Below are 57,671 nucleotides of genomic sequence, written 5' to 3' on the forward strand. Positions count from 1 at the left end.
CAAGGCCTCCTGTCGAAAAAAGCGCGTCGTTCAATGGAGGATCATTATCGCGACGCTACGGGTAACCGAAAATTGCGGATTTCGCCAAAAGCCATTACCTTTGGGCATGACTTACAACCTCCAGCAACTGCAGGCGTTCGCGACCATCGTGTCCGCGGGCAGTCTCGGGCGGGCGGCCGAAACGCTGCACGTGACCCAGCCCGCGCTCTCGCGCGCGATCCGCCGTCTCGAGGAGCAAGTGGGCGCGCCGCTGTTCGAGCGCCATTCGCGCGGCATGCACCTCACCGCCGTGGGCGAGGCGCTCCTGCCGCACGCCATCCTGCTGCAGCGCGAAGCCGAGCAGGCGCGCGAGGAAATCGACGCCATGCGCGGCCTCGCGCGCGGCACGATCCGCGTGGGGGCGGTGGGCAGCATCGCGAGCCTCGTGCTGCCGCTCGCCGTGAGCGGCGTGCTGCGGCGCTGGCCGGGGCTGCGCGTCGAGATTCTCGAAGGCGTGTGGGACCGGCTCGCCGATGCGCTCGTCAAACGCGAGATCGACCTCGCGCTCAGCATGGCCGTGCCCGATACCGACGAAATCGCAGCGATCGGCGATTGCCGCTGGGAGGATTCCAGCTACGTCGTGGCGGCGCACGATCATCCGTTGCGCGCGAAGTCCGACCTCACGCTCGCGGACACCCTGAACGAGCAATGGGCGATACCGCCGCGCGGCACGGCGCCGTTCGAGCACATGGAGCAGGTCTTCGCGGCGCACGGGCTGGGCCTGCCGAACGTGGTGGTGCAAACGCGCTCGATCACGGCGCTCAAGAGCCTCGTGGCGCGCTCGGGGTTCCTGAGCTGGATGGCATCGACGATGTACCTCACGGAAAGCAAGGCGGGGGTGTTCGATACGCTGGACATGCCGGGAGTCGAGGGCCGGCGTACGCTCACCGCGTTTCGCCGGCGCCATGGCATTCTGCCGAGCCCGGCGGTGAAGCTGCTGGAGCAGTTGCGCACGTTGACGGCGGTGCCGCACTAACGGCGTTCGTCATTCGTCGCGCAGGAGACGCCCCGCGTTCGCAATCACCACGAACGTGCCGACGTTGTGCAGCACTGCGCTCGCCACGGCGCTCAACACGCCTAGCGCCGCCAGCGTGATGACGGCCGCCGTCCACGCGAGCCCGATCGCCGCATTCGCCGTCGCGATCCGCCGGCAGCGCCGCCCGAGGCGCACGCTGTCCGGCACGCGGCGCAGGTCGTCGGCGAGCAGCACGATATCGGCGGCCGCCACGGCGATATCGATGCCGCGCTCGCCCATCGCCACGCTGGTCGCGCCGGCCTTGATCGCCAGCACGTCGTTCAGACCGTCGCCGACCACCATCGGGCGGCGCCCCGCGCCGATCTCGCCCAGCACGTAGTCGAGCTTGTCGTGCGGCAGCGCATGCGCCACCACGGTGTCGATGCCCACTTCGGCGGCCACGCGGCGCGCCACGCGCTCGCGGTCGCCCGTGAGCAGCGTCGCACGCTCGATGCCGAGCGCACGCATTGCGTCCAACGCTTCGCGCGCTTCCGGGCGCACCGTGTCGGCGAAACCGAACCATGCGAGCAGGCGGCCATTCAGCGCGATGCCTGCGCATGGGCCGTCCAGCTGCGCGGGCGCGGGCGGCAGCACGCTCACGTATCGTTCGAGCAGGTCATGGCGGCCCAGCACGGCCTCGCCTTCCGGCATCGTCGCGAGCACGCCGAGGCCGCGCATCTCGCGCGCGTGCGAGAGCGGCCCGGTATGCGGCGTTCCCGACGCGCCGTAGCGCAGCAGCGCGCGACACACGGGATGCGCGCTGACCCGGGCGAGCTGCGCGGCCAGCGCCAGCGTGCCGGCTTCGTCCGCGCCCGGCTGCAGCACCACCGTCGTCACACGCAACTCGCCGTGCGTGAGCGTACCGGTCTTGTCGATCACGAGCGTATCGATTTCGGCCAGCGCGTCGATAAAGGTCGCGTTCCTGAACAGGATTCCGCGCCGCGCGCCCGCCGCGATCCCGGCGATCGCGGTGGAAGGCGCCGCCAGCACGAGCGCGCACGGGCACGCGGCGACGATCACCGCCAGCATGGCCGAAGCGTTCGCGCTCACGAACCAGACGATCGCCGCGATCAGCAGCACGAGCGCGAGGTAGGCGTCCATATAGCGTTCGAGCGCCTGCGTGATGGGGGGCTTCGCGGCTTCGGCGCGCTGCATCAGCTCGACGACCTTGCCCAGCGTCGAGGCTTTGCCGACGTGCGTGATCTCCACGCGCAGCGGCCCGTCCAGATTCATCGCGCCGCCGAAGACGCGCGCGCCCTCGCCCGCGTCCTGCGGCAACGATTCGCCCGTGATCGCCCCGTTGTCGATGGCCGAGCGGCCGTGCAGCACGATGCCGTCCGCGGGCACGCGCGAGCCTGGCAGCACATCGACGACGTCGCCGGGACGCAGCGCGTCATAGGGCACGGTCTCGATCGCGCCCGCGGCGCTCACGCGCCGCACGTCGCCGGCAGTGAGGCGGCCCAGCGCGCGGATCGCTTCCTGCGAGCCGAGCACGCTGCGCTCTTCGAGCGCGTGGCCGAAGGTCATCACGATGGGCAGGAGCGCCGCCGTCGTCATGTCGCCTACGGCCCAGGCGCCGAGCATGGCGAGCGCGATGAGGCGGTCGGTCACGCCGTGCAGACTCGGCGTCCTGAGGCTGCGCCACGCGCCCGCGAACACGGGCGGCGCGACCACGAGCGAGGCCGCCGCCGCCAGCACTTGCGCAAGCGTGGCGCTGCCGCGCGCCAGATGCGGCCACACGAGCGAGAGCAGCAGCAACGCGCCCGCGAACAACGCAAGCAACGTGTGGCGCGTGATGGCGCGGCGCTCTGCGTCCGACATGACGAGCGTGGCGACGGATGGCCCTGCGTGAGCTTCGCGCGCGTGGCCGTGTGCGTGCGTGGATCTGGCTTCCTGCGCGGCGCCGGGTGCGCGATGACTCGTCGGCGTTTCGTATGGCGTCGTCATGGCGCGCGCCCCGGCAGCACGAGGCTCGATGCGTCGTTGGGGTCGAGCGTCGTCACGCGCGCGGCGTGCGCGAGCACCGCCTGCACACGGTCGCGATACGCGCGCGCGAGCAGCCCCGGATCGTGGTTCGCGCCGAGCGCCGCTTCGAGCTGCGCGATCGTCGAGGTTTCCGACTGCGCGGTCGCCACGCGTTCCGCCGCGCTGGCTTGCGCGTCCTGCACGATGCGGTCGGCGCTTTGCTGCGCGTGCTGCCGCGTCTTTTCCGCGAGCGTGCGCGCCTGCGCGACATCGCGCTCGGCGTTCTGCAGCGAGGTCAGCACGGCATTGAACGCATCGACAGCCGAAGCCGGAAACGACGCTTGCAGATCCATGCGCGAGACCTCGATGCCGAGCCCCGCATGCGCGGCAGTCAGCGTGTCGAGCTGACGCTGGACCGCGCGCGCGAGATCGCCGCGCAATTGCTCACGGCGCGCGGCCATCTGCTGATCGGCGGCCACCATCTCCGGGCGCGCAACGAGGATCGAATCGAGGTCGCGTTGCGCGGCGGTTTGCGCAACCGCAGCCGAAACGATGCGCTCGAGCGCGGCGTCGAGATGCTCCAGCTGCAACGCATACGCGTAAGGGTCGCTCACGCGGTAGAACAGCGTCGCGCTCACCTGCACGACGCCGTTGTCGCCCGTGAGCACGTAGCCGGACCCCGCGAGCGCGTCGCTGGCATCGCTCAGTTGCGCGGGCGCACCGGCATCGCGCGTAAGCGAGACGATGCGCTTCTCGAGCACACGCTCGCTGCCCGGCACGAGCAGCACCGTTTCGAACGGCCGCGGTAACGCGACGAGCAGCCCCGCGCCCTGGCTGCGCACGTAGGCGCCAAAGCGCATCACGACGGCGCTGCTGTCGGCGGGGATGCGGCGCACGTTCGACGTGGCCCACGCGAGCGCCGCGAGCACGGCCAGCGCCGCCACGAACCAGAACGACAGACGCACCGCCTGTGCGCCGGGCCCGAGCGCCGGGACGTTGTCGCTCGTGCTCATGGCGTGTGTCCACGTGCGTGCGTAGTGGTTGCGGGCGCAACGACCGTGCCCGACGGCGCCGCGGCCGTACCGAGCCCCGGCGGCCCCTGCACCAGCGCGCGGAACGGCGCGGCGTCGGTGCGCAGGATCAGGTTCGTGTTGCTATTGACGACCGTGCCGAGCGTGTCGAGCGAGCGCAGCATCGTATAGAGCTGCGGATCGGCGGCGTAGCTCTTGCCGTAGATCGCCGCTGCATCCTTGCGCGATTGCGCTTCGATATCGGCGGCTTTCACGTTGGCGTCGGCGATCAGCACGCGCGCGTCGCGATCGGCGTCCGAGCGGATCTGCGCCGCTTCGCGCAAACCTTCCGCCGTGCGCTGCGCGGCCACGGTCTCGCGCTCGGCGCGCATGCGATCGACGGTCGCGGCCAGCGTCACGGCGGGCAGCGTGAGACGCTCGAGACCCACCTGCACGACGTGCACGCCATAGGCCGCATACACCTGCGCATCGACCTGGCGGCGCAGCGCCTCTTCGAATGCGCCGATGCGGACCTGCGACGGATCGGTATTCACGAGCGAGGCAAGATCGAAACCGGCAGACGTGGTCTGCAAGGCCGAGCCGACCAGCGAGCGAATCTGGCGCGCGGCTTCGTCGGGTTCGTTGCGCACCGCGCGCACGAAGCGGCCGATGTCGTTCGCGTTGGCAGGCACGCGCCAGGCCACATAGGCCTGCACGATGATGCGCAAACCATCGCGCGTGCCGACGTCCTGCAGGCCGCTCGAAGTCGTGTGCAGGCGCAGGTCCACCGGCACCGCGGCCTCGATGGGCGCGGGCAGGCGCCACGCGAGGCCGGGCCGCAGCAGCACGCGCACGGGGTCGCCAAAGCGCGTGACCACGGTGGCCTCGCCCTCGCGCACCTGTACGACGCTCGCCACGATGAGCGCAACGATCACGCAGAACAGCGCGAACACCACGCGCAACGCAAAACGCCGCGGATTCACGGGCGCCGATCCAGCTGAGCCAATGGAGCCGCCTGCGCCGTGGTCATGATGATGATGGGAATGCGCATCGCCGTGCGTATGCAAAAGACTCACGTTCGAATCACCTTGCTCTGTCTATGGGGTAACGGGTCACCACGCCTTCTTCATGCCTGCCGCCGTGGCCGGGCTCGATGTGCGCAGGTCGATCGTCGCGCGGCTGCCGCTCGCGAGCCGGTCGTCGATCACGGTCACGCTCGCGTTTTTTAGCCCTTTCTGCAGGCTGTGCAAGTAATACTCGAAGCCGAATGCCGGACCGCCGACCTGCTGAGCGATCACATCGGCGTCGAAGCCGATCTGCTGGGCGCGCGCGGCGGCAAGCGTGTCCGCCGCGTTCGCGCTGCCCTGTGCGACGGTCTCGATCGCCTGCTGCTGCGCTTGCCCGAGCGCCGCCGCCGCAAAGCCGTGCGCCTGTACGACACTGGCCTGCGCGCGAATTTGCGCGGCCTGCACGCCGTGATACGCGGCGGCCGCGCCCGCGGGCGGATGCACGCTCTCGATCACGACGGCCACGACCTCGATGCCGCTCGCAAGCCGGTCCAGCTCGTGCTGCACGGCGCCGCGCAACGCGCCGGCCATGGCCGTCTGCGGCGTGTCGAGCAGCGACGGCAGCGTGCGCGACGCGAGGTAGCGCACGACCTCGCGGTTCGCGATCGAGCGCACCGTGGCGTCCATATCGACCGCGCGATAGAGCGACGCGCGCGCCGCCGCGTCCGTGAGGCCGACGCGATAGTCGAGCCGCACGTCCGCGCTCACGATCTGGAACGCCTGCTGCGCGCCGCTCGTGCCCGCGATCACCTGAGTCGTCTCCCAGGGATGCGTCACATCCCACAGGCGATTCAATTGCGCGGGTGTGTCGCCGTCGGCGGAAACGGCAGGCGCGGCGCGGCTGCTGTCGTTCGCGCTGCCCGAGACGATCAGTTGATGGACCGCGCCGTTGTCGATCACGCGCGCGCGGCCGAAGGGCCAGGGCAAGCCCACATGCAGGCCCGGCTGCCACACGGCGACAGGTGCGCCGAAGCGCTCGTACACAGCGCGCTGATCGGGGCCGAGGATCGTCACGCCGCCGAGTAGCCACCCCGCCGCCGCCATGGCCACCAGCGCGCCTGGCAGGAGGCGAACGAAGCTCTGGAGCGCCCAGTTCTGCCGCAGATCGATGCCATAGCGCATACGCAATTGGGCATTGAGTGCGGCGACCGGACGTGCCTGCACGCTCAGCACGCCCGCGATGCTGCTATGCAGGATGCGGTGCTCGTCGGGCTTGGCCGACGCTGCGAGCAGCGCACGCAGGCCGAGTTCGACGGCAATCACGCCGGAAAGCAGGGCGACGATGCGCACGAGCCACGTAAGCGACTCGCCCGCATAAGCCAGCGCTGCAACCGATGCGGCCATACTCAACGCAGCGACGAGCACCACGCGCAACAACCCTGCGAGCGCGGCGGATTCGCGCGATTGTGCGGCGCGCTGTGCATGAAAGCGCTCGGTCACGAGCGCAGCAAACGCGATGACGAGTGCAGCGGCTCCCGCGACGAGAAACAGCGCCGATTCACGTCGCGAAACCGTTGGCGCAAACGCGGGAGTCGTCCACGCAGAGATGGCGAACGCCAGCGAAACGAGTGCGGCGAGCGGCGCGATCCACCCTTGCCACGGGAGCGACCGCAGCAGGCCGCGCATGTCGGCGGCCTCCGAATTGCGCTGGAACGCGAGGCGCAAGAGGCGCAGCGAGGTCTTCGAGAGCGGTTCGCCGGCTGGCGCGCGCGCAGCCAACAGCCGCGCGCCGAAGACCACGATGAAGAGATTGAGGCACGCGCTCGACATCACGGCGCATAGGCGCGCATCGAACGGCACAGCGGAAGCGAAAGCCAGCGCGCCGAACACGCAAGCCAACCCCAACGCGGACCAGCCAAGCCTCGTCTGGCCCGCACGACCGCCGAGCCAGCCATTGCCTTCGCGGTGGTCGCGCGATACGCGATGCATCATCAGCAATCCTTACATGCTAATTACATGAAACAGGCCCGCGCGTGGCGACCACCGATCGCGCGATGCTCAAATTCGCGCGCCCAATGTAGCGCGCTCAAAACCGAAACTCAATATAACTGGGCTCGTGCATCCGTGCCCCACTATTTAGCCGATTCGGAGCACAATACCTTCAGTCAATTTAGTCTGCTTTCCGGACGCGAGCGGCCCCTCACGCTGTCACGCCACGATCACAATTCTCGAGCTGCGCATCGACCCAAAAGTCATCATATGGACGGCTTGCTGATCGGTCCGGCAACACGCAGGCAGGCGCTCTTCGCCAGCGTATGCGCGTTTGCGATCCTCCTCACGCTTGCGCTCGCGGCGCCGCGTGCGCGAGACGCGTTGCCCGGCATCGCCCCGTTCATGCCGATGTGCGCGCTCACCGTCTTCACCACGTCGAGCATCGCGGCGTTCCTGCTGGGCGCGCGTTTCGCGGCGACCCGCGTGGCCATGCTCGCCGCGCTGGGCGGCGCCTACGCGTTCACGGCCATTACCGTAGCGCTGCAGCTGTTGATGTTTCCTGGCGTGTTCGCGCGCACGGGGCTGCTCGGTGCGCTCCCGAATAGCGCCGAATGGATGTGGGTGATCTGGCACGCCGGCTTTCCCGCGCTCGTCATCGTGGCCGAACTGGTGAGAAAGCGCCTGCCCGCCCCGCCGTTCGCCCGCGAACGGCTCGACGCGCGCGGCTGGCTGCTGATCGCGGGCCCGGCGGCGGTCGCCGCCCTGCTCGGCGTGCTCGTCACGCACGTCGATCTCGCATCGCCGTTTCACGACGTTGCGGACGCTGTGCCGGCCGCTGGTTTCTCGCCAGCGTCGGCCATTGCGAACAATCTCGCGGGCCTCGTGATTTGCGCGCTCAACCTGATCGCCATCGCGCTCGTGCTGCTCAAGGGACGGCTGCGCCTCGTGCTCGATTTGTGGATCGTGGTGGCGCTGCTCGCCTCGCTCGCCGACGCCGCGCTCAATACGCTGAGCATCGAGCGCTTCACGGTGGGCTGGTATGTCGCGCGCGTGTTCAGCATGTTCGCGCCAGGCGTGCTCGTATGCGTGCTGGTGTGGGAAGTGACGGCGCTCTATCGCCAGCTCGCCGAAGAACACGCCACGCTGATCCGCGCCTCCGCACGCGATGCGCTCACGCGCATCTACAACCGCAGCTATTTCGACGAGCAGTTCCGCGAGGCCTTCGAGCGCGCCGCGCACAGCGGCCAGCCGCTCTCGCTCGTGATGCTCGATGTCGATCACTTCAAGCACTACAACGACGCCTTCGGTCATCTGCACGGCGACGCCTGCCTCGGCGCCGTCGCGGGTGCGCTCGCCGCCACGCTGGCGAGCACGCTGCACGCGCCGGGCGGTTTCGTCGCGCGCTATGGCGGCGAAGAATTCGCGCTCGTCCTGCCCGATACCGGCGCGGACGAAGCCGCGGCGCTCGCCGAACGCGCACGCGCCGCCGTCGAGCAGCTCGGCATTCCCTCCCCCGCCGCAGGCGGCCTCGTCACGGTGAGCGCGGGCTGCGCCACGCGCGACGCGATCGTTGCGTCGTCCCCCAATGCGCTGATCGAAGCCGCCGATGCCGCGTTGTATGCGGCCAAACACGCCGGCCGCAACCGCGTGAGCCACACAGGCGCGAGCATCGCGTAAAGCGCGCCGATTCGTTGCCGCTTGCGTTGGCATGAGCGGCATTGCGAAGCGCGGCATTGCCATAAGCGCAACGCATTTGGGTTTCAACCAGGTGCTTCCATGTCAATGCATCAATAAAGTGCGTGCTATGGCCTGTATCGGCATTTGCATACGTCACGCGCTACCCATGCGAATACATCGATGCATGCACATTTTGTTCCCCACACGCTTTCAAAATGTAATGAGGAATCGGGATGTCCATTGAAAAATCGGCGGAAATTGCCGCCCGCTTCGACCGGCTGCCGCCGTCGCGCACAGTCTGGTCGATGGTGATTCTGCTGTCGCTCGGCGGCGTATTCGAGTTTTACGACCTTTTCTTCACGGGCTATGTCGCGCCCGGCATGGTGCATTCGGGTCTTTTCACACCGGAATCGCTCGGCTTCTTTTCCGCACTCGGGCCGCTCAAGGTGGCCGGCTTCGGCACCTTCGTGTTCTCGACCTTCGCCGGGCTGTGGGTCGGCGCGCTCGCGTTCGGCCAGGTCGCCGACCGGTTCGGGCGGCGCATGATCTTCACGTGGTCGCTGATCTGGTACATCGTCTGCACGGCGATCATGGCGTTTCAGACGAGCGGCCAGGCGCTCAATATCTGGCGCTTCATTGCCGGCATCGGCATCGGCATCGAACTCGTGACCATCGACACGTATATTTCCGAATTGATCCCGAGCGGCGAGCGCGGCCGCGCCTATGCGGTCAACCAGTTCATCACGTTCAGCGTGGTGCCCGTGGTCGCGTTTCTCGCCTATATCCTCAAGGACTCGCATCCCATCGGCCTCGACTACTGGCGCGTGGTGATCCTGATCGGCTCGATTGGCGCAGTGGCGGTATGGTTCCTGCGCCGGCGCATTCCCGAAAGCCCGCGCTGGCTCGCGCGCAATGGCCGTGAGGACGAAGCGGAACGCATCGTTGCAGACATCGAGCGGCGCGTCAGCGCCGAAACGGGCACGGCTCTGCCGCCGCTCGGGGCGATCTCGCTCGAGAAGGCCGGGCGCGGCTCGCTTGGCGAAGTGCTGCGTGCGCCGTATTTGCGGCGCACAGTGATTCTGTCGATTTTCAACATGGCGCAGGTGATCGGCTTTTACGGCTTCGCCGCGTGGGTGCCGACACTGCTGATCGCCCGTGGCGTCCACATCACGCAGAGTCTTGCGTACGCCTTCGTGATCGCCATCGCCAATCCGTTCGGGCCGCTGATTGGCGTGTGGTTCGCCGACAAGCTGGAGCGCAAGACGCAGATCGTCGGCGGCCTCCTGATTATGGCCGTGGTGATTACGCTATTCGCGCAAGCCACGCAGCCGTGGGTCCTGATCGTGCTGGGCGTGCTCTTCACGCTCGCTTCGAACGTGATGTCCTACGCTTATCACGGTTACCAGGCCGAGCTTTACCCGACGCGTATCCGCGCTCGCGCCGTCGGCTTCGTGTACTCGTGGAGCCGCATCGCCGCCGCGTTCGCGGGGTTGGCCATCGGCATCCTGCTCCATCATTACGGTGTGCCTGGCGTCGCGGTGTTCATCGGCGCTTCGATGCTCGTGGGCATCGTGATGATTCTGCTTGGGCCGGTGACGCGCGGGCTCTCGCTCGAATCGATCAGCCACTGAATCAGGCGATCGTCAAAACAGCACGTGCGATTTGACGATCATCTGTATGGCGGCGGCCAGCACGCACACGAGCACGACCACGCGAAACGCGAGAGGATGCAGGCTATCGCGTAACGGTCGAATGAGCAGCATGCCCGCGATGGCGGGCACGCTGGCCGCCGCCGAAATCGCGAGATCGACGAGATTGGCGTGCGCGCCGTGGCTGAACGTCGTGATGAGCGTGATGACCGAAACGACGAGAATGATCGCGATCTGTTTCGTGAAGGCGCGGCCCGTGGCACCCGACGCGATCAGATACATGGCGAGCAAGGGCCCCGGCACGGCGGCAATGCTCTCCATGAGCGCCGCCCCGAAGCCGAGCGCGAAACCCACTGGCTTCGCGAGCGCAGGCGCGAGCTTGAATCGCGGCGAGACGAGCAACAGCAACGCCGCCACGATCAACGCCACGCCCGAGGCCGCCTGGGCGTGATGCGGCTCCAGCGCGATCAGCACGGAAACCCCAATCACATTGCCGATCACGGTGCCAATCAATGGCGCCGCGATATTGCGCACGGTAGGCAACATTTCGCCCCCCTCCAGCGCCTGCGGAATATTGCCGAGAATGATCGGCATGGACAGCAGCAGCACCGCTTCCTTGACCGGCAAAAATTGCGTGACGATGGGCATGGCCACGAGCGGCACGCCTATGCCCGTCACGCCCTTCACCATACCGCCCAGCACGAGCGCAACCGCAATGCCGAGCAATTGAAGTACGGCGAGCGACTGCAGATGGGGCGCGAGAAGACCCGAGGAAAAGGAAAGGCCGGACATCGGTGACGTTCAGGGCAATGGGCGCGCGTCGTTTCGCGCCGCTCATGTGAAAGTGGCCGCGGGCGTCGAAACGCCGGCGCGGCCACCGGTTCGCAAGCGAATTTCGCTTGTGCGCTTTTCTCAGCGACTTAATTAAGCAGCCGCTGCGGCTTGTGCCGACTTTGCGGCGGCCCTACGGCCCGCCGTTTTACGCGTCGCCCGTTTTGCGGGGGTGGCTTTCCTTGCAGGTGCGGCCTTGGCGCGCTTCGCCGCGGTCTTTTTCACCGCCGCGGCATTGGCGCGCGGTTTGCGTGCGACCTTGGTCGCGGCCTTCGCCGCGCTGCCGTCGATCAGGAATTTCGAACGGTCTTTCACGTCGCGGATCCATGCCGGCGCACGGCCGCGGCCCGTCCACGTGGCGCCCGTTTTCGGATCGGCATATTTGGCCGCAACGGTGCGCTTTGCGCCTGCGGCTTTGACGCCTTTACCAGGTTTGCGGCCACGCTTCTTGCCGACGAAGCGTTCGATGTCGGCCACGCTCAGGCCATGTTTGGCCATCAGATCGCGAATTTTCGTGAGACCGGCCGACGTTTGTTTTTCCACGATCGATTCGGCCTGCTTTTGCAGCTTTGCGATCTTCGATTGAATTGCATCCAGGGTGACCATTCATACCTCCTTATTCACGGTTTTTACGGACACCCTTCAACCATCACTGGCCGATCGAATTGCGATCTTGTCGGCCTGGGCGTCGCGAAAGACAAGGTGATTATGAAGTCAAATCCCGCACGCTGGCAAATTTAAACGAATGTATTGTAGTGAAAAACATGTTTCCTGATCAGACTATTGATCGTTCCGCAAACAAGGTTCCCATGAATTCTCATTGAGAAACATTCGCACCGCTATGCGACGAGAGGCGCGCGCTGCAATTCGACGACATTGACCTGCACGCCGAATATCTCGCGAATCATGGGCAAAAGGTGATCGTGGTGCGTGAGAAACAACACCTGGGTTTTCGCGGAGAGATTCCGTAATGCCGCGAAACCGGCCTTTGCGCGCTCGTCGTCGAAATTGATGAAGAGATCGTCGGCAACGAAAGGCAGCGCCGCCTTGCTCACCAGCTGCAATTCGAGGGCCGCGATGCGCAGCGCGAGAAAAAGCTGGTCGCGCGTGCCTTCACTCATTCCACTCACTTCCACGGTTTTGCCGCTACTGCGCCGTGCGTGCAATGTGGGCGGATTGCGTTCGTTATCCACCACGAGCCTCGCGAAATCACCGAGCGTGAGTCCGCTGAATATTTCACCCGCGCGACGCAGCATCGGCCCCTGCTTCTGGTCGCGATAACGATCCGTTGCCCATTTAAGCAAGCGGCTCGCGGTCGCGGCTTCGAGATATTGCTCGGCGGCTTCGCCCATGGCGCTCAGGGCTTCCTGGCGTTTCGCTTCGGCCAGCGCGGCATTGGCCTGGCCGTTGATCGCTTCGAACGCCTGCCTCGCGCTGACCTGCTGCTGCAGGCACTCGCTCAACGCAAGGTCGCCGGCTTCGCGTTTCTGGTTCACGGTTGCGAGCAGCGCGGGCACATCGGTGATGGGCTGCTCCGCGATTTCCGCCGCGATGGCCTCCTGCTCGAGTCCGTCGCCTTCGCGCACGAGCGTGTCCCGCGCCGCCGAGATCGCTTTCGACAGCGCGCGACGCACGTCGGAACGCTCGGCGAGCGGCAATGCCGCCTCGATTTCGTTCACGCCCGCGAGTTTCAGAATGGGCTCGATGCGCGCCTGTGCGCCCGCTACCGCCGCGGCGGCATCGGCTACGCGCGTGCGGGCGACCTGCACGTCGGCACCGGCCTGGGCGAGAGATTTCGCCGTTTCGCGCGCGGTTGAGAGCCGCGCCGCGAGCTGACGCGCCACGTCGATGCCGTCGCCCGACACGGGCCATTCGGGCGCGAGCGCCACGGCGAGGCGTCGCGCGTCGGTTTCCAGCATCGCTAATTGCGTGCGGATCGCGCGAATGCGGTTGCGGGGTGCTTCGGCATCCGAAAAAGCGGCCGCAATGGTATTGGCGAGTTCGACGGCGCCTTCCGCCGCCGCGAGCGTCGCCGCGCGTGCGCCGAGATTCGCTTGCGCGAGCGCCTCGCGCCATTGCGTCTGCCACTTTGCGTAGGCGTCCTGTTCAATCGTCAAACGGGATTGCGCGGATTCACTCGCGCGTTCGGCGTCACGAATCTGCGTTTCCAGACCTTCGCGCTGCACGGCGCTCTTTTGTGCCGATTGCACGACGGTTTCCGCCATGCCGATCAACGTCGTCAGCGCATCCTCTTCGTTTGCCTGTGCGACCGGGCGCAAGGTTTCTAGCAGCGCGGCATGCGCGGCGATGCGCGCCGCTCGACGCGCTTCAAGCTCGCTCGCGCGGCGATCGCTTTCGCTCTGTGCGTTGAGGGCCGCTTCGCGATTCGCGAGCCACGCGCCCATGTCCGCAAGCGTCATGCCAGCCAGTTGCGCGTCAATGGCAATTTGCGTCCAGGTATTGCGAAAGGCTTCGAGTTCGCGCTCGCGTTCGCTCAACGCCGCAAGCTTGCGCTGCGCATTCGCGCGCGCCGTCTCGACTTGCTGACGCAAGTTCTGCAATGTAGCCGCCGCCTGCGAGGTGCCGAGTTGCGCGTCGACGAGTTCGTCGGCGAGACGCATCGCGTCGTCCACGGCGGGTGCGCCATCCGCGAGACTGACACGCGCCTGCCTGACTTCGTCCCACGCGCTGTCGCGGCGCGTGCGCGCCGCCTGCACTTCGGCAGTCGTGACAACCTTGTTGCCCTGCGTGAAATGCGTCTCCTGCAATTCGAATCGCTCGATATCCTCTTGTGCGGCTGCGGCCGCATCTCGCGCGGCGGCCACCGCGCTCGTGCGCTCGCTTTCTTCCTTTTGCAGGGCAGCCAGGCGCGTGGCCGATGGCAGGTCGATCGCGCGCAGCGCCGGCACCGGCTTGCTCCACTGGCCCAGCAGTTGGCGTTTCTCTTCGACCGTGCGCTGCGCATCCGCCAGTTCGCGTTCGAGCGCGTTTTCCTTCGCCACACTGTTGCGGAATTCGCGCGCATCATCGAGCGCCGCGTGCAACGCATGCGGCACGTCGATGCCGGGCAGGCGCACAAGCTGCTCCCGCAACTGCGCGAGCTTGCGCGTCTGTTCGTCATATGCCTCGCGTGCCGTAGTGAGCGCCTGCTCGCGAAGACCGTGATCGCGCAGCAGGTTCGTCACCGTCTTCAGCGCGAGCGCGCCAGGCAGCGCCGCGCGCAATTCGGCTTCGTCACCCGGCCAGCCTAGCTGGGCCGCAGCCGCGAATGCGGCGTCGAGATGGTTGCGGATCTCGGTTTCACGCACCAGCAATTCGCGCGGATGATTGACGCATTCGCCGCACAGCGTGTCAAGCGCGTCGATTTCGGCGGCGAGTGCAAGTGCCGCACGATCGGGCTCGATCGCATCGCGTGACGCTTCTTTGCCTGCGAGATCGGCCTGGCGCGCTTCCTGCACTTTGCGCTCGGCGGCGATGTCGGCTTGCGCCTTCAACAGATCGGCATGCGCAGTGGGCGGTAGATCGACGACCTCGCCCAATGCGGCCAGCTCGTGCTGCTTGAGCGAAAGCTCCTCTATATAGGGAGCGAGGCGGCGCACGCGTTCGAGCTTCGAGCGCTGCGATTCGAGACTGCGCTGTTCGGCGCGCAAGCGCTCGATTGCCTGTTCGACCGCTTCGAGCGCGTCTTTCTTCTCGACCCAATCGCGCGTGCGCACCTGCGCGGCTTTCAGTTCGCTCGTTGCCTCGGCGAACGACGTTTCCGCCTGTGCATACGCACTGCCACTGCGTCGCGGAGCCCAAAGTTCGGCCGCGCGATTCTCGAGTTCCTCGCGCACGGGCCCGAGGCTGCCCACACCCGCCGCCGATTCGAACAACACCTGGCCGAGTTTGTCCGACGCGTCGAGAATGCTGCGTCCGCCTTCAACGAGCCGCGCATGATCGAGGCCGAACATCTGCTCGAAGAACTCCTTGCTCGTGCCGTCGAGAAATGCGGCGAGAAAGTCGTCGGGCAGTTTGTCGTCCTGGGGAGTGCGCAGCGAGTTGCGGCCGCGCGCGCGATGAAATCGTTGCTCGGCCGCGCCGTTTTCCAGCACGCCGCCAATGCGCAATTCCGGCGTGTTATGGAGAAAGTCGAGCGGCGTTTGCAGGCGCATGCCGAACAACAACTCCGACACGGCGGTCCGCACCGTGGACTTGCCCGCTTCGTTCGGCCCGACGATGACGTGGAAATCGTGCGCCGCGTGGGGAAACGGCAGGGTCGTATCGGTGAACTTGCCGTATTTGATCAAATCGAGTTGCTTGAGACGCACTGGTCATTCTCCCGTGGAAAGGCGCGCAAGCAGCGCGGGGCCGACCTGCTCCACCAGCGCCGCGAGTTTGCCCTCGCGGGCGAGTTCGAGCAGTGGCGCGTCTTCTTTTACTTCGCTGCGCACTTTGCCGACGAAGGCGCGCAAATCGCGTTCGAGCAGCGCGAGAAATTCGGCGTCTTGCGTGGCGGCTTCGAGTAGAAGTTTGAGGTCGGCAATCGCTTCGATCTGCTCGTTCTGTGCAGCGGCCGTATCGGCGGCGCTCGTTTCGAGCTTGACCTTTTCCAGCCACAACTTGTCATTGCCGATAATGCCGATCTGATTGAGCACTTCGGCGCGCAATTGCGTGGCGCGCCCGAAAAAGAGTCCATGGGCCGGCGACCTGCCCGTCACCGTCACGCGCACCGCGCGCGGCACATGCGCGTCGACGGACAGCAGCGCTTCGAGCGCAGCGCCAATCTTGCGCGACAGATCCGCGACGCTTTCGCAATCGCTCGCGTCGACACGCACCGACTCCCAGCGCAGCGCGTCGAGGTAGAGACGCTCGACCTCCGTGCGGCCGCCCTCGATACTCACGAGCACGGCGCCCCGGCGCCCCGTTTCGCGGATATGCCGGCCCTGCAGATTGCCGGGGAAAACGATGGTCGACTCTTCCGCCCACTGCTGAAATTCGTGCACGTGGCCGAGTGCCCAGTAGTCGTAGCCCTTCGCGTGCAATTCGGCACGCGTGCATGGCGCGTAAGTCGCGTGCGCGGCATAGCCCTCGAGCGCGGTGTGGAGCACACCGATGTTGTAGTAACCGGAAACCGGCGACGGGTAGCCCACGGCGAGATTCTCGACCACGGCCTTGTCCTTGAAGCTCTGCCCATGCAGCGCCACCTTGATGTCGTGCAGCGCGTGGGTTTCAGGCTTGCGATGACTGAACACCACCACGTTGTCCGGCAATGTGAGTTTCCTGGTCATTTCGCTTTCCGCGTCGTGGTTGCCCCACAACGCGAAGATGCGAATACCGGCCTTGCGCAGACGTCCCATCTGCTGGCCGAAGAAGATACCGGTGTTGTGGTCCTTCCAGTCGCCGTCGTAGAGATCGCCGGCGATGACGACGAACGCAACCTCTTCTTCGATGGCCCGATCGACGAGCAGGCGCAACGCCTCGCGCGTGGCGTTGCGCAATTGGGTGGCCGGTGCATCGGGATAGGCGCTCAGGCCATGAAGCGGGCTGTCGAGATGTAGGTCTGCCGCGTGGATGAACTTCACGACGTGTCCTCTATGGTGTTTGCGGGCGCGGAATGGAGAAAGGGCGATTGCTGCTTGATCGCGTGAGCGGCAAGTGATGCGCGCCGGCGATGTGAGCATGACTGGGCCCGGATCGAAGCCCTGGAATGTGGCTCGGCAATGGGGCCAATTTTAATCGACGCGGATGGAGAGGCTTCAGGTAACGTCGAGGGGTAAAGCGCTGCTGCGCACATTATTTCGGCCCGAAGCTCGAGAACTACAAAATACGTATTGAAATATACGATCGGCACAGATGAGGTGAGTTTTAGCTCGTTGGCCACCATCCTGACTGTGTTTCGGGGTCGGAGAGCCGTTATGCCCGTGAAACAAGTACTAGAATTTGGATTGTTTCAGGCATCAAACGACCGTGGGATAAGGGTTTCGCCGATTTCTCGGTTTTGAGTGAACTGTTTCACGGCGGATTGTTGGTTTTCTGAGGCTGGATTCGGCGCGTCGCGCCGCTTGGCTTTTCGCGATGCGGCTGTTGTTCGCGTCGTTTAGGCCTCTGCGCGGCTGGGCTCGCTTACCTGTGGTGTTCCACTTCTCTGCTGTATTTTCTCGATGTTGGAGCGCTGATCGCTCGTTGCTTTCTCCTTTTAGGTGGCCGCAGCACTGGGCGCACGCGTCCGCCATCGCTCGCTTCATTGTCGACGGCATTGACGGCATAAGATAGTTAGTTGCATTAGTATTGCTTACTGTTGGACGAATGTAGGCGATCTATTCGGTGACGAGAAGTCATGCTCTACCGTCGCTTGCCGGCTTAGCAACGAATAACCGAACAAGCTCAGCGCGGGAACGCGGACACCAGGCGCCGTGGCACGGTACCGTGACGATCGGTACTAGCGTACTCCCACACCGCGCACAGCGGGCTCGCCTCTGACCCACAGGCTATCCGTTCTGTCGCTCGCCGGGCCTGCCGGTCTTCTCGAACAGAGGCGTCACGTGAACATTACTGGGCGGCGCTGCGTCGGCCGTGCCGGAGGCAACCGGGTTGGCATCTCAAGGCAAAGCGTAAGCGACGGACGCGAGAGTACATGGCGCCGCACGTCGCCGCCAAAACGTCGGCTCAACTGGCTGACGTCGCTCGTGCACTGATAGAGCATGAGAGCAAGGCGTGAACTTTATTGTGACCCATGGGTGAAGGGCGGTCATCGCCGAGAAGGTGTCGGGGGAAATCGAGGTCGGCGATGTTGGTAAGCCATGGCTCCAAGCCATGTGGACGACTGCCTGTGCCGGTGCTTTGGCGGTCAACCCGGGAGTTGGCGCAACGTCGCAGTCGGTGCATACGGCAACCAGCAACTGCAAGTCATAGGAGCGGCCGGTGGATCGTGCGATGCAGCCCATCGGACCATGCAGGTGCCCGCCGATTGTCGGCAGCACTTGTTCCTTATGAGGCGATGCGGAACATGGCACTTCTCCAGTTCCTTAAAGCAGCTTGATCTCAGTCCGAGCGGCAGAGAGGCGGTTTCGTCTTCCACTGGCGAGCGGGTAACCCTTATTAAGAGCCTCAGTGGGTTGGGATATGCCGGCGGTGTGTCGAGTCGACACACGCGCGCGCACGATACGACACACGCGCTGGCAACGTCCGATTGCACCCGCGGCGGCCAGGCGCGTGGGACATCTGCGCGAGTGGATCGCCTTTTCACACGTAGGGGCCACCACGCGCTTTGGACGTATTCGCTTTCTCACGAACCGCGCGCGCCACCGACGTGGCATGTTCCAGATCACGGTCACCTGAGGCCACCACCGCGGGGAGGCAACGACTGTGTGTCGACTCGACACACCGCCTCCGCCAACAAATCAGCAACCGAGCGATGGACTATGCTCCCGCACCCCGCACGACGTGTGCAGCCGAGGGATGACCTCATCCCTCGTTCCCGTCCTGCCGCTGATGAGGTGTGTCCTGGATCGCAATCTCCTCAGGCGGCGACCCGCGATGAAGCAGCGACAGTGTGTCGACTCGACACACTGCTCAGGGTGGCAAGTCAGCATGCGAGCGAACAAGCGATGAATCGTCCTCGCACACACAGCACGATGAAGGCGCTGGGAGATGACGTCATCCCCATGCTCCTTGATATGCGCCCCATGACTCTCGCGCTTTGCAGCCACGGTCAGCCTGTGTCGACTCGACACAGCGCGTAACCCAAAGCATATGAGTTCGAGGACCGCCGATCGCGGCTCTAGAGCGTGCCTCACACCGCCGGCAACCGGTGCGTCGCCGACGGAGCACTCGAGGCGGCTACATGTTTCGTCTTTCGCCGAGCATGATCATCGGTCGTGTGTCGAGTCGACACACGACCGATCGTCGGACTAACGCTGACGTTATCGACGACCACTCAACTCGACACGACGCAAGCCAACCACCTTTTCACCGCTGTGTGTCGACTCGACACACGAGGCAAGTCGACGGTCCCAATGTCTGGATGTGCCGCTCCCAACGAACAACCCTCGACGCGCTGACTGCAACCGGAATCCACGCATCGTGCGCAGCATTGTCATAGCCCGCGCCCCCCGCCACGATTTGCCTTGCCCGTGTGTCGACTCGACACACGCTCGCGCCTCGATCTCGCCCAACGAGCGCCTGTGTGTCAACTCGACACACAATCTAACCCGCAAAAAAAAAAAAGCCCGCCGAAGCGGGCTCCCATCCACACCAACAACCTCGAGGCTCAAATCAGCCGGGTTTCACATTGAACAACTGACTAATCAGTTCCCGAATCTGCGTCTCCTGGGCATCCGACAACACGCCCGTCTTGAGCTTCACCGTAAAGCTGTTGGTGTCCTTGGTGATGCTGCCGGCGTGGCTCTTGCCCGAAAAGATCTTCTCGATGCTGCGCTCGGATACGCTTTCGGTCGATTCCCCCCGACTGGCCTGCGCTCCGATCGCCGCGGCCAGCTTCCCTTGATCCAGCGTCCGGGCGACCACGGCCGGCCACAATTCGCGCGCTGCCGAAAGACCTGCCGAGCCGAACTTCTTGATCGCCGAAACGACCTCATCAGCGGCCGACCCGCCGAGCAGTCGCGGATTCAAATCAAGATCGCGTCGGATGAAATCCGGCAGATTTTCAAAGGCCAAAAAGCGGTACAAGCCTTTGCGTGACATTCCCAACGCCTCTGCCATGCGCTTGCGAGTCGGAAACTCCCTTTCGGCGCGGCGCAGCGATTGCCCGATCTCGTAATCGGTGAGGTCTTCACGGCCGACGTTTTCCACCAGCGCCAGCACTGCCATGTCCTGATCGGAGCACTCGATCACGGAGGCACGAATGTCCTGCGCCTGAATCAGGGCGTGCGCACGAAGACGTCGCTCGCCGGCGATCAGCTGATAGCCGTTCTCTGCACGACGGACAACGACCGGCTCGACAAGCCCGACTTCGCGGATCGATTCAGCCAGCGAGGCAAGGCCTTCGTCGCTGAAAATCTTGCGCGGCTGCCACGGGTTCGGCTGAATCGCGTTCACGGGAAGCATGAGCTTGTCGCTCGTGCTCTCCAGTTCCTGGATGCGCTGCTGCGCCACCGCCAACGCGCCGAGCATGCCGGGCCCGGTCTTGAATGCGCTGCTGCGGCGCGGCTCGGCCGGAGCAACGGCTGCCGGCCGTTCGGCGGCTGGCCGCTCCGAAGACGAACCGAGTTCACGGGTCTTCGCCGCCATTTTGTCGCGGAATGAACTCACTTGCCGGCCCTCCATTGTTCTACGTAAAGATCGTCGATCCACTGTACGTAATCAGTCAGCGGCTGACGCACGCGCGCCACCGTCTTGTCAGCGAGGTCTCCCTTGCTGATGTCGAACACGGTAGCCATGGCGAGTGCACCGTTACTCATCGCGGAGCTGGCCGGCACTTCGAGTGCGTTCACCCAGTCCTTGTAAGTCCGCTGCACCCATGAGCGCACAACCGGTGCCGACGACGTCTTGCCGTAGTCGACCTTCGAAAGCAGGACGGAAACGAAGTCGTATGTCTTCTCGTCGCCGCGTTCCATGATCGTGTGCGCGAGGTCCGAAAACAGGCTCCAGAACGACACCGAGCTAATGAAGTCCAGGCTTTCGGGCACGAGCGGCATGACCATCGCGTCGGCGGCCATGAGCGCGTTGATCGTGAGGTATGACAGCGACGGCGCCGTATCCAGAATGATGTAGTCGTATTGCTTGCGCAGCACCTCCACGCCCTGGCGCAGCAGATCCCAGAACTTGAAGCCCGGGTTCTTGATCACGGTACCGGGAATATGGAACTCCGCGGAAAACAGCGTGGGGTGCGCGGGAATGACGTCGAGCCCGTCCCAGTAGGTTTCCTGCACGAAATTGAGCAGACCGCCTTCCATGTGCGGGTCGTAGATGAACGGCAGGACCGTGCTATCCTCAGTCACTTCCTTCTCGGCATACAGACCACAGAGTTCCGTCAGCGACGCTTGCGGATCGAGGTCGATCAACAGAACCTTGCGACCACGCAAGGTCAGGCCTTGGGCGAGACACATGGTCGTAGTCGTCTTCGTCGAGCCGCCCTTGAAGTTGGCAACGAGGATCACCTTGCCGTCGGCATCGCGCACGCCGGTATGCAGCGGTGTCTGATAAATATCGGAAACTTGCTGGACCCAGGTTCTCGCTTCGGGCAGGGTGAAGACCCGGCTGCGCCCGGACCCTTGCGCCACGCCTTGCGGGAGACCCTCGCGGGTGGCGAGCAGGTTGTTCAGTTTGATGCGATCAATGCCGCACATCTCTGCGACCTGAGCGGACGTAAATGTGGGCGCCATCTTTCGCGGCCGCGGCGCCAGCATCATCTCCCGAAGCTCTTCAGATAGACGACCGGCCTCTTCGGCAAATTCAGTGATCGCGGAAAGATCCACACGTCGATCGATCGACGGCAATTCGATAGTTTTCGCCATTAATACGCTTTTTATCAGAATTTGGATAAAGCGTAGAATACAGCAAAAGTGTATGAAAACACACTAATTGAGGGCGATATGAAAAAAAATGACCCTTCAAAACGGCCTATATTGCCCTCGTGCAACATTCCCAAGGGCAAAGTACCAGCGCACCCGGCAACGCCACCAAGGCCGCTGTAGGCCCTTCCCCTCCGGTATGCCTATTTTTTGTGCAAATCGCCGGAGCCAGAGCACTTCGCAGCGACATCACCGGTCGAGGTTTTTGTGCAAATCCAGCTGCGGATCTTTCCGTGCAGGATTTATCGCTTACATCCGCCTCGCGTAGGTCACGGTTTTTGTGCAGTTCCACCGCCTGAACTCCCAGCACAGTCAGATCTAGCGGCCGGGTAGCGATTTTTGTGCTTCCAGATTTCTGCTACCCAGTCTGGCCGTGCACAATTGCACAAAAACCGTTACCGTACGCGCTGAGAAAGCTTTACCGCGCGCGCCGTGCAACCGCATTGCACAAAAACCGTTACCCGATTCGCGCTCCACGTGAGGTGCGGCCGCCGTTTCGCTATCTCCGAGCGGTCCGATTCCACCAGGACGTGTTTCCCACGAGAAAACTGCACAAATTTCGTTACCTCAAGCAGACGGCGAACGACCGAACCATCGCACCGCCACCGCACAATAACCGTTACCTCCAGCCCCACCCTCCAAGATGTGCACAAAAACGTTGCTATCACGGAGTCGCCCGTCCGTGCACAAATTCCGTTGCCTTGCGTTCCTCGCGTCGGAAAGTCACCCCTGTGTAGCGTCCCACCGCCCCCCGTCGCCGCATTCGACCTGGTCCTGGATCCTCGATAGACCTTCTGCACATAAACCACTTCTTTAGACCATCGGAACTGCACAGAAATCGTTACCCTTCCACAGGCTCCGGCGAGCAAAAGGCAGATCGAGTCCAGATACCCCAACGCTGAGAGCCTTTACGCACGGGGCTTTGAAGCTAATCCACCTTGAATTCCCTGACCGCATCGCGAGACACAACACGTCGAATTTCGCGTTGAGCATCTTTTTTGCAACGGGTTTGTTTGTTTACTTAAAGATAAAAACCCACCAACCAACTAACGCACGCACGCGTTTTCTTTCATTTCAAACACTTGCCCTGCAAAAGCACCGTTCTATGTGCTCGCTGCACCGTTTTATGTGCGGCCAGGTGCCGTTTTATGTGCTGTCGCTGTAGAGATATTTGTGCGATCAGGTACGTTTTTTGTGCGCGAGCCGAATCGGGTGCCTGTTTGAGGTAACGTTTATTGTGTTGACTTGTGTTTGCGTAGTGATAGAGTGCCCGCCAATGTCGACGGGGAGAGCGTGCGTATGTCGGAGGAGAGCGGGCGAAGGACTACAACACTGCAGATGTCGCTGGGTCTCTTTGAGGAGATGTCCGGCCAGCCGATCAATGAGAGCACGCGGGAGATCGGTTTTCAGCGCAACAACGTGTTCGTCGCCATCAATGGGCTTGGACTGTCTTCGCGCCGTTTCATCGACGCCGCCTATTTCATTGCCGCCCAGGAACCCGCGCCGCGCGATATCTACGACGTCGACCTGAACTACTTCAAATGGCTCATGCGCTATGAGAGCCGCAACGTGCGTCATTTGCAGAGCGTCATCAAGGAAGCGCAACGCGTGCTGATCGAGGTGACCGACACGCCGCCCGACCGCGCGCCCAGCGAAGATGACCAGTGGATTTCCGAGCAGCTGATGGGCAGCGTCAAGATCGGCAAGGGGCGCATCCAGTTCCGCATTCCGCCGCTCATGCTGCGCCACATCACCGGGCCCGACAAGCATCACTGGCTGAACCTGTGCATCACGGCGTCGTTCTCGCAGACCTACGCGCGCGCGATCTACGACTACGTGCTGCCCTTCGTGGCGGCCGGGTTGACCGACTGGATCGAGCTCGACGTCATGCGGCGCTGGCCCGGCAAACTCGGTACGAGCGCGTCGGAGTTCAAGCATTTCCGGCCCAAGTACCTCGATCCGGCGGTGCGCCAGATCAATGAGCTATCCGACATCGACCTCAGCTACGAAACCCGGGCCGACTCGGAAACCTCGCGCAAAATCAACAAGATCCGCTTCCGGATGAAGCGCAAGGACACGGTCGCCGCGCTGCTATCGAGGCAGCCCGACGCGCACGACCTGCTGCTCACGCTAAAGGAGGAGTTCGGCCTCTCCAACAAGCAGTTCGACGTGATCGCGGAGCATCGCATGAGCTGGACCGACGAGCGCATCCAGCAGGCCATCGAATACACGCGTTTCCGGCTCAACCAGGGCAAGGTGACCAAGAGCCCTGCGGGCTATCTGATGAAGGCGCTGAGCCACAACTGGCAGGTCTCGGAGGCCGAGCGCAAGATGGTGGCGATCCAGAGCGAGCTGGCCGTGGCCGCGACCGCTCAGGAGACCGCGAAGACGGTGGCGACCACGGCGGTGAAGCAGAGCATCGCGGCGCGCGACGAAGAGGCGCGCTCGCAGCGCAACGAGGAGGTCAAGCAAGGCCGCGAGCACTTCGAATCGGCCGACGAGAAGACCCGCAAGGAGCTGGTGCGGCTCTACATCGCCTCGCAGGCCGGCAAGCTCATGCTGCGCCGCCTGAAGCTCGAGGCGGGGGCGCTCTCCGACGTGAATATCCTCAACCACTCCGATCTCTCGTGGTATTTCGGGCAATTCGTCTACGGGAAGATGAAGCAACTTGCCGCGCAGTGAGTGTCTTCAATACGCTCTACGGCTGATATGTCGGTGGGCGTATTGCGGCCTGGCCTCGCAGTCCGTCACTGCCTCCCGCGCTCACGTGGCGGAAAACTTCCAGTCGATCAACGGCTTAGGGCACTCGTCCCAGGCGTTCTCCACAAGCTTGTCAACGAAATCTGTGGGTAACTCACCCGCAACGCACACGGTCTTCCCTATACCGCTCGTGGCTCATTGATTTAGCAAAGGCGCTGCGGCGATCGGCACGCGGGTGCCGAAGCATCACATCAGTCATCCCCTGTGATTTTTTCAGACGCGTCCGAGTGCTGGTTTCGCCTGCCTGGGTGAAACTTAGCTCGTGATCTAGTCGGGATTACAGAACAGGAGGGTGTCCGTGGCGGAGTCGGGCAAACCGGTGAGACTGGTCACGGGCCGCCAGTCGGCGCATCTGGACATCATCCTCAAGGCTCGCAGGTACGAGCGCGATGAACGCAGCGAGCGGCGCGCGCCCGCGTTGTCGGTGGTCGAGTGGGACGTTCGCGAGGAGAGCTGCCAGCCGTACCGGATCAGGGCGCTGGTCTCGACTGCGGGGCCGGTGGCGCGCCGGGATATCCTGGGCCAGCTGGCCAGGTTCAGCTTCCAGGTCGACGAGGGGGCGGTGCTCCGCAAGTTCGCGGGATTTGTCTCGCGCTTCGAGTCGGTGTCGAGGTCGCGTGATGGCTGCACCTATCGTGTCGAAGTCCGCCAGCATCTTGCGGTGCTGGACGGCCCCAGCAACTGCGCGACATACCAGGGCAAGACGTCCGCCGACATTATCCAGGAAGTCATCGAGCGCAATGCCGTGCGGCCCTGGATTCGCGTGGTGCAGCGTCTGCGCCGGCAGCATCCGGTACACCCGTTCCGCTTCCAGTACAACATGGGCGACTGGGCGTATTGTCGGCTGGAGATGGAGCAGGCCGGGCTGTTCACGTTCACCGAGGAGGACCGGCACGGCGAGGTGGTGGTCATTGCCGATGACATCGACGGTTACACGCGCCCGGCCATCTCACTGAAGGACCGTCCTCCGTCGGGCCTGCATACGTTCGAGGAGTCGATCTACTCGCTGAAGGTGAGGACCCGCACCATTCCCGAGTCGTTCATCGTCGCGGACTACAGCGCCGACAACCACGCGATGATCTTCCGCGAGGAGGGGCGTGCGCGCGACGAGTTCGGCACGGAGCCGCCTGACGACACGACCATGGGCACGCCCATGGTGTGGGGCACGCATCACGGCGACGAGGCAGGGGCGAAGCGCGAGGCGACGCTGCGGCACGAGGCGGCGCGCGCGCAGCAGGTCACCTGCAGGGGGAAGTCCACGATGCCCTCGATCAGGCCGGGTTGCATCGTGCAGCCCGATACGCTGGCCGGGACCGCAGACGGCACGCTTGACGCGAAGGAGGGCCTGTTCGTCTCGAAGGTCGTGCATCGTGGGGCGCGCAACCAGAATTACCGCAACACCTTCCAGGCGATTCCTGCCAACCGGCCTTACCGCTTACCGATAGACGAGTCGAAGTGGCCCCGCGTGCATACGCTGGGGTTCACGGTGACCTCGCCGAACCACTACACCTACCCCTACCTGGACGCGCAAGGACGCATTGTCGTGCGCTTTCACTGCGACTTCGGCAACTGGCCGAAGGGCGGTGAGAGTATCCCGCTACGCATGGCCAGGCCCTTCGCCAGCCGCGACCACTCGGGCATGAACCTGCCGCCGGTGGATGGCGACTTCGGTATCGCGGGATTTTTCGAAGGGAATCCCAACAAGCCGGTTGCCGTGGCCTTCATTCCGAATGCCCAAAACCCGGACCTCATCAACAGCTCACGCCGTCGCATGTCGCGCAGCGAGATACGCACACGTTCGGGCAACAAGCTGTGGTTTGACGACTGGGAGCAGCAGCAGGGCATCGAACTGGGCACGGAGCACGCGGGCCGCTCGCAGCTCAACCTGGGCTTCATCCCCGACCGCGACCTGAACAGGCGGGGTGAGGGGGCGGAACTGCGTACCGGGGGTCACCTTGTCAGCCGCGGTGGCGCTGGCGTGATGGTCACCGCCTACAACCAGGCGGGCGGCAGCGGGAAGGTGCTCGCGATGGACGAGACGGTCGCGCAACTGAACGATCACCAGGCGATGAGCAAGTCACTTGCTGATTCCGCCGAAGCGTCGAAGGCCACGCCCGCCGACCTTACCGCGCAGAAGGGCATCAACGCGGGACTCAAGGGCCTGGAGAAGCCTGGCGTGCTGATGACAGGGCCTGGGCCGGTCGCAGTGGCGTCGGGCGATGGCGTGCAGCTTGCCGCCGATGGCTCGATCATCGGCACGGCGAAGAAGGGTATCCACTTCAGCACGCTCAGGCGGTTCACGGTGGCGGCAGGTGACTTGCTGTCGTTGTTCACGCAGAAGGGCCTGAGCCTCATCACGGCGGCGGGCGACTTCGTGGCGCAGGCCCAGCGTGGCAGGATGCAGCTCGCCTCGCAGGAAGGCATGACGATCGAGTCAGTCAGCGGCGCGGTTCACGTGAAGGCGGCGAAGGAGATCATCCTCAACGTGAACGGCACCTACGTGAAACTGAGCGGGGAAGGCGTCGAGATCGGCTCGCGCGGCGGGGTGCTGTTCCGGACAACCAGCGTGAAGGGCACCGGTCCCGCGCAGATGGACCTGGGCGGCACGGCGTTCGCGCCGAAGTTCGTGCCGTACACGACCGACTGCGAGGTGTGGCGGACCAATCCGAAGTTCGTGGTGCCACCGCCGGCACCTGCGCCACTCCCGGCGCAATGGCAGGCGCTGACGAATAGGGGAGCGGTGCCACCTGCGCCGTCGCAGGATGCGGGGTCTATGGCCTCGGCGGGTGGCGGAGGGTTGCAGGGCGCGCAGCCGCTAGCTCAGACGCAGCAGCTACCGAACTCGACGGGTTCCTCAGGTGGTCTGGCAGGTAACGGCGGATTGGTTGTTAACGACCCCGACAACGCCAACCAGTATTGTGTCGCTCCCGATCCGATCCAGTTGCAGAGTCCAGCGCCATGCGACTGGAGGCTGCCGGATTTCACGGAGTTCGCCCGCATGGAACGGGAGACGCCGGCCTACCAGAAATATGGTTGGACTAGAACCGAGCGTATTAAGGATGGCGATGATCCAGTAATGTGCTCTGGGACGGATACCACGACGTGTCAGTTCAGTTACGACTCCAGCAGTAAGACGTTGACCGCAAAAGTCGTTACGGTATTGGCGCCAAAGTTGCTGGTCAGAATGAATCCCTCAACCGGGGAACCGCTGCGTGATGAGAAGAACAACTACGCGGTCGTGCAGTATGAGACTTTTAAAAACGGAGCGAACTCTCGCAAGACTTTTGCTGCGCAGGGGCTAATGCTGGTAGAGCGTGATCCGGCAGAAGTCGATGCTTCGACGTACAAAAACATGATCGAGAAAACGCTGAATCAGGGGAACTACAAGCTGATTCTCGATGGATGTCAGAAGGGTGGCGCGTGTGGTTGCCGGATTGCGGTGAAGTTTTGCGTGGACGTGCATGTTACGAGGGAGGCCGATGCCTCGGCACTAAATCCGAACATCGTTATTAATATTTTCCCGACGACTAAGCGAGCGGATGCGAGGAATTGGCCGGAATCGGAATACGAGCTCGATAACAGCGGTGCCGGGAATGTGCCAAAGGTAACTCAAACGAAAGCACACGAGACAGGGCATCTGTTTAACTTCCCTGACGAATATTGGGAGCAAGGCGGGTTCGTGCATTCGATATATGTCAGGGACGGCAAGGACATAGATTTCGAGCGTGCCGATGCAAACAAAAACAAGAATAACTTCTGGATCATCGAGACCGCCACGAATCTTATGGGTGGTGGGTGCGCTCTCCCCACGGCAACGACTTCACCCTATTACCTTGAATACATTCGCAGATGGTTTTCGGCTCACACCAACAAGTCGTGGCGGGTCGGATATCCGGTTGCGCCTGCCACCGTAAAGGCGAAGGACAACGCGGCGAGCGGTGGACCGGCCAAACCTTCGGGCGGCCATCAAACGTTGCGGAAGCACGAGTAGCATGGATGCGATACGAAGGAATGCGATTCAAATATGTAGGATGTTGTATGCATCGTTGATTTTGTTTGCCATGGGAGGGAAGCCGGCGATGGCTATTGAGACAAATGGTAGCGCTCCAAAACCTGGTAGCTTTTCTCTGTCGTGGTCCGGCGGCCTTGAGTACGGGTCAAGGCAGATGAGTTTTGACGGCGAAGGGAGGTTTTATTTTGCCACGGGAGATACGGTTAACGAGGACTCGCAGACGGGTATTGGTACCTTTATGCTCAACGTACAAAGCGTGGATTTGCAGGAGTTGAAGGCTGTAGCGCAGGCATTGTGCGACAAAGATATTCAGACTGGCGGCCCAGAAACCTATGATCCACCCGCCACGTTCAGGGTTACCTGTCTTGAAGACGGGAAAGTCGTGAATCGGAGTGGCTCTATACGGACGATTCCCGAGCGATTTAATCGCGAAATTTTTGATACGCCATTCAGACTTTCGGAGCGGGCGTGGGTGGAGGGACGGAAGCTTATCAAACTTGATTTCTCTACCTGCAAGGTTGAGCACGGTAAAGATGGATATATTGTGTCCGTTTGCTTCGTAAATTCTGGAAATGGATGGATCAAGTTTAAGACACCGGATCAATGGGGCGGGACGTCTATAGACGGTCGTTTAGGTTCCGGTGCGATTGCGAAATTTAATAAGAATGGTATGCGTGACGAGGCAAAGCAATCGTGGGGCTTTGCTTTGGGCGGTCAAAAGCTGATTAACCGGGACGAGTTTCAGGATGGAGTCGTTTTACTGAGTCCCGGGGATAGCAAAGTGCTTACGTTTCAGACGAAGCCCGATTACAGAGCTTCGAAGGGGGAGTTCGAGTTCTCAGGAATTGCATTCATGAGAATCGCATTCGAAGGCGATGGTTGGGGGCTGTCATCGCAAGTAGATTTTAGGGCGGTCAAAACCCGCATCACGTTCGACCGCGACTACCCCGCAACGCCCCAGGAGCGCGAACAGTGGGAAGCGAAGCACCGCGAGGACATGTCGTGGCAACCGGTCAAGCCCGGCGAAACCTTTGCCGAGGACGGCCTGTACCGCGCCGTGCAAAAGAGCGGTGGTATGCCGATTCACAGTCTCCAGCTCAGGCCCTTCAAGAGTGGGGACGTAGCGCCCACGGAAAGCGTGAAGATGTTCACGGAGTCCGCCTCCGGCGCCGAGCTGAACAAGCCGGTGCAGTGGCTATGGGCGGGCAGCGCGCCGACACCCGTCAAGCCATGGTCGCCCGACCTCATCGCAGGCACCGAGCACTCGTGTGACCCTGGCGCTGCCTGCCCACGCAGCGGCCGATGGCTTGCGCGTACGGCGACGCGCGACTGGCAGTACAGCTACGACCTCGCGCGCATTGTGACCCGCACCCGGGGAGAGCGCATGCCGGTTGACGAGGGGACGACATGGGAATGGCTGGGGCTCTGACGGTTGCGCGTCCCGCGTGACGTGCCCCGCAGCATCCACGACGAAACGGTTGAGCCCTGCCGCCACGCGTCGCCCGAAAACCCTTATGCGACAGGAGGTTGGTCCGGTTGGGCCCAGGTTGTCCCCAGCCTTGCCAACAAAATCTGTGGGTAACTCGAACGCCAGTCGCAAACCCGCGCAGACATAAAAAAAGGGAAGGCGCAGTGCCTTCCCTTTCTTCCTTAAGCGACGACGCCTTACTTCTTCTCGTCGTTCAGCTGCGGCAGTGTATAAGCCGCGCCCGGCGCGAGCAGACCCACCTTCGAGTACACGCGCAGCTTCTCGCGCGTGTCGGTGATGTCGAGGTTACGCATCGTCAGCTGGCCGATACGGTCGCGTGGCGAGAACGTCGAGGCGACCTTCTCCATCGACAGACGCTCCGGCTGATACGTGAGGTTGTCCGACTTCGTGCTGAGGATCGAGTAGTCGTTGCCGCGACGCAGTTCGATCGTCACTTCGCCGGTGATGGCGCGCGCCACCCAGTGCTGGGCCGTTTCACGCAGCATGATGGCCTGCGGGTCGAACCAGCGGCCCTGGTACAGCAGGCGGCCCAGACGGCGGCCGTTCTCGCGGTACTGCTCGATGGTGTCTTCGTTGTGGATGCCCGTCACGAGGCGCTCATAGGCGATGTAGAGCAGCGCCAGACCCGGGGCTTCGTAGATGCCGCGGCTCTTCGCCTCGATGATGCGGTTTTCGATCTGGTCGCTCATGCCCAGACCGTGACGGCCGCCGATGCGGTTCGCTTCGAGCAGCAGTTCCACGGCGTTCGGGAACGTCTGGCCGTTCAGCGCGATCGGCTGGCCTTCCTCGAAGCGGATCGTCACTTCTTCGCGGTCGATCTTGACGTCGTCGCGCCAGAACGCCACGCCCATGATCGGGTTCACGATCTTGATGCCGCTTTCCAGGCTTTCGAGGTCCTTCGCTTCGTGCGTTGCGCCGAGCAGATTCGAGTCGGTCGAATAGGCCTTCTCGGCCGACATCTTGTATTCGAAGCCCGACTGGCGCATGAATTCCGACATTTCCGAGCGGCCGCCCAGTTCGTCGATGAACTGCTGGTCGAGCCACGGCTTGTAGATCTTCAGGTCCGGATTGACGAGCAGGCCATAGCGGTAGAAGCGCTCGATGTCGTTGCCCTTGTAGGTCGAACCGTCGCCCCAGATGTTGACGCCGTCTTCCTTCATCGCCGCCACGAGCATCGTGCCCGTCACGGCGCGGCCAATCGGGGTCGTATTGAAGTACGTCACGCCGGCCGTCGAGATGTGGAACGCGCCGCATTGCAGGGCGGCGATGCCTTCCGCCACGAGTTGCGCGCGGCAGTCGATCAGGCGTGCACCGGCGGCGCCGTATTCGGTCGCGCGGCGCGGGATCGAATCGTAGTCGTCTTCGTCGGGCTGGCCCAGGTTCGCCGTGTAGGCGTAAGGCACGGCGCCCTTGAGCTTCATCCAGTGCAGCGCGGCGCTGGTGTCGAGGCCGCCGGAGAAGGCGATACCGACCTTTTGGCCGGTCGGAAGGCTTTCAAGAATTGTGCTCATGATGAGAAAGAACCCGGTAGAACGAGAATGCGGAAGGAATTCGGTCGAATCGTCAAGTATGTTGTATCCCCGGCCTTTCGGCAAGCCTGGCAGGGAGGGCCACAGGCCCCGTTCGACGCGGCCTCCGCGTTAATAAAAAGGGGCGCAGCGAGGGCGCTTGCTCAGCGCAGGCTGTCCCAGGCGGCTTCGATGGCACGCAGCGCACCCATCACGATCGACCGGTTCAGCGCCGCGGCCAGCACGCCATCGCGCTCGGCATACGCCTCGCACAGCCGCTGATGGTCGGTGCAGGAGCGCTGCAGGCGGCCCGGCAGCGAGGTGCTCAGGTGGCGCAGGCGGTTCGTGCGCATACGCATGGAGTCCAGCACCTCCTTGAAGATGCCGTTGCGGCTCACACGCAGTTCCTCGTCGCGAAACGCGACGTTGGCCCAGAAATAGCCGTCCACGTCACCCTTTGCCGCGACTTCGGCGAGCTTGCCATGCGCGCGCCACAGCGCGGCGATGTCCTCGTCCGTGGCGTGCTCGACGATCGCGAGCGACACCTGGCCGTAAAGCAGGGCGCGCAGCGCGTAGATCTCGCGCACTTCCTTCAACTGCATGGCGGCCACGCGCGGGCGGCGGCGCGGCGACCAGTCGACGAGTCCTTCGCGCGTGAGCGCGAAAAGCGCCTCGCGTACGGGCGTGCGGCTCACGCCGAAGCGTTTGGCGAGATCGACCGAATTCAGGTCGTCGCCGGGACGCAGCCGGCCTTCGATGATGCCGCGCGCCACCCAGTCGACGATCTCGGCCACGCTCGACTGCTCGCCCGTGTCCGGGGCGGCCATTACGCCGACATCTTCATCCATGCGCTTTCCCCCGAGGCGCCGCGACCGGGCGCAGCGCCGCCAATTGTAACAAATCCGATGCCTGCTTCGCCTTCGAAGTCGCAGGTCGCTTACTTAAATGTATACACTCAGGCGAGAATGTCTCTGAGAAAAGCGGAAATTCGCCATATATTGAATATAACTGTCGACACTAAAGCGTAATCCAAGTCGACTACCCGTCAGGCAAGGAGACGCCATGTACATGGGAACTGAGATTGCCGGCTCAACGCACGTCGAGGCGAGTGTCTCGGCGCGGCTCGACCGGCTGCCGCCCACGCGGTACTTCCGCGGGCTCGTCGCGCGCATCGCGGTGGGCGGATGGTTCGAGTTCTACGAAATGTTCATGCCGGCCTATATCTCGCTGGGCCTCATCCACAGCGGCCTGTACCGCGCCACCACGGCCGGGCTCTTCGATGTGAACGGCTTCGCCAGCTTTCTGGGCTCGTTCTTCGCGGGCATGTTCGTCGGCACGGCGGCGCTGGGCGGCATCACCGACCGCATCGGCCGGCGCATCGTGTTCACGTTCGCCATGCTGACGTACTCTGTGGCGAGCATCATCGCCGCCTTCCAGCATTCGCCGCTCGGCATGGACGCCTTGCGCTTCGTGGCGGGCGTGGGCATCGGCATGCAACTCATCAGTCGTCGCCTCGGACCTGCGCACGAGCACGGTGAACGCCGCGCTCGCCAACGCCATGTGCGCACACTCCGACGAGACCGACGACTTCGAACTTTTTCGTGATGGAAACAGCGATCAAGACGTATTCGGTGGGCTATCCGATTCAATCGCCGCTCGATGCCTTGCTCACGCTGCGGGCAATATCAGCTCACGCCGGACAAGGTGCGCACGGTGGTGGTGAGGGTGCCGCCGGACGCCATCGGCATTGTCGGCGAGAGCGCGATGCCCGACGTCAATTGCGCCCATATGGTGGCGCTGGCGCTCGTGAAGGGCGCGGTGTCGTTCGCGAACATGGCCGATCTGCGGCCGCAGTTCACGGCGTGATGCGTTCGCTACGGCATGCGCGTTCGGGACGTATCCACGACCTGCTCGTCCTTCAGGCCCAACAGGGCGACGGACTCCGTGCCGGGCCGCCGCGTGGCTTTCCAGATCATGAGCAGATGGTAGTAGAGTCGCGGGCTGAAGCCGAACCGGTACGCGTAGAGATTGCCGAGCGCGAGCTGGAGCCCGGCGCGCGCCTCGCGATTGCGCGCGAGCAGCGAGACCACGATCGGTACGAGCCGGCGCATGGCAAGCTTGCGAGCCGGTTCGAGTTCGCGCGGCAACGTGAGGCTGTTGAGAAAACGCCACGCCGAGATCGATGACGCATTGATGCTCGTGCGCGTCGCCTGGGATACCGAAACGTCCGTGATGCGATAGCACGAGACGTATTCGTTCACATAGCACACGCGCTTTGCGGCGAGGCACAGGCGCGTGCCGAAAACGTAATCGCAGCAGGTGCCGTAGTGGTCGTCGTAGCCGATGCGCTTGACGAGCGCCGCATTGGCGAGCCAGCCGTTGTTGGGGAACATCTGCACGATGCCCACGCGGCCCGGCGGGTGTTGCAGTCCCGCGGCGCTGGCCGTACGGTGATATGCGATGTTCATGCGTTCGCTGGCCGCGTGCATGATACGCCCGTCATGATCGGTTTCGTATTGATCGCCGAACGCGACTTCCAGATCCGGATAACGCTCCCACTGCGCGAGCAGCTTCTCGATGCAGTGCACGAGCAGATAGTCGTCGTCGTGGATCAGGAGGATCTTGTCTCCACTCGCGCGCTCGAAGAGGCTGGCCACGTTGGGCGCCTGGCCGAGCGCGGGCACGTTGCGCCGGTAGGCGATGCGCGGGTCGTTGCCGTAACGCGAGGCGACCAGCTGCTGCGTGCGATCGTCGCTCGAGTCGTCGCCGATCACGATCTCGATGTTCCCATGCGTTTGCATGAGACATGAGTCGATGCAGCGAACCAGCAGTTCAGGCCGGTTGTACGTCGGCAGGCAAATGGAGACCTTCGTTGTTGTCGTCATGGGCAGACCCCAGTGCTTGAGGGATGCGGAGACGTTCGCAAAGGCGGGTTCGTAATGCGAACTTCATCCGTTGGACATGACGGTAAAGGAACAAAACGCGAAAGAAATTGAAAATAATTCGCAAGGAATGCGCCTTGCGCACGAAGCCCCAAGCGGCGGGCATCCGCACAAAGTGCCGAGGATTGGTCTTACGAATCGGAAAGAAAATCCGGGCCGCAAAATAATCGGGAAGTCGTCGAGCAGGGTCTGAGTGCCGGAACAGTCATGGCATTCGCGTTAACATTGGCGCTCCGCCTGAAACGACCGACGGCATCCATGGCCACCATCTCCTACGCCCACAAACCGCTCACGCCGTTTCGCCGTGCGCTCGCACGCTTTTCCCTCTCCGAACTCGCGAAATACACGAAGCTCACGCTCGGCATGTGGATCGGCTTCGGCGTTCCGTACGCGTGCGGGTACCCCGAGGCGGCGGTTGCGCTCTCCGGCTCGGCCATGCTCACGCTCGCGCTCGGCAGTTCCATCTCGGCGGCGCGCGGTTACTTCCACAAGCGCGTGATGTCGAACCTCGTGGCGATGCCGATCGGCACGCTGCTGATCTGGCTGACCGCGCCGCATCTGTGGCTGGGCGTGATCCTGCTGCCGCTCGTGATCTTCACGATCGTACGGATCCGGCCTTCGGTGTTCCAGATGACGAGCATCACCGTGCCGATGACGCTCGTGCTCTACACGGGCGAGCACATCCCGCTGCTGGAGCAGCGGCTGATCGGCGTGGTGCTCGGCATGCTGCTCGGTTTCATCATCCAGCAGATTGCCTTTCCGCCCGATCACGGCTTCTGGGCGAATACGCTCGTGAACGACGGCAACGCGCAGGCCGAAGCCTTGCTCACCGAGGTCGCCACGAAAACGCTGGACCGCGCGAAACTGAAATCGGCGACGGCCGCGCTGCGGGTGTCGAGCAGCAATCTGAAGCAGGCGCACGATCTCCTCAAGTCGGACCTCGAGCAGTCGTGGGTGTCGGCGCATCTGAAGCGCAATCGCGATCGCCTGCCGCTGTTCGCGTGCTACCACGAGCTGTTCGATTCGATCGTCGGCTTCCTCGAAACGCTCGACACGTTCAACGCGCAATACGAGGCGCTCGATGCGCAATGGAAAGAGGCATACCGGCGCGGCCTCGCGCGCCTCGTGGACGTGCACCGGCAACTGGCGTCACAGGCCGACCTGCGGGTGGAACGCCCAGCTCTGCTCGTGGCCCCGCTGACTCGCAAGGAGTTGCATGCGCTCGTCGAAGCGCTGCCCGCCACGGGCGTGTTCACGAGCGTCTATCTCGGGCATTTGACCGGTTACGGCATCCTGCTGAGCCGTTTGAGCGACATGCATACCGAGCACTTGCGCAAAGCGTGAGCGCCGCGCTCATTCCTCGCGGACCTTCCCCGCCATCCGCGCGGCGGCGGCCTGCAGATTCCTCAGGCTCGTGCAACTGATGCATTGAATGCCTACCGCCCGCCGCGCCGGCGAGCGTCTACCCGTAATTGTCCTGGGGTGGGCGTGCCGCGGCGCAGCGCGTGGCGCGCCCCGCTCGCAGCGTCCCGGCTGCCGTGCCCGCCGGCCTTGCGCGCCCGATTGTTCGCGATCCGCGAATGACGTATTCGGGCGTTATCCGGTACTGATTACGCCGCGCCTGCGACTATCTTTGCGTCGTCGATGTCGACGGCGTCCCGCGCAGTGGCGCACGTCGCGTCGCACACCCGTTTTCGACCATGAACGAGTGGCGCGGCATCCGGCCGGCCCAAGGAGACAGAGATGAAACCGAACACATGGGACTCGGCCTACGAATGGAAGGCCGTGACGCTGCTGGCGCTGGGCTTCGGCCTCGTGGGCCTCGACCGCTGGCTGATCGCGCCGCTGTTCCCGTCCATCATGAAAGACCTCAACCTCGATGCGCAGGATGTCGGCAATTGCATCGGCATACTCGGCCTTTCGTGGGGCGTGTTCGCGGCGGTCATGGGCGGCATGTCCGACAAGGTGGGCCGGCGCAAGGTGCTGATTCCGGCGATCATCGCGTTCTCACTGCTCTCGGGCTTTTCGGGCCTCGCAGGCGGCTTTGCGAGCCTGCTGGCCATGCGCGCGCTGATGGGCGTGGCCGAAGGCTCGTTCTGCCCGACCAGCTTCGCTGCCACGGCCGACGCCTCGCACCCGAAGCGCCGCGGCTTCAATCTCGGGCTTCAGCAAAGCGGCTTCGCGCTGTTCGGGCTCGCGCTTTCGCCGATCATCGCCACGCAGTTGCTGGGCGTGATGAGCTGGCGCGGGGTGTTCGCACTCGTCTCGGTGCCGGGCCTGATTCTCGGCTTGCTGATGTACCGCGTGATCCGGGAGCCGCAAGGTGCGCCTGCGCGCAACGCAGGCGTGTCCGAGGCAAACGCCGAACGCGGCCACTGGCGCGACGTGCTCCGCAGCCGCAACATTCCCGTGGCGATGGTCGCGCTGTTCTGCGCCATGACGGGCGTGTTCGTGCTCGGTGCCATGCTGCCGCTCTACCTCACGCAGTACCTGTCGCTCGATACGCAGCGCATGGGCGTCGTGGCCTCGGCAATCGGTTTTGGCGGTTTCGTCGGACAGTTCGGCTTGCCCGGGCTTTCGGATCTGCTGGGCCGGCGCCTGGCGAGCGTCATCGGCTTCGTGGGCACCGCTGTCATGCTGATCGTGTTCCGCGGTCTCGGCGCGCAGCCGTTCGCGCTCTTCGCGGTCCTGTTCGCGGCGTCGTTCTTCACGCTGGGCCTCGTTTCGCTGCTCTCGGGACCGGTTGCCACCGAAGCCGCGCCGGCCGGCATGGTCTCGACTTCGATCGGGCTCGTGGTGGGCGCGGGCGAAATCTTCGGCGGCGGCGTGGCGCCCGCGCTCGCCGGCTTCGTGGCTGCACATTTCGGTATCCAGAACATTTTGTGGCTGCCGATCGGCGTTGTCTTCCTCGGCGTGCTGGTGAGCCTCTTCCTCAAGGAAACCGCGCCCGCGAAGCTGCGGCGCAGCGAGGCCGCCGCCCCCATTGCGCCCGCCGCGCCCTTGCCTGCAGCGGGGCAGGCCGAGTAACGTGCGCGCGCCGTCCGTGGCGTCCTCTGCGGCTGCGCCGCCCGTGCAGGAGCGGCGCGAGCGACGGGAGGCGGGCCCTATACTTGAAGGGCCCGAACCCGAGAAAAAGAGAGGAGCATGGACCGATTCCTGAGCATCGAAGCCTTTGTGCGCGTGGCGGAAACGAGCAGTTTCGCGGAGGCCGCCCGGCAACTCGGCGTGACCAGTTCGGTCGTGACGAACCGCATCCAGCAACTGGAGAAGTTCGTCAACGCCCCGCTCTTTCATCGCAGCACGCGGCACGTGCGCCTCTCCGAAGTCGGCGAAGCGTTTTATCGTGAGTGCGCGGAGGTGGTGGGGCGCGTGAACGAGCTGACCGACCAGATGCGCGAGCTGCGCGCCACGCCCACGGGCAGGCTGCGCATCCAGATCCTGCCGGGCTTCGCGCTGGGCCATTTCGGCGCGCCGCTCGCCGAGTTCAATCGCCGCTATCCCGGCATCCAGCTCGATGTGATCGTCAACGACCGCGTGGTCGATCCGATCGAAGAAGGCTTCGACGTCGCGTTCCAGATCTTCCCGCCGATATCCGATTCGCTGATCGAGCGGCGACTCTTTTCGGTGCGGCGGCTCTTTTGCGCCACGCCCGCTTATGTAGAGGAGCATGGCGCGCCGCAGCATCCGCGCGAATTGCTGCAGCACACCACGGCGCTCTATTCGGGCTACCCCTCGCGCAACCGCTGGACGATGACCCGCGGCGACGAAGTCGTGGAGATGGAGTTGCCCGGCATGATCCGCTCGAACTCGGTGCATTTGCTGCGCGATTACGCGCTCACGGGCGGCGGCGTGGTGTGCCTGCCTACGCTCGTGGCTAGCGAGGCGCTGCTCAACGGCTCGCTCGTGCCGATTCTCACCGAGTACCACCTTTCGGCGTTGAGCTTTGCCGCCGTGTATCCCTCCACGCAGCGCCAGGCCCTGAAAGTGAAGGCGCTGGTGGAGTTTCTGGCCGAGTATCTGGGCCCCGAGCCCGCGTGGGACGTGCCGCTGATCGAGCGCGGCTGGGTGCGCTAGCGCTTGCGACGATTGACTGCCGCGATTATTTGCGAAACGCGAATGCCGTAGTCGCCTGGCCGCCGGTTGTTACCGCCGCGCAGCGCTCCTAAAGTTGATTCCAACGACACCTTCCAAAACAGGAGACAGCCATGCCCGATTCGTCATTCCACACCGTCTTCGGCTCGCTCGAGCAGTACCGCAAGGGCGAGATCGAAATCACGAGCGGCGACGCCCGCCACTATGTTTTCTCCAACGTCTTCGAAGTCGCCGCAAGTTCGGCGCCCTACGAGAAAGTCGTAGTCGGCAAGAACCTCGACTACGTGATCGAGGTGCTGCGCACGGAAGGACAGTCGCGCTGGTTCGCCTGCGCCCACGATGAGTTCGTGATCCTGATGGACGGCGAAGTGCGCATCGACTTCATCAAGCTCGATACGCCGCCCAAGAGCGGTACGGGCACGGTCGACGCGGGCGAGCAGCCTGCGGGCCGCAAGATGGGCCACGTGGTGCTGTGCCGCGGGCATCAGGCGCTGCTGCCTGCGGGCTGCGCGTATCGCTTCAGCGCGCAGAAGCCTGGCGTGGCGCTCGTGCAGACCATGGCCGGTGAACTGTCCGTGCAGAAGTGGGCAGATATCTGCCTGCACTGACACAACACGCGCTAACCGATCACTCGACCACCGGAGACACCAAATGGCCACCCTCGAAACCCAAGACCAATCCGCAGGCTTTGCCGCCGACACCGTACGCGCGAGCGAGCCCGACGCGGTGACCGGCTATCGCCGCTACACGCTCGGCGCCTTCGAATTCACCCGTGACGAATACTTCGTGAAAGTGCTGTGGCCCGCGAAGGGGCAGACGCGCACGCACGCCATCCCCGCCGACGCCTTCCTGCGCGCCATGATGCGCGACGTGGCCTGGGGCTTCTTCTACGGCTGGGTGAATTTCGATCACGTGTTCGGCACGCGCAACCACTACGGCAAGGTGGACGTGTATGCGGGCTCGTTCAACGGCATCATGAAGGACGCTGGCGTGGACTATATCGAGACCTTCGAAACGCCCACCATCATGGCGACCTTCAAGGCGATCCTGCACGACTGGACCAACGAAGGCTTCGACCCGTTCGCCGCGCCCGAGGAAACTGGCACCGCATTCGGCCGCAAGCATGGCGAGAACGACGCCGCGATCGAGCGGACGCGCATCGCCACGCGCCGCATGCCGGGCCTCGAAGGCGACTCGCCGCTGCGCGACGACCTCCCGGTGAACCGCGCCTTCGCCGACGTGCCTCAGGACAACCCCGAAGTGCACGCCGAGCCTGGCTTCGAAGGCGAGCTGCACGCGTTCAACCTCTTCAAGTACCTCTCGCGCTCGGACGTGACATGGAACCCCTCGGTCACTTCGGTGTGCGGCCAGAGCCTGTTCTGCCCGACCACGGAGGAGTACATCCTGCCGGTCTTCCACGGCAACGACCGCGTGGAGTGGTTCCTGCAGCTCTCCGACGAGATCATCTGGGACATCGGCGACAAGAACACCGGCGCGCCGCGCGCACGCATCACCATGCGCGCGGGCGACATTTGCGCCATGCCCGCCGATATCCGCCATCAGGGCTATTCGACCAAGCGTTCGATGCTGCTCGTGTGGGAGAACGCGACCGCCGGCTTGCCCACGCGCTACGAGAGTGGCGAACTCAAGCCGTATCCGGTCGAGTTCTGAGCGAGTTCCCAGCAGCTACGCAGCACGCCTAAGCATCAACCGAGGATTTACTCATGCAAACGCAATTGTTTATCGACGGCCGCTTCGTTGACGCCGTCGAGGGCGGCACCATCGACGTGCTCAATCCGCACGACGGCTCGCTGATCACGAAGATCGCCGCCGCCACCGCCGCCGACATCGATCTGGCCGTGGCCGCCGCTACGCGCGCCTTCCCGCAATGGTCGGCGATGCCGGCTGCCGAACGCGGCCGCCTGCTGCTGCGTCTGGCCGACGCCATCGAAGCGAACGGCGAAGAACTCGCGCAACTGGAATCGCTCGACACGGGGCACCCGATCCGCGATTCGCGCGCGCTGGACGTGCCGCGCACGGCGGCGTGCTTCCGCTACTTCGGCGGCATGGCCGACAAGCTGCAAGGCTCGGTCATTCCGGTCGAAACGGGCTTTCTCAACTACGTGCAGCGCGCGCCCATTGGCGTGGTGGGCCAGATCGTGCCGTGGAATTTCCCGCTCATGTTCACGAGCTGGAAGATGGGCCCAGCGCTCGCGGCCGGCAACACGGTGGTGCTGAAGCCCTCGGAAATCACGCCGCTTTCCACGCTGCGCATCGTCGAGTTGATGGCGGAAGTGGGCTTTCCCGCGGGCGTCGTCAACATCGTGCCGGGCTATGGGCATACGGCCGGGCAGCGGCTCGCGGAGCACGAGGGCGTGGGCAAAATCGCCTTCACCGGGTCGACGGCTACGGGGCGGCGCATCGTGGAGGCCTCGCAGGGCAATCTGAAGCGCGTGCAGCTCGAACTGGGCGGCAAGGGTGCCAATATCGTGTTCGACGACGCCAATCTCGACGCCGCCATCAACGGCGCGGCCTGGGCGATCTTCCACAACCAGGGGCAGGCCTGCATTGCGGGCTCGCGTCTGGTGCTGCACGAGCGCATCGCCGACGAATTTCTCGAACGCTTCGTGGCGCTCGGCGCTTCGATTCGTGTCGGCAATCCTTTGGACGCCGAAACAGAAATGGGCCCGCTCACTTCGCTGCAGCATCTGGAGCGCGTGAAGGCCTTCGTGGACGTGGCGCGCGAGCAGGGCGGGCGCGTCCTAACGGGCGGCAGCGCGCCGCAGGACCCCGCGCTCGCCAACGGCTACTACGTGCGCCCCACGGTGATCGAGGCGAAGACGCCGGATGATCGTATCGCGCAGGAAGAGGTGTTCGGCCCGTTCGTGACCGTGCTGCGCTTCAAGTCCGACGAAGAAGCGCTCGCCATTGCGAACGGCACCGACTACGGTCTCGGCAGCGGCCTGTGGACGCGCGACCTCTCGCGCGCGCACAGCATCGCGGGCAAGATTCACGCGGGCATGTGCTGGGTGAACTGCTACAAGCGCGTGAATCCGGGCAGCCCGTTCGGCGGCGTCGGTCAATCGGGCTACGGGCGCGAAATGGGCTTCGAGGCGATGCACGACTACACGGAGGCCCGCTCGGTGTGGGTCAACGTGGATGCCCAGGTGCCGCCCCACTTCAAGCGTTGAGGTACGTATGGATCGCTTCGTTTATCAGGGCTTGCCGTCGCGCGTCGTGTTCGGCTGGGGCAACCTCGCGCGGTTGCCCGAAGAAGTGGACCGGCTGGGCGCACGCCGCGCGTTGATCCTCTCGACGCCCGAGCAGCGGCCTCTCGCTGAAGAAGTCGCGCGCCTGCTCGGCGAGCGCGCCGCGGGCGTCCATGCCGAAGCGGTCATGCACGTGCCCGTGGAGGTCGCGCGGGCCGCGCGCGAAAAGGCGGCGGCACTGGACGCGCAGTGCTGCGTGGCCGTGGGCGGCGGCTCGACCATCGGCCTTGGCAAGGCCATCGCGCTCGAATCGGCGCTGCCGATCGTCGCCGTGCCCACGACCTACGCGGGCTCGGAGATGACGCCCATCTACGGGCTCACCGAAGGGCGCCTGAAAAAGACCGGGCGCGACCTGCGCGTGCTGCCGCGCACTGTGATCTACGACCCGTCGCTCACCGTCTCGCTGCCCGCCGGCATCTCGGCGGCTTCGGGCGTGAACGCCATGGCGCACGCGGTGGAGGCGCTCTATGCCGAGGATGCGAACCCGGTGATCAGCCTGATGGCCGAGGAATCGATTCGCGCGCTGGGCGAAGCGCTGCCGGGCGTCGTGCGTCGCCCGGACGACGCGGCAATGCGCAGTCGCGCGCTCTATGGCGCGTGGCTCGCGGGCACTTCCCTGAGCGCCGTGAGCATGGCGCTGCATCACAAGCTCTGCCACACGCTCGGCGGCACCTTCAACCTGCCGCACGCGCAAACGCATGCTGTCATGCTGCCGCATACGGCGCATTACAACCACGCGACCGCAACACACGCGCTCGAGCGCGTGGCGCGTGCGCTCGGCGGTGCGCATGCGGATGAGGCCGGGCCGCGGCTGTACGCGTTGAACGCGTCGCTAGGCATTCCCATGTCGCTCGCGGAGATCGGCATGCCCGAAGCGGGCCTCGACGAAGCGGCCGATCTCGCGTGCACGAATGCCTATCCCAATCCGCGGCCGCTGGAGCGCGCGGCGATCCGCGAACTGCTGCAACGCGCGTGGGAAGGCGTGGCGCCGCGCTAGCCGGGCTGCGCCACGCCACGTGCGTGGCGCACAAAACAACGGAAAGGAGACAAGCATGTCGATGCATGGCACCGAAGCAGAGCGCGCCTTGGCGGAACAGGTCGTGGGCCGGTTCGCGAACACACCCGACGCGCGCCTGCGCACGCTGATGCAAAGCCTCGTGCGGCATCTGCACGCCTACGTGCGCGAAGTCGAGCCGACGGAAGCGGAGTGGTTCGCCGCGATCCGCTTCCTGACCGAGACGGGCCAGATGTGCGACGACGTCGTGCGCCAGGAATTCATCCTGCTTTCCGACACGCTGGGCGTGTCGATGCTCGTCGATGCGATCAATCACCGCTACGCGACAGGCGCGACCGATACGACCGTGTTCGGCCCGTTCTACATCGAAGGCATGCCCGAACGTACCTATGGCGAGAACATGGCGTTCACGCCGGGTACGCCGGCCCTCGTGCATGGCCGCGTGCTGACGACCGACGGCCAGCCCGTGGCGAACGCGCTGCTCGAGGTGTGGCAGACGGCGGACAACGGCATGTATTCGGGGCAGGACACCGAACAGCCGCACGGCAACCTGCGCGGCCGCTATCGCACCGACGCCGAAGGCCGCTACGCAATCCGCACCATCGTGCCCGTGTGCTATCCCATTCCGACCGACGGCCCAGTGGGCCGCATGCTCAACGCCACGGGGCGGCATCCGTGGCGGCCCGCCCACCTGCACTTCATGATCACGGCGCCGGGCCACAGCGCGCTCGTCACGCACCTGTTCAACCAGAACGATCCGTATCTGGATTCGGACGCGGTGTTCGGCGTGAAGCCCTCGCTGCTCGTCGACTATCGCGAGCACGCGGCGGGCGGGGCGGCCGCGCAGCAGTTCGGCTTCGAGGGCGGCTTTCGCGAGGCGCGCTACGACTTCGTGCTGGAGCGCGCATGAGACCGCACACACGCTACTACGCCGTATTCGCCACCGACAAGCCCGGCATGCGCGAAGTCCGCGAGCGCGAGCGCGCCGTGCATCGCACCTATCTGCGCTCGGCCTCGCAGCGCGGGGTGTTCGTGCGGCTGGGCGGCTCGACGCTCGCGCCGCATTGCGACGCGCTCAACGGCACGCTGCTCGTGATCGAGGCGGAAGGCTACGACGACGTGATGCGCTTCGTGCGCGACGATCCCTATACGCTGGCGGGCTTGTTCGAGCACGTCGAGATCCGTCCGTGGGACTGGAACCTTGGCAATCCTGAGCAAAGGGTGTGAATCATGCCGACCGTGAGCCTGTGTTGCCTCGACGATGTGCCCGACGGCGGCGCGCGCGTGATCGACGCCGCGCTGGCGGGGCGGCCGGTCGTCGTCGTGCGGCGGGGCGGCGAAGTATGGGCGTACGCGAACCGCTGCCCGCACTTCTCGGTGCCGCTCGACTACGAGGCCGGCCATGTGCCGACGTATCGCGCACAGGTGATCATGTGCGCGCATCACAGCGCGTTGTTTCGCTTCGAAGACGGGCAGTGCATCGTAGGCCCGTGCGCCGGCGCCAAGCTCGATGCGATTCCGGTGTGGCTCGACGCGCAGTCCAACGTCGTGGCGCATTGCGGCGGCGCCTGACCGCTTTCCACGCACGGGCCATCGATGCTCGCGCTGAGTCAGGCGTCGGATTGCGCATGACGCAGGAACAGCGCGAGCAGTTCAGGCCGTAGCCCGTCGCGTTGGGCGGCGAGCGCGTGAAGCGGGAGGAGCGGGGCGAGCGGTGACATGATTCGACTCCCTATGTGAGACGTTCCGTTCGTGGCGCAGTCAGCCCCGCTTGATGAGCCCGAGCTGCGTGAGCGCCGTTACGCCGTCGTCGAGCCCGCTCTCCTCGACGATCTTGCCGTCTTTCAGGCGCAATACCGTCGTGCCGGTGAAGTGCATCTTGCGGCCGCTCGATGCTGGCAACGACCCCGCGAGAAAGTCCCCGAACGCCGGGCCCGAATGCGTGCCGCCGCCTTCCCACTGGCCCACCACGTACTCGCCTTCGGCGATCAAGTCGGCCGCGCCCCAGAAGTTCAGATTCGGGAACGCCGCGCGAAAGCCGGTCATGAACGCCTTGATGTCCTCGCGGCCGCGGCGCGGCTCGTGCAGCGAATACTTGAGCAGCATGTCCGGCGCGGCTAGCTCATCGACGACGCTGAGGTCGCAGGTTTCGCCCCAGAAACGCGTGAACCAGCGGCCAACAATCGCCTTGTTGTCCTCTTCCATCGACATGTTCGACTCCTTGCTGATCTCGATTCACGGCGAAGCAGGATTGCTCCGCCTGAAATGAACGATATCGACCGGAAAACCGCGCAGATACCCGTTTCTTGCCGTGACATTCGCGTGGTATTCACGCCGTGGCGCGCGCCGAATTAGAGCGCAACATCCGGATCGGAACGCGCGGCGCGCCCACGTATCGTTGGTCTGTGGGCGAGATCGGCGAGAATGCCGCTTGCGAGAGGAGGGAAAGACGCGATGAAAACCGGAGCCATGCGGGCACAGAAGCCGGAATCCGCAACCTATGACTGGATCGAGATCGAGCAATCGCTCGACGCACGCGGCTACGCCGTGCTGCCCCGCGTGCTCAGGCCCGAGCAATGCGCGCAACTCGCCGCCCTGTACGCGAGGAACGATGGCTTTCGCTCGCGCATCGTCATGGCGCGCCATAATTTCGGGCGCGGGGAATACAAGTACTTCGCGTATCCGCTGCCGTCGCTGCTTCAGCGCTTGCGGCATGCGCTCTATCCGTACCTCGCGCCGATCGCGAACCGTTGGAACGGGCAACTGGGGATCGACACGCAATACCCGGCCGACCTCGACGCCTTTCTCGATCAATGCCACCGCGCAGGGCAAACACGTCCGACACCGCTGATCCTCGAATACGGCCCGGGCGACTACAACTGCCTGCACCAGGACCTCTACGGCGAGCATGTGTTTCCGCTGCAGGTGGCGATGCTGCTGTCACGGCCCGGCGTCGACTTCGAGGGCGGCGAGTTCGTGATGACGCAGAGCGCGTCGAACGGCCAGTGTGCCGAAGTGATTCCGCTGGAGCAAGGCGACGCCGTGCTGTTCACCGTCAACCAGCGGCCGGCTGCGAACCGGCGCGGCGGCACGCGCAGGGTCGCCATGCGGCACGGCGTGAGCGTGGTGCGCAGTGGCAAGCGCCATACCGTCGGCCTGATTTTTCACGATTCACGTTAGTGCGCGTACGACGCGAAGGAACGCATCATGCAACTGTTTCTCAGCCATATCGAGTCGCCGCTCGGCGACCTCATGCTGGTGAGCGATGCGCAGCAGCGGCTGCACGCGCTCGAATTCGCCGATCACCACTCGCGCCTGCATCGTAGTTTGCGCGAACGCCACGGCAGTGCCGAATGGATCGACGCCGCCGCGCCGGCTTCGATCGCCGACGCCATGACGCGTTATTTCTCGGGCGAATTGACCGCGCTCGATTCTCTGCCGGTCGTCATGGCCGGTTCGGACCCGGAAGAAAAGGTCTGGGCCGCGTTGCGCCAGATTCCGGCTGGCAGCACCACCAGCTACGGCAAGCTCGCGAAAGCGTTGGGATTCGAAGACCCGCGCGCGGCGATCGACATCGGCGCGGCGAACGGCGCCAATCCCATCGCGATCGTCGTGCCGTGCCACCGCGTGATCGCCAGCAACGGCGAGTTGAAGGGCTACGCGTGGGGCTTGCATCGCAAGCGCTGGCTGCTCGAACACGAGAAGGCGATTCCCGCTATACGCGACGTTCCGCAGACGGCAACGCTCCCGGGTTTTTGAAACGAATATGTCCTTGCCTATGACTTCATCTGCCGACACATTCGACAAGCTCGATTGGAGCGCAATCGCCGCGCAACTGGGCAGCGAAGGCTATGCGGTACTGCCTCGGCTAGCCGGTGCGGACGAAGCCCGCAGGCTCGCGCGCGAAGCCGGGACATCGACTGCATTGCGCCGTGTGTCGCTCGACTCGCTCGATCTCGGCCGTGGCGATCTGCTGCATTTCGGAACGCCTCTCCCGCAGCCGTGGGCGCAATGGCGTGTGGACCTCTATCGCCAGTTGGCGCCCATTGCCAATCGATGGAACGAGATGCTTGGCATGCCTTATCGATTCCCCGCGACGCTGGATGAATTTCTGGAGCGCAACCGGCGAGCGGGGCAAACCCGGACGCAATCGCATCTGAACCAGTTGGGCACCGACGACTATCTGGCGCTGCATCAACGCAGTGACGGCAAGCATGTATTTCCGCTGCAAGTGGTCGCCTTGCTCTCGGCGCCGGGGAAAGACTTCACGGGCGGCGAACTGGTGCTGACCGAGCAGCGTCCGCGCATGCAGTCGCGCCCGACGGTCGTTCCGCTCGGGTTGGGCGACGCGGCGATCATTGCCACGGCCCAGCGGCCGTTCAAGGGCAGCAGCGGTTACTACCGCGTGAACCTCCGGCATGCCATCAGCCGGGTGCGCAGCGGCGAGCGCATTGGCGTCGAGTTGTCGTTCCATGACGCGCCGCAAGCGGCGAACGATCAACGCGCATTCGATCTCGACATCTGAATCCAGCCGCGCAGGCATTCCAGTCCGTCCCGCCGGATGCAACTAACTGTCCAGCCCGCCTACCCCGGCCCACGCCGCGCCACAGCGCGGCGGCACCAACTCGTCTTCATGGATGCGCATTGCCCAGGGACTTCCCTTATAAAGACTTTATCGACTATTTATCGATAAATTCTCGTGATAGATTTCCGGGCTGTATTGGGCGCAACGGGGAAGCGCGCCCGCGCGCGCCGCGTCCACGAGATCGGCGGAAAGACATAAGGCGGAGGAGAGGTGCTGGTTTTGATAGGGGTGCCGATTGTGTTGATCGGTTTCGCATTGCGCCTGAACGCGTTGCTCGCGGGCTCGGCGCGCTGTTCGCGGCGGCGGGCGTCGGCCACGTGGTGTCCGAGCTCGTCACGAACTGGATTCCCCAGAATTCGGCGTTCGCGGTCTTGGCCGCCTACACTTTCGGCATGGCCGTCTTTACGATGATCATGGGCAACGCGTTCGCCGCCTTTCCGGTGATGACCGCCGGCATCGGCCTGCCGCTGATCGTGCATCACTTCCGCGGCAACCCGGCGATTCTTGGCGCGATCGGCATGCTCTCCGGCTTCTGCGGCACGCTCATGACGCCCATGGCCGCGAACTTCAACATCGTCCCCGCGGCGCTGCTCGAATTGAGCGACAAGAACGGCGTGATCAAGGCGCAATGGCCGACCGCCGTGCTGCTGCTCGTCGTCAACACGCTGCTGATGTACGCCTTCGTTTTCCGGTTCTGATGAGCTCACGATGACCACACACCTCACCGCCGCCCATGCCTCGAAGTTCGCCTCGCTCGCGCTTGCCCACCTCACGCGCGAGTACCCGAACAAGCTGACTCACTCGCTCGAAGGCCCGCAGGACGTGCAGGGCCCGCGCGCGCTGCACCCGGCCTTTTACGGCAGCTACGACTGGCATTCGTGCGTGCACGGCTACTGGCTCGTGCTGCATCTGCTGGAGCGCTTTCCCGACCTGCCCGAAGGGCCGCAGATCGTCGCCGTGGTCGATGAACACTTCACACCGGAGAAGATGGCCGGCGAAATGGCCTACCTCACGCTCGCGCACAACCGCGGTTTCGAGCGCCCTTATGGCTGGGCATGGCTGCTCGCGCTCGCGGCGCAGGTCGAGGCGCTGCTCGAGTCGATGAAGCTGCCGCAGGCCGCGCGCTGGCAGGCGGCGCTGGCGCCGCTGACCGAGTGGTTCGTCGAGCGCTTCGAGGATTTCCTGCCGAAGGCGACCTATCCGTTGCGAGTGGGCACTCACTTCAACACGGCGTTCGCGCTCACACTCGCGTACGACTTCGCGAAAGCCACGTCGCGTCCGGCGCTGGCGACGCTGATCGAAGACACCGCCACGCGCTGGCACGCGAACGACGTGGGCTGCCAGGCATGGGAGCCGGGCGGCGACGAATTCCTGTCTCCCGCGCTAAGCGTGGCCTTGCTGATGAGCCGCGTCCTGCGCGCACAGGATTTCGAGCCGTGGTTCACGCGCTTCTTGCCCAACCTCGCGGTGCAAGAGCCGGTGACGCTCTTCACGCCGGCCACCGTGACCGACCGCAGCGACGGCAAGATCGCCCACCTCGACGGGCTCAACCTGAGCCGCGCGTGGTGTCAGCGCTCACTTGCACGCGCACTGCCCGCCGGCGACGCCCGCGTGGCCGTCCTCAACGATGCCGCGCAGTTGCATCTGGCCAGTGCGCTCGACCATGTGGCCGGGGACTATATGGGCGAGCACTGGCTCGCTACCTTCGCGACGCTCGCGCTCGAAGCATGACAAAAGCGTGCAGCAGATGGTGCGCGCCGTGTGTGCGCTTCCCACACCGTTATCCAGACTGAAGATTTACGCGCGGGTGGTCGATATCACGGGCTGAAGCCCCGAGACGCCGCCGGAATCCGTTGCGCACAGGCCGGTTCGGGACGTCGAACCCATTCAGGTCTGGAAGGTATGCAAGTAGAGAACTTCATGACGAGCCGTGTCGTCACCGTCGGTTTCGACGACACGCTCGCGACGGTGCGCGAGATTTTCGCGGAAGCGAGCTTTCACCATCTGCTCGTGGTCGAAGACGGCAAGCTGCAAGGCGTCGTTTCCGATCGCGACCTGCTGCGCGCGATCAGCCCGTTCATCGACAGCGTGGTCGAATCCGCGCGCGACCTCGGCACGCTCAACAAGCGCGTGCACCAGATCATGAGCCGCAAGCCGCTCACGCTGCGACCCGAGTCGAGCCTCTCCGACGCCGTGGCCCTCTTTCTCTCCAACAAGATTTCGTGCATCCCCATCGTGGATGCCGAATTTCGCCCCGTGGGCATCGTGAGCTGGCGCGACGTGCTGCGCTATCTCGTGCCGATGGACGAGGGCGAAGCGGGCGCACACGAAGCCAGCGCGTGATGCGGATTGACTCACATGCATCCCACATATTAGTCTGTATTACGAAGCGTTGCTAACGGTCGTGCTTCTTTGCTGTAAACCATAAAGTTCGCACGCTCTCCTGCCGTTGTTATGTACTGGGCGCTTAATCAGCCTGAACGCAAGGGCTGCACTGGGTAGGCGCACCGGAACATTCGATGAAAAACGACTGGGACACGCGCGGCCTCCAGAGCCGCGCGCCCCACGGAGAGAGACCAGGAATGCTTCACAAGCTGTCGATACGCGCGAGCCTGACCCTGATGATCGCCTTCTTTGGCGTCGTCCTGATCGTCGGTGCCGCCACAGGACTCCTGTCGATGCGAGCGGGCAACGAGTCGCTGCGCACCATGTACACCGTCAATACGCCGGCCGTCGCCGACCTCGAAGGCAGCGCCGGCCAACTGCTGCGTCTGCGCCTCGCGCTCGCCACCAACGCATCGCTTTCCGACCTCGGCGACCACGATGCCGCGGACGCAGTGCTCAAGCGCTTCGATCAGTATCTGAAGAACTCGAACGAGCGTCTGGACCACTATCTGTCGATCGCGAGCGGAGAAGGCGAGGCGCAGGATCTCATCGCCGACATGCAGGCCAAGCGCAACAGCTTCCTGCACGATGGCCTCGAGCCGGCGCTGGCGGCACTCAAGGCCGGTGACAAGACCGCGTTCCAGGAACTGCAGGGCCACAAGCTGCCGTCGCTCTACAGCAACTACGAAAAGGCGATGCTCGTGCTCGAGAAGCGCCAGATCGACCTCGGCGCGCAGCGCTACCAGGAGGCGCAGGACCGCTTCAATGCGGTGAGCGTCGCGGTGGGCGTGGGCATGGTGCTCTCGCTGCTGTCCGCGTGGATCGGCCGCGCGGCGCTCATGCGCGCGATCGTGCATCCCGTGGACGCGGCCATCGCGCAGTTCCAGCGCATCGCCGCCGGCGACCTGAGCGGCACGGTGCAGACGACGAGCAACAACGAAATGGGCCGCCTGCAGGCCGCGCTGCGGCAGATGCAGGATGCACTCATCAAGACGGTCAGCAGCGTGCGTGAAGGCGCGCTGTCGATCGACAAGGGCGTGAGCGAGATCGCCGCGGGCAATACGGATCTTTCGCAGCGCACCGAGGAGCAGGCCGCCTCGCTCGAGGAAACGGCGGCGAGCATCGAAGAGCTGACCTCCACGGTCAAGCAGACCGCCGAAAACGCACGCCAGGCGAGCACGCTCGCCGAGGGCGCTTCCGGTCTCGCCGCGCAGGGCGGCGCGCTCTCGCGCGAAGTGGTCGGCACGATGCAGGACATCGTGGGCGACTCGCGGCGCGTGGGCGAGATCGTCGGCGTGATCGAGGCCATTGCGTTCCAGACCAACATTCTCGCGCTCAACGCGGCCGTGGAAGCGGCGCGTGCAGGCGAGGAAGGACGCGGCTTCGCGGTGGTGGCGAGCGAAGTGCGTTCGCTGGCGCAGCGCAGCGCCGCGGCGGCCAAGGAGATCAAGGAACTGATCGAGTCGTCGACCTCGCGCGTGGAAACCGGCGCGGGCCTCGTCGAGCGCTCGGGCTCGACGATGAGCGAAATTGTCGAAGCGATCGCGCGCGTGAGTGCGATCATGAACGAGATCGCATCGGCGGCGGCGGAGCAGAGCACGGGCATCGATCAGGTCAACGTCGCCGTGGGACAGATGGACCTCGTGACCCAGCAGAACGCGGCACTCGTCGAGCAGGCAACGGCCGCGGCATCGTCGCTCGAAAACGAAGCGCACCGGCTCAACGCCGCGGTGTCGGTGTTCCGCACCGGTCACGCGGGGTAAGGCAAACGCTGCATGGTGTGATGCGCCGGTTATAGTCGTGCATTCACGACTGCGGACTTCCATCACCATGCAACTTCTCGATCACGTTTCGATCGGCGTTCCCGATCTCGACGCAGCGCGTCCCTTCTACGATGCGATCATGAATGCGCTGGGTGCGCTGAAGGTCTACGACCGCCCCAACGCGCTCGGCTACGGCGAGCGTTGCGACGCGGCCGAAACGCAGTCTTCGTATCTTTCCGTCTATCTGGATGCCAGCGCCATCGAGCCGAACAAGCGGCACTGGTGCTTCAAGGCCGCGACGCGCTCGCAGGTCGATGCGTTCCATGCAGCCGGTCTCGCGGCGGGCGGCCGGTCGGATGGCGACCCGGGCTTGCGGCCGCACTATCACGCCGACTATTACGCCGCCTTTCTCATCGATCCGGCCGGCAACCGGGTCGAGGCCGTGTGCCATACTGCACCGGCCTGACGCTGCGCATCGGGTCAGGCGCGGGAGAAGGGGAAATGGCAGGCACTGGCAAATACTGGTTTCGAGCCAAACGCTATGGCTGGGGGTGGGGACTTCCGCTCACCTGGCAGGGTTGGGTGGTGCTCGTGGTGTACGTCTTGTCGATTGTTTTGAGCGCGGTATTTTTTGAGCCGCACGGGCATCCGTATGCGTTTGCGGGGCTCGCGATCCTCGCCACTGTCGCGCTTTCGCTGGTCTGCTGGCTCAAGGGCGAGCCGCCTCGCTGGCGCTGGGGCAAGGACCGCGAGTGAGCGGTCGCGCCGCTTATGCGCGCGCGACGCCCGAGCGTTTCGACGCCATCTTTTTGCCTTCCGCCGGATAGTGCCCCTCGCCGCGATGCGGCCCATCTGACGCACGGACGATCAGCTCCGGCGTCCACACCTCCTGGAGCGCGCGCGGCGACTTGCCCGCGAGCCGTTCGAGCAGCATCTCTGCCATCCGCTTGCCGGCGCGGTACGTCTCGGCCGTGAAGGTGGTCAGCGCGGGCTGCACATAGCGTCCGATGGGATGATTGTCGCCGCCAATGACGCCCACATCGCGGCCCGGCACCCGGCCGGTTTCCGCGATGCCGCGCAATGCGCCGAGGGCGGTCAGGTCGTGTCCGCACACGATCGCCGTCGGCGGGTCGGGCAGGTCGAGCAGCCGCCGCGCCGCCTCGGCGCCGCCTTCTTCCGAGATCGCCGTCTCGACGCAGAGCGCCTTGTCGAAACGGATTCCCGCGGCACGTAGCGCATCGGTATAGCCAAGGCGTTCGAGATGGCTGAACGTCAGGTATTCGGGAGCGTGCACGAGCCCGATGCGGCGATGGCCCAGTGCGATGAAGCGCGCACACCCCGAGCGCCCGACCACGCGATGATCGATGTCGACATAGGGGAAGTCGCTGGACGTGTCGCTCCGGCCGAAGGCGACGAAGGGAATGTCGCGTTCGAGCAGATACGCAATGCGTTCGTCCTGCCGCCGCGTGCGCCCGAACAGCAGGCCGCCCACGCGTTGCCGCTCGATGAGGCGCTTGAAGACGTCGAGTTCGCCCTCCACGCTGCGCGGCGAAGCCACGATGACCTGATAGCCGCTGTCGTCCATGGTCTCGTTCACGCCCATCAGCATGTCGAGAAAGAACGGATGAGCGAACGACGTTTGCGGCGGCGACACGACGAAGGCTATGGTGTCCGCCGCTTGTTTGCGCAGGCGCCGGGCGGCGGGATCCGGAGAAAAGCCGTAGCGCTGCGCGGCTTCCAGCACGCGCTGGCGCGTTGCCGGGCTGACGTCGTCCCGGTCGTTCAGCGCCTTCGAAACGGTACTGACCGAAAGCTCGAGCGCTGCCGCTAGTTCCTGAATGTTCATTCCTGCTCCTCTGACCTCTCCAGACGCCGCTCGAGGCATCTTCGAAAGCGTTTTCGGCATTGTACGCCGCGTGGACGAAAGTGAGGCATGTCGGGGAGATTTCTGCAGAAAACGATTTCGGCCCCAGCCCGACGCGGCTCCCGGCGGGCCTTCCGGCTCGATGACGCTTTATTTCGATCGAAATCGATTTCTGGGAATTTTCCCGGCTCCTTGATATTTTCGGACCGCGCTGCTATCTTGGTTGCGAAATCGTTTTCGAGAGCGCGCTGCCCGACCACCGGAACGAGCAGCGCGCCATCCGCAAGGCGGCTTTGAATAGCCGACTGTTCCAACGGTCCAATGGAGTCAAAGATCATGAGCTTTAGCACCGTGAATCCCGCTACGGGAGAATTCGTCAAGGAGTTTCCGCTGCAATCCGACGCGCAGGTGTTCGCTGCTCTGGCGACGGCAGACACGCGCTATCGCGAAGACTGGAAACACCGCAGCGTGGCCGAACGCGCCCAGATCCTCGCGCGGGCCGCGCGCATCCTGCGCGAAAAGCGCGACGAATACGCGCGCTATCCCACGCTGGAAATGGGCAAGATCGTGAGCCAGAGTTATGGCGAGATCGAACTCGTTGCCGATATTCTGGATTACTACGCAAACAACGGAGAGCAGTTCCTGGCGCCCCAGCCGCTGCCCGGCGAGCCTGGCGCGACGCTGGTTGCCGAACCCATCGGCGTGATCCTCGCCATCGAGCCCTGGAATTTTCCGTACTATCAGCTCGCGCGCGTCGCCGCGACCCAGCTTGTTGCCGGCAATGTGGTCATGATGAAGCATGCCGAAAACGTGCCGCAATGCGCGCTCGCATTTGCGCGCCTGTTCGAGGAGGCTGGCGCGCCGGAAGGCGTCTATACCAATCTCTTTTGCAGCATCGACCAGGTGGTGAAGCTCGTCGACGACTTCCGCGTGCGCGGCGTCGCCCTCACGGGCAGCGAGCGCGCCGGGACTGCCGTGGCCGAACGCGCGGGCCGCAATCTCAAGAAGGTGATCCTCGAACTGGGCGGCAGCGACCCTGCCATCATTCTCGAAGACGCGCCGCTCGACTTTGCCGTCGAGCAGTGCGTGATGGGCCGCACCTTCAACTCGGGGCAGGGCTGCGTCAACGTCAAGCGCGTGATCGTGGTCGGCAAGGAGCGCGGCGAGCAGATGCTGGCGGCGTTGACAGCGCGTTTTGCCGCGCTGAAGGTGGGCGATCCGCATGACGAAACCACGGCGCTCGGGCCGGTCGTCAGCGAGCGTGCGCTCGAAGGCCTGCTCAAGCAGATTGCCGACGCGAAGGCCGCCGGCGCGCGTATCGTCCATGGCGGCAGGCGCGTCGAGCGTCCCGGCTTCTATCTCGAGCCGACGATCGTCGCGGACATTGCCGCGGACAATCCGCTCTATCAGCAGGAGGCCTTCGGCCCGGTGCTGTCCTTCTACGTCGTGAACAGCGAGGAGGAAGCGCTCGAACTGGCGAACGCCACGCGCTTCGGGTTGGGCTCGTTCGTATTCGGCGCCGATATCGAGCACGCGAAGCGGGTTGCGTCGCGTCTCGAAGCCGGCATGGTGTACATCAATTCCTGCTTCGCCGATTCTCCGGGCCTGCCTTTTGGCGGCGTGAAGAATTCGGGTTTCGGCCGTGAGCTGTCCGAGCTGGGCATCGGCGAATTCATCAACCGCAAGCTCGTGCGCGTGGCCTGAGGTTAGCAGTACGGCGGGCCGCGATGGGCGGCCCAGCCGATCGTCAATAGTATGGATAACGAATCATGATGGAACGAAAAGGTGGCTCCCTGTGCGGGGCCGTGCGTTACGTGTTGAAGGCCGAACCCGTGGCTTGTGCAATATGCCATTGCAGGCATTGCCAGAAGCAGGGCGGGAGCCTGTTCTCCTTCAATCTCTTCATCAAGGAAGCCGACTACGAACAGCAGGGCGAAACGAAGGCCTTTCTGGACACGGGCGATAGTGGGCAGCCTTCGTATCGTCACTTCTGTGCAAATTGCGGCTCGCCAGTCATGACCCAGGTCTCCGGCATGCCCGGCGTCGTGCTCGTGAAGGCCGGCACGCTCGATAGCCTGGAAGGCTTGCCGTCTCCGCAAAGCGAGATCTATACGGATCGTGCAGTGCAATGGCTCGAACCCTTTGCAGGGGCCGCGCGCTTTCCACGCAGTCCATAACGCCCCGCGCCGTTTGCCGGCGGCACGAGATGCCGCCGGCCTCGCCGCGAGGCCGGATTTATGCCGCTTTGCACCATGAAATCAGCACCTTATCCGTATGTTACCTGTCATCGTTTTTCCCGATTGAGCGCGTAAAGGCTGGTGATACTGTTGTGGGCACATTCTTCAAAGCAGCAATGTAGCGGGCAGATGTTCCTCAACGATCCTGGCGAATCGGAGATGCATGATGTCCAGTAACGGCGTGTGGCGAAACCTTCATCGCGTAGCGGCGACGGGCATGGTGGCAGCAGGGCTGGGCCTCGCGGCCGGCGCGCATGCCGCGGGGGACCCGATCAAGATCGGCGTGATCAGCGAGGAGTCCGCGGTCGCGGGCGCCTCGATCAGCAAGGCGGCACAGCTCGCCGCGGACGAGATCAACGCGAGCGGCGGCGTAGATGGCCGGCCCATCCAGATCATCGCGTACGACGACCACTCGTCGGCCTCGGACGGCGTGCGCGCGTTCCAGCGCGCCGCGACCCAGGACAAGGTCGTCGCTGTGATCGGCAGCTATATCAGTGAAGTGGCGCTCGCCATGGAACCCTGGTCGGCACGGCTGAAAATGCCCTTTATTACGCCGGGCGCCGCGAGCAACGATATTTCGAAGCACGTCCACGACGACTACGACCACTACAAGTACACGTTCCACGGCTGGATGACGTCGGCATTCATCGCGCAGTCGATCTGCGATTTTTCTCACGATATTCTCGTCGACCAGTTCAAGATGAAGTCGACGGTCGTGATGAGCGAGGACGCCGCATGGACCAAGCCGCTCGACGAGCGCTTCATGGAATGCCTGCCCAAGGCCGGGCTCAAGGTGGTCGATCATATCCGCTTCAATCCGGATACTTCGGACTTCACACCAATTTTCAATCAGATCGAGGCCAGGCACCCCGATACGATCACCACGGGCATCAGCCACGTGGGCGTGCAGCCGACGGTGCAATGGCACGATCAGCAGGTGCCGATCCCGATGTCGGGCCAAAGCTCGCAGGCCACGACCACGAGCTTCTGGAAGGACACGAACGGCGCGACGGAGGGCGTGATCACGGCTTCCGCTGCGGCACCGGGCGTGGCGATCACGCCGAAGACGGTGCCTTTCACGGATGCGTATCAGAAGAAGTTCGGCGTATCGCCCGCGTATTGCGGCTTCTCGACCTATGACCTCGTGCACATCCTCGCGGATGCGATCAAGCGCAACAAGGGCTCGACCGATCCGGACCAGATGGTCGCCGCGCTCGAGAAGACGGATTACGTCGGCACGATCGGGCGCTGGCAGTTCTACGGCAAGGACGACCAGTTCACGCACGCGCTCAAGTACGGCCCGGGCTACATCACCGGCATCAACCTGCAATGGCAGGACGGCAAGCAGATCGCGATCTGGCCCAAGTCCGTTGCGAACGGCAAGGTCAAGTTCCCGACCTTCATCAAGATCCAGCAGGCCGCGAACTAGCTTCGCAGTGCGTCGCGCCGTGCGGCCCTTCGTTTGACGATGGGCCGCACGGCGCATGTTGCGACACGCCAACCCACCTGAAAGGCCGGACATGCTGCTCTTGCAGATCCTCATCGACGGCTTCGCCATCAGCTCGCTCTACGCGCTCGGCGCCATCGGCTTCACGCTCATTTTCGGCGTCTCTGGCATCTTGAATCTCGCACATGGCGGCGTGATGCTCGTCGCGGCGCTGATGGGCTGGATGCTCGCGGGCGAGGCGGGCCTCGGCACCTGGCTCGGCACGCTGCTGGGCGTGGTCGCCGGTCTCATCGCGGCCTATGTCACGTACCTGATGGTGGTGCGGCCTATCCAGCGTTCCGCCGCGATTCCGGGTGAAGAGAAGGAAATCTTCGTGCTCACCGGCACCTTGCTGTGGGGCATCATGATCCAGCAGGGCATGGCCTGGCTCTTCACCGACAACCCGGTGACGATGCGCCCGCTCATCAGCGGCGTGGCGATGATCGGCAGCGTGCGCGTGCCGTTCAACGAGATCATGATCGCCGTGGTCTGCTGGGCCGTGATCGGCCTCCTGTGGCTGTTCGTGAATCGCACGCGCGCGGGCAAGGCGCTGCTCGCCGCCTCG

General features: G+C 64.1%; 46 protein-coding genes and 1 pseudogene (1 of these 47 only partly in view). 31 read left to right on the forward strand and 16 right to left on the reverse strand.

Annotated elements, in window-relative coordinates; genetic code table 11:
• Window positions 1-106: 106 nt before the first annotated feature.
• Window positions 107-1,015 carry a LysR family transcriptional regulator gene (locus AB4Y44_RS05420; RefSeq protein WP_342919752.1) on the forward strand — a complete coding sequence of 303 codons (909 nt, stop codon included), beginning with the start codon at window positions 107-109 and terminating at the stop codon, window positions 1,013-1,015.
• Between the two features lie 9 nt (window positions 1,016-1,024).
• On the opposite strand, the gene AB4Y44_RS05425 is transcribed toward AB4Y44_RS05420, so the two are convergent.
• Genes AB4Y44_RS05425 through AB4Y44_RS05440 form a run of 4 tightly spaced genes read right to left on the reverse strand, consistent with a single transcriptional unit; the run spans window position 1,025 to window position 7,028 of the window.
• The gene (locus AB4Y44_RS05425) at window positions 1,025-3,001 is read right to left on the reverse strand and encodes a heavy metal translocating P-type ATPase (protein ID WP_368698902.1); all 1,977 of its coding nucleotides are present in this window, start codon (window positions 2,999-3,001) and stop codon (window positions 1,025-1,027) included.
• Window positions 2,998-4,032 carry a protease modulator HflK gene (locus tag AB4Y44_RS05430; protein WP_342919750.1) on the reverse strand — a complete coding sequence of 345 codons (1,035 nt, stop codon included), beginning with the start codon at window positions 4,030-4,032 and terminating at the stop codon, window positions 2,998-3,000. The genes AB4Y44_RS05425 and AB4Y44_RS05430 overlap by 4 nt, the downstream gene beginning before the upstream one ends.
• Window positions 4,029-5,105: a protease modulator HflC gene (hflC, locus tag AB4Y44_RS05435; protein ID WP_368698903.1), complete on the reverse strand. Its 1,077-nt coding sequence runs from the start codon at window positions 5,103-5,105 to the stop codon at window positions 4,029-4,031. Before hflC ends, AB4Y44_RS05430 begins: the two co-directional genes overlap by 4 nt.
• Window positions 5,106-5,141: 36 nt before the next feature.
• Window positions 5,142-7,028: an SPFH domain-containing protein gene (locus tag AB4Y44_RS05440; RefSeq protein ID WP_368698904.1), complete on the reverse strand. Its 1,887-nt coding sequence runs from the start codon at window positions 7,026-7,028 to the stop codon at window positions 5,142-5,144.
• A gap of 267 nt (window positions 7,029-7,295) precedes the next feature.
• On the opposite strand from AB4Y44_RS05440, the gene AB4Y44_RS05445 reads away from it, so the two are divergent.
• Both AB4Y44_RS05445 and AB4Y44_RS05450 read left to right on the forward strand, forming a co-directional pair.
• Complete coding sequence (locus tag AB4Y44_RS05445; protein ID WP_368698905.1) at window positions 7,296-8,705, forward strand: GGDEF domain-containing protein; 1,410 nt, start codon at window positions 7,296-7,298, stop codon at window positions 8,703-8,705.
• Between the two features lie 305 nt (window positions 8,706-9,010).
• On the forward strand, window positions 9,011-10,336 hold the full coding sequence (locus AB4Y44_RS05450; RefSeq protein ID WP_342919902.1) for an MFS transporter: 1,326 nt from the start codon (window positions 9,011-9,013) through the stop codon (window positions 10,334-10,336).
• 12 nt (window positions 10,337-10,348) lie between these two features.
• Here AB4Y44_RS05450 and AB4Y44_RS05455 read toward each other — a convergent pair whose 3' ends face one another.
• From AB4Y44_RS05455 to AB4Y44_RS05480, 6 genes are all read right to left on the reverse strand, one after another.
• Window positions 10,349-11,146 (reverse strand): TSUP family transporter, encoded by a 798-nt coding sequence (locus AB4Y44_RS05455; protein WP_368698906.1) that lies wholly within the window; start codon window positions 11,144-11,146, stop codon window positions 10,349-10,351.
• A 132-nt stretch (window positions 11,147-11,278) separates the two neighbouring features.
• The gene (locus AB4Y44_RS05460) at window positions 11,279-11,791 is read right to left on the reverse strand and encodes an H-NS histone family protein (RefSeq protein ID WP_342919745.1); all 513 of its coding nucleotides are present in this window, start codon (window positions 11,789-11,791) and stop codon (window positions 11,279-11,281) included.
• 233 nt (window positions 11,792-12,024) lie between these two features.
• Entirely contained in the window at window positions 12,025-15,495 is a 3,471-nt protein-coding gene (locus AB4Y44_RS05465; RefSeq protein WP_368698907.1) for an AAA family ATPase, read from the reverse strand.
• Window positions 15,496-15,498: 3 nt separating this feature from the next.
• Window positions 15,499-16,749: an exonuclease SbcCD subunit D gene (locus AB4Y44_RS05470; RefSeq protein WP_368698908.1), complete on the reverse strand. Its 1,251-nt coding sequence runs from the start codon at window positions 16,747-16,749 to the stop codon at window positions 15,499-15,501.
• Between the two features lie 2,692 nt (window positions 16,750-19,441).
• Window positions 19,442-20,437: a ParB/RepB/Spo0J family partition protein gene (locus AB4Y44_RS05475; protein WP_342919742.1), complete on the reverse strand. Its 996-nt coding sequence runs from the start codon at window positions 20,435-20,437 to the stop codon at window positions 19,442-19,444.
• On the reverse strand, window positions 20,434-21,642 hold the full coding sequence (locus tag AB4Y44_RS05480) for an AAA family ATPase (protein ID WP_028208684.1): 1,209 nt from the start codon (window positions 21,640-21,642) through the stop codon (window positions 20,434-20,436). The genes AB4Y44_RS05475 and AB4Y44_RS05480 overlap by 4 nt, the downstream gene beginning before the upstream one ends.
• A gap of 1,395 nt (window positions 21,643-23,037) precedes the next feature.
• Between AB4Y44_RS05480 and AB4Y44_RS05485 the strand changes: the two genes are divergently transcribed.
• The 3 genes from AB4Y44_RS05485 (at window position 23,038) to AB4Y44_RS05495 (ending at window position 29,900) form a co-directional block, all read left to right on the forward strand.
• Entirely contained in the window at window positions 23,038-24,381 is a 1,344-nt protein-coding gene (locus tag AB4Y44_RS05485) for a replication initiation protein (protein ID WP_368698909.1), read from the forward strand.
• A 376-nt stretch (window positions 24,382-24,757) separates the two neighbouring features.
• Window positions 24,758-28,450 (forward strand): type VI secretion system Vgr family protein, encoded by a 3,693-nt coding sequence (locus AB4Y44_RS05490; protein WP_368698910.1) that lies wholly within the window; start codon window positions 24,758-24,760, stop codon window positions 28,448-28,450.
• Window positions 28,451-28,538: 88 nt separating this feature from the next.
• Window positions 28,539-29,900 (forward strand): hypothetical protein, encoded by a 1,362-nt coding sequence (locus AB4Y44_RS05495; protein ID WP_368698911.1) that lies wholly within the window; start codon window positions 28,539-28,541, stop codon window positions 29,898-29,900.
• Between the two features lie 236 nt (window positions 29,901-30,136).
• Here the strand turns inward: AB4Y44_RS05495 and argG are convergent, their stop codons facing one another.
• Both argG and AB4Y44_RS05505 read right to left on the reverse strand, forming a co-directional pair.
• Window positions 30,137-31,471: an argininosuccinate synthase gene (gene argG / locus AB4Y44_RS05500; protein ID WP_368698912.1), complete on the reverse strand. Its 1,335-nt coding sequence runs from the start codon at window positions 31,469-31,471 to the stop codon at window positions 30,137-30,139.
• Window positions 31,472-31,632: 161 nt separating this feature from the next.
• The gene (locus tag AB4Y44_RS05505) at window positions 31,633-32,316 is read right to left on the reverse strand and encodes a GntR family transcriptional regulator (protein WP_368698913.1); all 684 of its coding nucleotides are present in this window, start codon (window positions 32,314-32,316) and stop codon (window positions 31,633-31,635) included.
• Between the two features lie 214 nt (window positions 32,317-32,530).
• On the opposite strand from AB4Y44_RS05505, the gene AB4Y44_RS05510 reads away from it, so the two are divergent.
• Window positions 32,531-33,073 (forward strand): hypothetical protein, encoded by a 543-nt coding sequence (locus AB4Y44_RS05510; protein ID WP_368698914.1) that lies wholly within the window; start codon window positions 32,531-32,533, stop codon window positions 33,071-33,073.
• A 54-nt stretch (window positions 33,074-33,127) separates the two neighbouring features.
• Window positions 33,128-33,334 carry a hypothetical protein gene (locus AB4Y44_RS05515; protein ID WP_368698915.1) on the forward strand — a complete coding sequence of 69 codons (207 nt, stop codon included), beginning with the start codon at window positions 33,128-33,130 and terminating at the stop codon, window positions 33,332-33,334.
• A gap of 8 nt (window positions 33,335-33,342) precedes the next feature.
• Here the strand turns inward: AB4Y44_RS05515 and AB4Y44_RS05520 are convergent, their stop codons facing one another.
• Window positions 33,343-34,353, reverse strand: a complete 1,011-nt coding sequence (locus tag AB4Y44_RS05520) for a glycosyltransferase family 2 protein (protein WP_368698916.1) — start codon at window positions 34,351-34,353, stop codon at window positions 33,343-33,345.
• 315 nt (window positions 34,354-34,668) lie between these two features.
• Between AB4Y44_RS05520 and AB4Y44_RS05525 the strand changes: the two genes are divergently transcribed.
• The 10 genes from AB4Y44_RS05525 to AB4Y44_RS05570 all read left to right on the forward strand — a co-directional run bounded on the left by AB4Y44_RS05525 (window position 34,669) and on the right by AB4Y44_RS05570 (window position 44,358).
• Window positions 34,669-35,754, forward strand: a complete 1,086-nt coding sequence (locus AB4Y44_RS05525; RefSeq protein WP_342919734.1) for an FUSC family protein — start codon at window positions 34,669-34,671, stop codon at window positions 35,752-35,754.
• A 399-nt stretch (window positions 35,755-36,153) separates the two neighbouring features.
• Window positions 36,154-37,437, forward strand: coding sequence for an MFS transporter (locus AB4Y44_RS05530; RefSeq protein ID WP_368698917.1), 1,284 nt, complete (start codon window positions 36,154-36,156; stop codon window positions 37,435-37,437).
• 117 nt (window positions 37,438-37,554) lie between these two features.
• On the forward strand, window positions 37,555-38,484 hold the full coding sequence (locus tag AB4Y44_RS05535; RefSeq protein ID WP_342919732.1) for a LysR family transcriptional regulator: 930 nt from the start codon (window positions 37,555-37,557) through the stop codon (window positions 38,482-38,484).
• Between the two features lie 131 nt (window positions 38,485-38,615).
• Window positions 38,616-39,110, forward strand: a complete 495-nt coding sequence (locus tag AB4Y44_RS05540) for a hydroxyquinol 1,2-dioxygenase (protein ID WP_342919731.1) — start codon at window positions 38,616-38,618, stop codon at window positions 39,108-39,110.
• A gap of 43 nt (window positions 39,111-39,153) precedes the next feature.
• Window positions 39,154-40,173, forward strand: a complete 1,020-nt coding sequence (locus AB4Y44_RS05545; RefSeq protein ID WP_342919730.1) for a hydroxyquinol 1,2-dioxygenase — start codon at window positions 39,154-39,156, stop codon at window positions 40,171-40,173.
• Window positions 40,174-40,226: 53 nt separating this feature from the next.
• A complete protein-coding gene (locus AB4Y44_RS05550) occupies window positions 40,227-41,693 on the forward strand; it encodes an aldehyde dehydrogenase family protein (RefSeq protein WP_368698918.1) in 1,467 nt (488 codons plus the stop codon).
• 7 nt (window positions 41,694-41,700) lie between these two features.
• On the forward strand, window positions 41,701-42,768 hold the full coding sequence (locus AB4Y44_RS05555; protein WP_368698919.1) for a maleylacetate reductase: 1,068 nt from the start codon (window positions 41,701-41,703) through the stop codon (window positions 42,766-42,768).
• A gap of 55 nt (window positions 42,769-42,823) precedes the next feature.
• Entirely contained in the window at window positions 42,824-43,696 is an 873-nt protein-coding gene (locus AB4Y44_RS05560; protein WP_368698920.1) for an intradiol ring-cleavage dioxygenase, read from the forward strand.
• Entirely contained in the window at window positions 43,693-44,013 is a 321-nt protein-coding gene (locus AB4Y44_RS05565; protein ID WP_368698921.1) for a YciI family protein, read from the forward strand. Before AB4Y44_RS05560 ends, AB4Y44_RS05565 begins: the two co-directional genes overlap by 4 nt.
• A gap of 3 nt (window positions 44,014-44,016) precedes the next feature.
• Entirely contained in the window at window positions 44,017-44,358 is a 342-nt protein-coding gene (locus tag AB4Y44_RS05570; protein WP_368698922.1) for a Rieske (2Fe-2S) protein, read from the forward strand.
• 189 nt (window positions 44,359-44,547) lie between these two features.
• Here the strand turns inward: AB4Y44_RS05570 and AB4Y44_RS05575 are convergent, their stop codons facing one another.
• Window positions 44,548-44,997 carry an ester cyclase gene (locus AB4Y44_RS05575; protein ID WP_368698923.1) on the reverse strand — a complete coding sequence of 150 codons (450 nt, stop codon included), beginning with the start codon at window positions 44,995-44,997 and terminating at the stop codon, window positions 44,548-44,550.
• A 243-nt stretch (window positions 44,998-45,240) separates the two neighbouring features.
• Between AB4Y44_RS05575 and AB4Y44_RS05580 the strand changes: the two genes are divergently transcribed.
• The 9 genes and pseudogenes from AB4Y44_RS05580 (at window position 45,241) to AB4Y44_RS05620 (ending at window position 52,275) form a co-directional block, all read left to right on the forward strand.
• Window positions 45,241-45,966 (forward strand): 2OG-Fe(II) oxygenase, encoded by a 726-nt coding sequence (locus tag AB4Y44_RS05580; protein WP_368698924.1) that lies wholly within the window; start codon window positions 45,241-45,243, stop codon window positions 45,964-45,966.
• 27 nt (window positions 45,967-45,993) lie between these two features.
• A complete protein-coding gene (locus tag AB4Y44_RS05585; RefSeq protein WP_368698925.1) occupies window positions 45,994-46,545 on the forward strand; it encodes a methylated-DNA--[protein]-cysteine S-methyltransferase in 552 nt (183 codons plus the stop codon).
• A gap of 19 nt (window positions 46,546-46,564) precedes the next feature.
• Window positions 46,565-47,311: a 2OG-Fe(II) oxygenase gene (locus AB4Y44_RS05590; RefSeq protein ID WP_368698926.1), complete on the forward strand. Its 747-nt coding sequence runs from the start codon at window positions 46,565-46,567 to the stop codon at window positions 47,309-47,311.
• Window positions 47,312-47,625: 314 nt separating this feature from the next.
• Window positions 47,626-48,069, forward strand: a pseudogene (locus AB4Y44_RS05595) (5-oxoproline transporter, DUF979 family subunit); the annotation flags it as partial.
• A 10-nt stretch (window positions 48,070-48,079) separates the two neighbouring features.
• Window positions 48,080-49,102 (forward strand): DUF2891 domain-containing protein, encoded by a 1,023-nt coding sequence (locus AB4Y44_RS05600; RefSeq protein WP_342919722.1) that lies wholly within the window; start codon window positions 48,080-48,082, stop codon window positions 49,100-49,102.
• A 171-nt stretch (window positions 49,103-49,273) separates the two neighbouring features.
• On the forward strand, window positions 49,274-49,714 hold the full coding sequence (locus tag AB4Y44_RS05605) for a CBS domain-containing protein (RefSeq protein WP_368698927.1): 441 nt from the start codon (window positions 49,274-49,276) through the stop codon (window positions 49,712-49,714).
• A 239-nt stretch (window positions 49,715-49,953) separates the two neighbouring features.
• Window positions 49,954-51,519 (forward strand): methyl-accepting chemotaxis protein, encoded by a 1,566-nt coding sequence (locus tag AB4Y44_RS05610; RefSeq protein ID WP_342919720.1) that lies wholly within the window; start codon window positions 49,954-49,956, stop codon window positions 51,517-51,519.
• Between the two features lie 67 nt (window positions 51,520-51,586).
• Complete coding sequence (locus AB4Y44_RS05615; RefSeq protein WP_342919719.1) at window positions 51,587-51,985, forward strand: VOC family protein; 399 nt, start codon at window positions 51,587-51,589, stop codon at window positions 51,983-51,985.
• 35 nt (window positions 51,986-52,020) lie between these two features.
• Window positions 52,021-52,275 carry a hypothetical protein gene (locus AB4Y44_RS05620; protein ID WP_368698928.1) on the forward strand — a complete coding sequence of 85 codons (255 nt, stop codon included), beginning with the start codon at window positions 52,021-52,023 and terminating at the stop codon, window positions 52,273-52,275.
• 13 nt (window positions 52,276-52,288) lie between these two features.
• On the opposite strand, the gene AB4Y44_RS05625 is transcribed toward AB4Y44_RS05620, so the two are convergent.
• Window positions 52,289-53,365 carry a LacI family DNA-binding transcriptional regulator gene (locus tag AB4Y44_RS05625; RefSeq protein WP_368698929.1) on the reverse strand — a complete coding sequence of 359 codons (1,077 nt, stop codon included), beginning with the start codon at window positions 53,363-53,365 and terminating at the stop codon, window positions 52,289-52,291.
• Window positions 53,362-53,721 (reverse strand): hypothetical protein, encoded by a 360-nt coding sequence (locus tag AB4Y44_RS05630; RefSeq protein WP_368698930.1) that lies wholly within the window; start codon window positions 53,719-53,721, stop codon window positions 53,362-53,364. The genes AB4Y44_RS05625 and AB4Y44_RS05630 overlap by 4 nt, the downstream gene beginning before the upstream one ends.
• Here AB4Y44_RS05630 and AB4Y44_RS05635 point away from each other — a divergent pair.
• From AB4Y44_RS05635 to AB4Y44_RS05650, 4 genes are all read left to right on the forward strand, one after another.
• Entirely contained in the window at window positions 53,720-55,087 is a 1,368-nt protein-coding gene (locus tag AB4Y44_RS05635) for an NAD-dependent succinate-semialdehyde dehydrogenase (protein WP_368698931.1), read from the forward strand. The genes AB4Y44_RS05630 and AB4Y44_RS05635 overlap by 2 nt on opposite strands.
• A 65-nt stretch (window positions 55,088-55,152) precedes the next feature.
• On the forward strand, window positions 55,153-55,560 hold the full coding sequence (locus AB4Y44_RS05640; RefSeq protein ID WP_368698932.1) for a GFA family protein: 408 nt from the start codon (window positions 55,153-55,155) through the stop codon (window positions 55,558-55,560).
• Between the two features lie 226 nt (window positions 55,561-55,786).
• Entirely contained in the window at window positions 55,787-57,049 is a 1,263-nt protein-coding gene (locus AB4Y44_RS05645; protein WP_342919901.1) for an ABC transporter substrate-binding protein, read from the forward strand.
• Window positions 57,050-57,140: 91 nt separating this feature from the next.
• Window positions 57,141-57,671: the 5' portion of a branched-chain amino acid ABC transporter permease gene (locus AB4Y44_RS05650; RefSeq protein ID WP_342919713.1), read on the forward strand. It continues 345 nt past the right edge of the window; the window shows 531 of its 876 coding nt (coding positions 1-531); its start codon is at window positions 57,141-57,143; its stop codon lies beyond the right edge, outside the window.

It is taken from the genome of Paraburkholderia sp. BR10937 (assembly GCF_040965695.1).
Taxonomy (GTDB): Bacteria; Pseudomonadota; Gammaproteobacteria; order Burkholderiales; family Burkholderiaceae; genus Paraburkholderia.

Excerpts from the sequence above, each read along its gene's own strand:
- AB4Y44_RS05520 (WP_368698916.1), bottom strand. The coding sequence starts at position 34,353 with ATGACGACAACAACGAAGGTCTCCATTTGCCTGCCGACGTACAACCGG.
- AB4Y44_RS05600 (WP_342919722.1), top strand. The coding sequence starts at position 48,080 with ATGACCACACACCTCACCGCCGCCCATGCCTCGAAGTTCGCCTCGCTC.
- AB4Y44_RS05585 (WP_368698925.1), top strand. The coding sequence starts at position 45,994 with ATGCAACTGTTTCTCAGCCATATCGAGTCGCCGCTCGGCGACCTCATG.
- AB4Y44_RS05645 (WP_342919901.1), top strand. The coding sequence starts at position 55,787 with ATGTCCAGTAACGGCGTGTGGCGAAACCTTCATCGCGTAGCGGCGACG.
- AB4Y44_RS05580 (WP_368698924.1), top strand. The coding sequence starts at position 45,241 with ATGAAAACCGGAGCCATGCGGGCACAGAAGCCGGAATCCGCAACCTAT.
- AB4Y44_RS05560 (WP_368698920.1), top strand. The coding sequence starts at position 42,824 with ATGTCGATGCATGGCACCGAAGCAGAGCGCGCCTTGGCGGAACAGGTC.
- AB4Y44_RS05550 (WP_368698918.1), top strand. The coding sequence starts at position 40,227 with ATGCAAACGCAATTGTTTATCGACGGCCGCTTCGTTGACGCCGTCGAG.
- AB4Y44_RS05605 (WP_368698927.1), top strand. The coding sequence starts at position 49,274 with ATGCAAGTAGAGAACTTCATGACGAGCCGTGTCGTCACCGTCGGTTTC.
- AB4Y44_RS05565 (WP_368698921.1), top strand. The coding sequence starts at position 43,693 with ATGAGACCGCACACACGCTACTACGCCGTATTCGCCACCGACAAGCCC.
- AB4Y44_RS05515 (WP_368698915.1), top strand. The coding sequence starts at position 33,128 with ATGCCTTGCTCACGCTGCGGGCAATATCAGCTCACGCCGGACAAGGTG.
- AB4Y44_RS05615 (WP_342919719.1), top strand. The coding sequence starts at position 51,587 with ATGCAACTTCTCGATCACGTTTCGATCGGCGTTCCCGATCTCGACGCA.
- AB4Y44_RS05640 (WP_368698932.1), top strand. The coding sequence starts at position 55,153 with ATGATGGAACGAAAAGGTGGCTCCCTGTGCGGGGCCGTGCGTTACGTG.
- AB4Y44_RS05445 (WP_368698905.1), top strand. The coding sequence starts at position 7,296 with ATGGACGGCTTGCTGATCGGTCCGGCAACACGCAGGCAGGCGCTCTTC.
- AB4Y44_RS05620 (WP_368698928.1), top strand. The coding sequence starts at position 52,021 with ATGGCAGGCACTGGCAAATACTGGTTTCGAGCCAAACGCTATGGCTGG.
- AB4Y44_RS05535 (WP_342919732.1), top strand. The coding sequence starts at position 37,555 with ATGGACCGATTCCTGAGCATCGAAGCCTTTGTGCGCGTGGCGGAAACG.
- AB4Y44_RS05625 (WP_368698929.1), bottom strand. The coding sequence starts at position 53,365 with ATGAACATTCAGGAACTAGCGGCAGCGCTCGAGCTTTCGGTCAGTACC.
- AB4Y44_RS05540 (WP_342919731.1), top strand. The coding sequence starts at position 38,616 with ATGCCCGATTCGTCATTCCACACCGTCTTCGGCTCGCTCGAGCAGTAC.
- AB4Y44_RS05455 (WP_368698906.1), bottom strand. The coding sequence starts at position 11,146 with ATGTCCGGCCTTTCCTTTTCCTCGGGTCTTCTCGCGCCCCATCTGCAG.
- AB4Y44_RS05545 (WP_342919730.1), top strand. The coding sequence starts at position 39,154 with ATGGCCACCCTCGAAACCCAAGACCAATCCGCAGGCTTTGCCGCCGAC.
- AB4Y44_RS05495 (WP_368698911.1), top strand. The coding sequence starts at position 28,539 with ATGGCTATTGAGACAAATGGTAGCGCTCCAAAACCTGGTAGCTTTTCT.
- AB4Y44_RS05440 (WP_368698904.1), bottom strand. The coding sequence starts at position 7,028 with ATGATGCATCGCGTATCGCGCGACCACCGCGAAGGCAATGGCTGGCTC.
- AB4Y44_RS05590 (WP_368698926.1), top strand. The coding sequence starts at position 46,565 with ATGACTTCATCTGCCGACACATTCGACAAGCTCGATTGGAGCGCAATC.
- AB4Y44_RS05610 (WP_342919720.1), top strand. The coding sequence starts at position 49,954 with ATGCTTCACAAGCTGTCGATACGCGCGAGCCTGACCCTGATGATCGCC.
- AB4Y44_RS05525 (WP_342919734.1), top strand. The coding sequence starts at position 34,669 with ATGGCCACCATCTCCTACGCCCACAAACCGCTCACGCCGTTTCGCCGT.
- AB4Y44_RS05485 (WP_368698909.1), top strand. The coding sequence starts at position 23,038 with ATGTCGCTGGGTCTCTTTGAGGAGATGTCCGGCCAGCCGATCAATGAG.
- AB4Y44_RS05420 (WP_342919752.1), top strand. The coding sequence starts at position 107 with ATGACTTACAACCTCCAGCAACTGCAGGCGTTCGCGACCATCGTGTCC.
- AB4Y44_RS05575 (WP_368698923.1), bottom strand. The coding sequence starts at position 44,997 with ATGTCGATGGAAGAGGACAACAAGGCGATTGTTGGCCGCTGGTTCACG.
- AB4Y44_RS05505 (WP_368698913.1), bottom strand. The coding sequence starts at position 32,316 with ATGGATGAAGATGTCGGCGTAATGGCCGCCCCGGACACGGGCGAGCAG.
- AB4Y44_RS05530 (WP_368698917.1), top strand. The coding sequence starts at position 36,154 with ATGAAACCGAACACATGGGACTCGGCCTACGAATGGAAGGCCGTGACG.
- AB4Y44_RS05510 (WP_368698914.1), top strand. The coding sequence starts at position 32,531 with ATGTACATGGGAACTGAGATTGCCGGCTCAACGCACGTCGAGGCGAGT.
- AB4Y44_RS05570 (WP_368698922.1), top strand. The coding sequence starts at position 44,017 with ATGCCGACCGTGAGCCTGTGTTGCCTCGACGATGTGCCCGACGGCGGC.
- AB4Y44_RS05630 (WP_368698930.1), bottom strand. The coding sequence starts at position 53,721 with ATGATCTTTGACTCCATTGGACCGTTGGAACAGTCGGCTATTCAAAGC.
- AB4Y44_RS05450 (WP_342919902.1), top strand. The coding sequence starts at position 9,011 with ATGGTGATTCTGCTGTCGCTCGGCGGCGTATTCGAGTTTTACGACCTT.
- AB4Y44_RS05480 (WP_028208684.1), bottom strand. The coding sequence starts at position 21,642 with ATGGCGAAAACTATCGAATTGCCGTCGATCGATCGACGTGTGGATCTT.
- AB4Y44_RS05635 (WP_368698931.1), top strand. The coding sequence starts at position 53,720 with ATGAGCTTTAGCACCGTGAATCCCGCTACGGGAGAATTCGTCAAGGAG.
- AB4Y44_RS05555 (WP_368698919.1), top strand. The coding sequence starts at position 41,701 with ATGGATCGCTTCGTTTATCAGGGCTTGCCGTCGCGCGTCGTGTTCGGC.
- AB4Y44_RS05460 (WP_342919745.1), bottom strand. The coding sequence starts at position 11,791 with ATGGTCACCCTGGATGCAATTCAATCGAAGATCGCAAAGCTGCAAAAG.
- argG (WP_368698912.1), bottom strand. The coding sequence starts at position 31,471 with ATGAGCACAATTCTTGAAAGCCTTCCGACCGGCCAAAAGGTCGGTATC.
- AB4Y44_RS05425 (WP_368698902.1), bottom strand. The coding sequence starts at position 3,001 with ATGACGACGCCATACGAAACGCCGACGAGTCATCGCGCACCCGGCGCC.
- AB4Y44_RS05430 (WP_342919750.1), bottom strand. The coding sequence starts at position 4,032 with ATGAGCACGAGCGACAACGTCCCGGCGCTCGGGCCCGGCGCACAGGCG.